Annotated in this window: 46 protein-coding genes (2 of these 46 only partly in view); 15 read left to right on the top strand and 31 right to left on the bottom strand. The window is 52.8% G+C overall.

The genetic code is table 11. The features are described 5' to 3' along the window. The 7 genes in view from gspI to gspC are tightly spaced (at most 43 nt apart) and all read right to left on the bottom strand, a layout consistent with a single transcriptional unit that may run on beyond the window. Positions 1-78, bottom strand: the 5' end (the start) of a protein-coding gene (gene gspI / locus O59_RS03815) for a type II secretion system minor pseudopilin GspI (protein WP_007639661.1). The gene continues 405 nt to the left of window position 1, outside the view; the window shows 78 of its 483 coding nt (coding positions 1-78); it begins with the start codon at positions 76-78; its stop codon lies off the left edge, out of view. Next, positions 75-647: a prepilin-type N-terminal cleavage/methylation domain-containing protein gene (locus tag O59_RS03810; protein WP_007639660.1), complete on the bottom strand. Its 573-nt coding sequence runs from the start codon at positions 645-647 to the stop codon at positions 75-77. The genes gspI and O59_RS03810 overlap by 4 nt, the downstream gene beginning before the upstream one ends. Positions 648-674: 27 nt before the next feature. Continuing rightward, positions 675-1,136 (bottom strand): type II secretion system major pseudopilin GspG, encoded by a 462-nt coding sequence (gspG, locus tag O59_RS03805; protein WP_007639658.1) that lies wholly within the window; start codon positions 1,134-1,136, stop codon positions 675-677. 43 nt (positions 1,137-1,179) lie between these two features. Beyond that, entirely contained in the window at positions 1,180-2,415 is a 1,236-nt protein-coding gene (gene gspF / locus O59_RS03800; RefSeq protein WP_007639649.1) for a type II secretion system inner membrane protein GspF, read from the bottom strand. A 10-nt stretch (positions 2,416-2,425) separates the two neighbouring features. Further along, positions 2,426-3,964 (bottom strand): type II secretion system ATPase GspE, encoded by a 1,539-nt coding sequence (gene gspE / locus O59_RS03795; protein WP_007639648.1) that lies wholly within the window; start codon positions 3,962-3,964, stop codon positions 2,426-2,428. Continuing rightward, positions 3,964-6,021 carry a type II secretion system secretin GspD gene (gene gspD / locus O59_RS03790; RefSeq protein WP_007639647.1) on the bottom strand — a complete coding sequence of 686 codons (2,058 nt, stop codon included), beginning with the start codon at positions 6,019-6,021 and terminating at the stop codon, positions 3,964-3,966. The genes gspE and gspD overlap by 1 nt, the downstream gene beginning before the upstream one ends. 7 nt (positions 6,022-6,028) lie before the next feature. Further along, on the bottom strand, positions 6,029-7,033 hold the full coding sequence (gene gspC, locus O59_RS03785; RefSeq protein ID WP_007639646.1) for a type II secretion system protein GspC: 1,005 nt from the start codon (positions 7,031-7,033) through the stop codon (positions 6,029-6,031). A gap of 549 nt (positions 7,034-7,582) precedes the next feature. Here gspC and O59_RS03780 point away from each other — a divergent pair. From O59_RS03780 to O59_RS03765, 4 genes are all read left to right on the top strand, one after another. Further along, a complete protein-coding gene (locus tag O59_RS03780; RefSeq protein ID WP_007639645.1) occupies positions 7,583-7,828 on the top strand; it encodes an exodeoxyribonuclease VII small subunit in 246 nt (81 codons plus the stop codon). Beyond that, positions 7,828-8,715, top strand: coding sequence for a polyprenyl synthetase family protein (locus O59_RS03775; RefSeq protein WP_007639644.1), 888 nt, complete (start codon positions 7,828-7,830; stop codon positions 8,713-8,715). The genes O59_RS03780 and O59_RS03775 overlap by 1 nt, the downstream gene beginning before the upstream one ends. A 65-nt stretch (positions 8,716-8,780) precedes the next feature. Next, entirely contained in the window at positions 8,781-10,691 is a 1,911-nt protein-coding gene (gene dxs / locus O59_RS03770) for a 1-deoxy-D-xylulose-5-phosphate synthase (protein ID WP_007639643.1), read from the top strand. A 76-nt stretch (positions 10,692-10,767) separates the two neighbouring features. Continuing rightward, positions 10,768-11,661, top strand: a complete 894-nt coding sequence (locus tag O59_RS03765) for a chemotaxis protein (RefSeq protein ID WP_007639642.1) — start codon at positions 10,768-10,770, stop codon at positions 11,659-11,661. A gap of 11 nt (positions 11,662-11,672) precedes the next feature. Here O59_RS03765 and O59_RS03760 read toward each other — a convergent pair whose 3' ends face one another. Further along, positions 11,673-12,563: a LysR family transcriptional regulator gene (locus O59_RS03760; RefSeq protein ID WP_007639641.1), complete on the bottom strand. Its 891-nt coding sequence runs from the start codon at positions 12,561-12,563 to the stop codon at positions 11,673-11,675. Positions 12,564-12,666: 103 nt separating this feature from the next. Between O59_RS03760 and O59_RS03755 the strand changes: the two genes are divergently transcribed. From O59_RS03755 to O59_RS21940, 4 genes are all read left to right on the top strand, one after another. Then, complete coding sequence (locus O59_RS03755; RefSeq protein ID WP_007639640.1) at positions 12,667-13,776, top strand: S-(hydroxymethyl)glutathione dehydrogenase/class III alcohol dehydrogenase; 1,110 nt, start codon at positions 12,667-12,669, stop codon at positions 13,774-13,776. Between the two features lie 19 nt (positions 13,777-13,795). Next, positions 13,796-14,656, top strand: coding sequence for an S-formylglutathione hydrolase (gene fghA / locus O59_RS03750; protein ID WP_007639639.1), 861 nt, complete (start codon positions 13,796-13,798; stop codon positions 14,654-14,656). Between the two features lie 388 nt (positions 14,657-15,044). Continuing rightward, on the top strand, positions 15,045-15,857 hold the full coding sequence (locus tag O59_RS03745) for a cellulase family glycosylhydrolase (RefSeq protein ID WP_007639638.1): 813 nt from the start codon (positions 15,045-15,047) through the stop codon (positions 15,855-15,857). A gap of 33 nt (positions 15,858-15,890) precedes the next feature. Then, entirely contained in the window at positions 15,891-16,271 is a 381-nt protein-coding gene (locus O59_RS21940) for a carbohydrate-binding domain-containing protein (RefSeq protein ID WP_007639635.1), read from the top strand. 443 nt (positions 16,272-16,714) lie between these two features. Here O59_RS21940 and O59_RS03740 read toward each other — a convergent pair whose 3' ends face one another. The 6 genes from O59_RS03740 to O59_RS03715 all read right to left on the bottom strand — a co-directional run bounded on the left by O59_RS03740 (position 16,715) and on the right by O59_RS03715 (position 24,863). Then, a complete protein-coding gene (locus O59_RS03740) occupies positions 16,715-17,929 on the bottom strand; it encodes a sugar MFS transporter (protein WP_007639634.1) in 1,215 nt (404 codons plus the stop codon). Positions 17,930-18,042: 113 nt separating this feature from the next. Continuing rightward, the gene (locus O59_RS03735; RefSeq protein WP_040391134.1) at positions 18,043-19,188 is read right to left on the bottom strand and encodes a Gfo/Idh/MocA family protein; all 1,146 of its coding nucleotides are present in this window, start codon (positions 19,186-19,188) and stop codon (positions 18,043-18,045) included. Between the two features lie 18 nt (positions 19,189-19,206). Beyond that, a complete protein-coding gene (locus tag O59_RS03730) occupies positions 19,207-20,259 on the bottom strand; it encodes a sugar phosphate isomerase/epimerase (protein ID WP_007639629.1) in 1,053 nt (350 codons plus the stop codon). A gap of 222 nt (positions 20,260-20,481) precedes the next feature. Beyond that, positions 20,482-22,407 carry an ATP-dependent DNA helicase RecQ gene (locus O59_RS03725; protein ID WP_040391131.1) on the bottom strand — a complete coding sequence of 642 codons (1,926 nt, stop codon included), beginning with the start codon at positions 22,405-22,407 and terminating at the stop codon, positions 20,482-20,484. A 51-nt stretch (positions 22,408-22,458) separates the two neighbouring features. Then, a complete protein-coding gene (locus O59_RS03720; protein ID WP_157152445.1) occupies positions 22,459-23,067 on the bottom strand; it encodes a PEP-CTERM sorting domain-containing protein in 609 nt (202 codons plus the stop codon). 308 nt (positions 23,068-23,375) lie between these two features. Next, a complete protein-coding gene (locus O59_RS03715; RefSeq protein WP_007639626.1) occupies positions 23,376-24,863 on the bottom strand; it encodes an OmpA family protein in 1,488 nt (495 codons plus the stop codon). Between the two features lie 303 nt (positions 24,864-25,166). Here O59_RS03715 and O59_RS03710 point away from each other — a divergent pair, with 303 nt between their 5' ends. Beyond that, positions 25,167-26,099, top strand: a complete 933-nt coding sequence (locus O59_RS03710) for a thioredoxin family protein (RefSeq protein WP_007639625.1) — start codon at positions 25,167-25,169, stop codon at positions 26,097-26,099. Between the two features lie 129 nt (positions 26,100-26,228). On the opposite strand, the gene O59_RS03705 is transcribed toward O59_RS03710, so the two are convergent. From O59_RS03705 to grpE, 6 genes are all read right to left on the bottom strand, one after another. Further along, entirely contained in the window at positions 26,229-27,029 is an 801-nt protein-coding gene (locus O59_RS03705; protein WP_007639623.1) for a CPBP family intramembrane glutamic endopeptidase, read from the bottom strand. A 71-nt stretch (positions 27,030-27,100) separates the two neighbouring features. Continuing rightward, positions 27,101-27,613, bottom strand: a complete 513-nt coding sequence (locus tag O59_RS03700) for a M23 family metallopeptidase (RefSeq protein WP_007639621.1) — start codon at positions 27,611-27,613, stop codon at positions 27,101-27,103. A 77-nt stretch (positions 27,614-27,690) separates the two neighbouring features. Further along, on the bottom strand, positions 27,691-28,473 hold the full coding sequence (locus O59_RS03695) for a hypothetical protein (protein WP_007639619.1): 783 nt from the start codon (positions 28,471-28,473) through the stop codon (positions 27,691-27,693). Between the two features lie 61 nt (positions 28,474-28,534). Then, positions 28,535-29,656, bottom strand: coding sequence for a molecular chaperone DnaJ (gene dnaJ, locus O59_RS03690; RefSeq protein WP_007639618.1), 1,122 nt, complete (start codon positions 29,654-29,656; stop codon positions 28,535-28,537). Positions 29,657-29,776: 120 nt separating this feature from the next. Continuing rightward, on the bottom strand, positions 29,777-31,708 hold the full coding sequence (dnaK, locus tag O59_RS03685; RefSeq protein ID WP_007639615.1) for a molecular chaperone DnaK: 1,932 nt from the start codon (positions 31,706-31,708) through the stop codon (positions 29,777-29,779). A 232-nt stretch (positions 31,709-31,940) separates the two neighbouring features. After that, complete coding sequence (grpE, locus tag O59_RS03680; protein ID WP_007639614.1) at positions 31,941-32,513, bottom strand: nucleotide exchange factor GrpE; 573 nt, start codon at positions 32,511-32,513, stop codon at positions 31,941-31,943. A gap of 438 nt (positions 32,514-32,951) precedes the next feature. Between grpE and O59_RS03675 the strand changes: the two genes are divergently transcribed. Together O59_RS03675 and recN are read left to right on the top strand one after the other, a co-directional pair. After that, positions 32,952-34,571 carry a methyl-accepting chemotaxis protein gene (locus tag O59_RS03675; protein ID WP_007639613.1) on the top strand — a complete coding sequence of 540 codons (1,620 nt, stop codon included), beginning with the start codon at positions 32,952-32,954 and terminating at the stop codon, positions 34,569-34,571. A 140-nt stretch (positions 34,572-34,711) separates the two neighbouring features. Beyond that, a complete protein-coding gene (recN, locus tag O59_RS03670) occupies positions 34,712-36,379 on the top strand; it encodes a DNA repair protein RecN (protein WP_040391129.1) in 1,668 nt (555 codons plus the stop codon). Positions 36,380-36,479: 100 nt separating this feature from the next. Here recN and fur read toward each other — a convergent pair whose 3' ends face one another. After that, entirely contained in the window at positions 36,480-36,893 is a 414-nt protein-coding gene (gene fur / locus O59_RS03665; protein ID WP_007639611.1) for a ferric iron uptake transcriptional regulator, read from the bottom strand. A gap of 78 nt (positions 36,894-36,971) precedes the next feature. Between fur and bamE the strand changes: the two genes are divergently transcribed. Next, positions 36,972-37,427: an outer membrane protein assembly factor BamE gene (bamE, locus tag O59_RS03660; protein WP_007639610.1), complete on the top strand. Its 456-nt coding sequence runs from the start codon at positions 36,972-36,974 to the stop codon at positions 37,425-37,427. Positions 37,428-37,576: 149 nt separating this feature from the next. Here bamE and O59_RS03655 read toward each other — a convergent pair whose 3' ends face one another. Beyond that, complete coding sequence (locus tag O59_RS03655; protein ID WP_040391451.1) at positions 37,577-39,232, bottom strand: diguanylate cyclase; 1,656 nt, start codon at positions 39,230-39,232, stop codon at positions 37,577-37,579. Positions 39,233-39,495: 263 nt separating this feature from the next. Here O59_RS03655 and O59_RS03650 point away from each other — a divergent pair, with 263 nt between their 5' ends. Beyond that, positions 39,496-40,719: an HD-GYP domain-containing protein gene (locus tag O59_RS03650; protein ID WP_007639607.1), complete on the top strand. Its 1,224-nt coding sequence runs from the start codon at positions 39,496-39,498 to the stop codon at positions 40,717-40,719. Positions 40,720-40,736: 17 nt separating this feature from the next. On the opposite strand, the gene O59_RS03645 is transcribed toward O59_RS03650, so the two are convergent. The 6 genes from O59_RS03645 to O59_RS03620 form a co-directional block, all read right to left on the bottom strand. Beyond that, entirely contained in the window at positions 40,737-41,120 is a 384-nt protein-coding gene (locus O59_RS03645; protein WP_007639606.1) for a response regulator, read from the bottom strand. A 20-nt stretch (positions 41,121-41,140) separates the two neighbouring features. Beyond that, entirely contained in the window at positions 41,141-42,772 is a 1,632-nt protein-coding gene (locus tag O59_RS03640) for an ATP-binding protein (protein WP_007639605.1), read from the bottom strand. Beyond that, complete coding sequence (locus O59_RS20875; protein WP_007639604.1) at positions 42,769-46,725, bottom strand: PAS domain S-box protein; 3,957 nt, start codon at positions 46,723-46,725, stop codon at positions 42,769-42,771. Before O59_RS20875 ends, O59_RS03640 begins: the two co-directional genes overlap by 4 nt. A 122-nt stretch (positions 46,726-46,847) precedes the next feature. Continuing rightward, entirely contained in the window at positions 46,848-47,195 is a 348-nt protein-coding gene (locus O59_RS03630; RefSeq protein WP_007639603.1) for an RnfH family protein, read from the bottom strand. A 28-nt stretch (positions 47,196-47,223) separates the two neighbouring features. Next, a complete protein-coding gene (locus tag O59_RS03625) occupies positions 47,224-47,658 on the bottom strand; it encodes a type II toxin-antitoxin system RatA family toxin (protein ID WP_007639602.1) in 435 nt (144 codons plus the stop codon). Between the two features lie 38 nt (positions 47,659-47,696). Next, positions 47,697-49,196 (bottom strand): sodium-dependent transporter, encoded by a 1,500-nt coding sequence (locus O59_RS03620; RefSeq protein ID WP_007639601.1) that lies wholly within the window; start codon positions 49,194-49,196, stop codon positions 47,697-47,699. Here O59_RS03620 and smpB point away from each other — a divergent pair. Both smpB and O59_RS03605 read left to right on the top strand, forming a co-directional pair. After that, the gene (gene smpB, locus O59_RS03615; protein WP_007639599.1) at positions 49,195-49,677 is read left to right on the top strand and encodes an SsrA-binding protein SmpB; all 483 of its coding nucleotides are present in this window, start codon (positions 49,195-49,197) and stop codon (positions 49,675-49,677) included. The genes O59_RS03620 and smpB overlap by 2 nt on opposite strands. Before the next feature lie 245 nt (positions 49,678-49,922). Beyond that, a complete protein-coding gene (locus tag O59_RS03605) occupies positions 49,923-52,004 on the top strand; it encodes a hypothetical protein (protein WP_157152443.1) in 2,082 nt (693 codons plus the stop codon). A gap of 152 nt (positions 52,005-52,156) precedes the next feature. Here the strand turns inward: O59_RS03605 and O59_RS03600 are convergent, their stop codons facing one another. From O59_RS03600 to O59_RS03590, 3 genes are all read right to left on the bottom strand, one after another. Beyond that, a complete protein-coding gene (locus O59_RS03600) occupies positions 52,157-53,509 on the bottom strand; it encodes a Fic family protein (protein ID WP_007639597.1) in 1,353 nt (450 codons plus the stop codon). 137 nt (positions 53,510-53,646) lie between these two features. Continuing rightward, positions 53,647-54,738 (bottom strand): glycoside hydrolase family 5 protein, encoded by a 1,092-nt coding sequence (locus tag O59_RS03595; protein WP_007639596.1) that lies wholly within the window; start codon positions 54,736-54,738, stop codon positions 53,647-53,649. A gap of 107 nt (positions 54,739-54,845) precedes the next feature. Next, on the bottom strand, positions 54,846-57,671 hold the 3' portion of the coding sequence (locus O59_RS03590) for a translocation/assembly module TamB domain-containing protein (RefSeq protein WP_007639594.1). Its footprint extends 996 nt past the window's final position; 2,826 of the gene's 3,822 nt are visible here — the last part of the coding sequence; its start codon lies beyond the right edge, outside the window; the stop codon is at positions 54,846-54,848.

Raw genomic sequence — 57,671 nt, 5'->3', positions numbered from 1 at the left:
CAGCGCAATCATCGCCTCCAGCAGGGTAAACCCGCGCTCCTGACGAGTGCGAAAAATACGCGCAACAGAAGATTTCATCGCCCACGAGACTCCTCTTCCAGGCGTTTTTCTTCATTGATCCAGCGCAATTCACCGCTGATATCCAGTTCAAAACGCTGGGTTTCTTCGTCGCCATCGCCTTGCAGTTGATCGACAAACAAACTGATTTCAACCACACCAGAGGCGTCGCCACTGGGAAAAAAACCCAGTACCGGTTCCTGATATTCAAGCTCGGGGTCGTATTCCCACAGCTCTTCATCGATATAAAACTCAAGCACCAAACCTTCATCAAGACAGTGCTGGGGCAACTCGGGTACGGCCTGCCACTGACTATCGCGCACCCGCTGCCACTGATAACACCACTGCGCCAGGGCATCAATATCCTGTGGGGGACGCAGCTCTACAAACAGGCCGTGTGTTTCGCCTTTGAGCACTGATTGCTCAGCGACATAACCGGCCTGCAGCAAAAACGTTTCCGCCTCTTTTTTACTGCGCTCGGCCAGCGCATTTCCGCCCACGGATATAGAAATCACACTTACCGCCATGCCGATAATAAAGACGACAAAAATAATTTCGATAAGGGTAAAACCCTGCTCGCGGCGGCTCACAATTGTCAGGTCCGGGGCGCGCGGTGGTTACTGCTCATCCCATACACTAATGTCGGCATTCTGGCCTTCACCACCCGTCACACCGTCTGCGCCCAAGCTGTAAATGTCGTATTCGCGACCATCTGCCGGGCTCATGTATTGGTAGTCATTGCCCCAAGGGTCTTTTGACAGCGAATCGATATATCCACTGGATTTAAAGTTGCGCGGCACCGGGGCGATAGATGTCTTGGTGACCAGCGCTTCCAACCCCTGCTCGGTGGTCGGAAAGTTAAAGTTGTCGATGCGGTAGAGCTTGAGCGCAGTCTGCAGTGAACTAAAATCCGCGCGGGCTTTCTGTACGTTGGCCTTGTCCAGGTTGTCCATCACGTTAGGTACCACAATACCGGCAAGCAAGCCGATAATAATTACTACCACCATGATTTCCACCAGCGTAAAACCCGCTTGGCGCATCCGACTTTTCATGGCCATTGGTTGCATTACTTTATTCATATAACACTCCTGGAATATCGCTTGTTGTTAGTATTACCGGGTATTAACCCAGCTTGGTCATTTCAAAAATCGGGGTGAGGATCGCTAATACAATGACGCACACAGCCCCACCCATAAAAATAATCGTGGCCGGTTCCAATAAGCCCATGGCGACCCCCAGCATCATTTCCAGCTCGCGCTCCTGATCTTTGGAGGCGTTGTCCAGCTGTTGCGGTAAGGTGCCGTTGGTTTCGCCACTGGCCACTAACTGCACCAGCAAGGGTGGAAAATGGCCCGTGTTTTCCAATGCACGGCTTAAACTCATGCCCTCGCGCACCGCGGCGGCAACTTGGTCACAGGCCTCTTGCAGGATTTTATTGGTCATCACCTGGCCGGAAATATTGAGTGCCTGCAACAGCGGCACGCCACTGGCCGATAACAAACTCAAAGTGGCGGCAAAACGCGCCGAGTTTATCTGCTTCACCAACTCACCAATTACCGGCAACTTCAATTGCACCACGTGCCAGGCACGCAAGCGTTTAGGGTCGCGCATCAGGTGTTTAATGAAAAAATAGAGCCCGATCAAAGCGACAAATAAATAAACGCCGTAGTTCAGCAAAAACTCACTGGTGGCGATAAGGCCCTCAGTCAAGGCGGGTAACTCGCGCTTGCCCTGCTCAAAAATTTTAACCAGCTTGGGTACTACCAGCACCATCAGCGCGATGATCACGGCGAGGCTGACCACCAGCATCACAATCGGGTAGATCATTGCCATTTTGATCCGCTGCTGCAGCTGCTGGCTGGTTTGGGTGTAATCCGCCAACCGCTCCAATACCGGGCTTAAATAGCCTGAGCCTTCACCGGCACGCACCAGTGCGCGATACATATCGTTAAATGCCACCGGGTTATCGCCCAGAGCCTGCGCCAAGCTAAACCCCTCCAACACTTTGGTGCGTACCTGCAACACTACCCGTTTTACATTGGCTTTTTGCGATTGTTTGGCGGTGGCATGCAGGGCTTCATCGAGCGGCAGACCAGACTTAACCAATGAGGCCAACTGGCGGGTGATAAGACTTAATTCGCGTGTACTCAAGCGACTGGCGCGACGGCGCGACCAGGCCGCAACATCCAACCCCTCGCCGGAAGTGGCTTGGGCCTCATTGCCCGCACTGAGCACTTCCAAGGGTTTGAGTTTTTTAGCGCGCAATTGCGTGCGGATATGCCGTTCGGAATCCCCTTCTAGAATCCCCTTAACGGTTTTACCCTCATCGTTCAGCGCTTTGTAACTGTAGGCACCCATGTTTGCGTCCTTACAGTTGTGTCGTCACACGCAGCACTTCTTCAATGCTGGTGATGCCATTAAGGACACACTGACGGCCATCGTCGCTCATGGATGGACTGTGTTTACGCGCCTCGGCCAATAGCTCCTGCTCGCCAGCTTGTTCGTGAATCAGGTGACGCAGGCGCTCGCTGATTTCAATCAGTTCATAAATACCTTTACGGCCACGATAGCCTTGATGGTTGCAATGCTTACAACCACTCGGCGCCGGACGCCAGATAGAGGTGTCCGCCGGCAGCTTGAGCATATCGCGCTCCGCATCACTCGGCAGGTAGGCTTCTTTACAGTGTGAACAGAGCACACGCACTAAACGCTGTGCCATCACCACTTCCAGGCTCGACGCGAGCAGGAAGGGTTCAACACCCATGTCTTTCAACCGCAACACCGCGCCAATGGCGGTATTAGTGTGTAGGGTCGATAACACCAAGTGGCCGGTTAAGGATGCTTGAATTGCAATTTCAGCGGTTTCGCCGTCGCGGATTTCACCTACCATCACTACATCAGGATCTTGCCGCAAGATGGCGCGCAGACCGCGAGCAAAGGTCATATCGACTTTGGTATTTACTTGGGTTTGACCAATACCTGGCAACAAATATTCGACCGGATCTTCAATTGTCAAAATGTTGCGACTGCGGGTATTGATGTGGCTCAAGCCCGCATAGAGCGTAGTGGTTTTCCCCGAACCGGTAGGGCCGGTTACCAGAATAATACCGTGTGGCTTGAGCAAGTTTTTGGTGAGGCGCTCATAGACCAGTTGTGGCATTTGCAGCTGCTCCAGGCGCAACTGGCCAGCGGCCTGATCGAGCAGACGCAATACGATGCGCTCACCAAAAGCGGAAGGGATTGTCGATACCCGGATATCCACCGCGTGACCGGCGAGGCGCACGGTGATACGACCATCCTGCGGCAGACGTTTTTCGGCGATATCGAGGCGCGCCATTACCTTCAAACGCGAGACCAGCACCGGTGCCAATTCGGCTTTGGGTGAGAGCACTTCGGTCAATACCCCATCGATACGAAAGCGCACAGATACCCGGTCTTCAAAGGGTTCAAGGTGGATATCGGAAGCGCCTTCACGCACCGCTTGCGAGAGGATGGCGTTGATTAGACGGATAATTGGCGCGTCATCATCGCCTGCGAGCAAGTCAGTGCGGTCGGCCAAGTCGTCGGCCATGGATGACAAGTCAAACTCATTGCCCAGGTCCTCGGCGGCGCGCTGGGCGGCGCCATCTCCGCTTTGGTATTCGCGGGTCAAACGCTTTTGGAAATCTTCGGCGGGCAATTCTTCAAATTGCAGGGCTGGCCCCAAAATGCGCTGCAGTTCCAGCAATACTTCCAGGGTCAAGCCAGGTTTGTGCAGGACTCGCGGCAGACCATCGGCCTCAGTCTCATCAAGCATGACGCCGTGGGCAGATGCATAACCGAAAGGTAGGCGCTCATAAACGGCAGGCTCAGGAACTATGGCCTGCTCATCCAGCGGCAGCGCTTGTTCTAAGTGCTCGTTCACCATCACTCCCCTGTAGCCTCAGTGGAATCGGCTTCTGCAGGTAGTGATTGGCGATAGCGTTCAATCTGTTCTTCCCATTCGGGCAAGACTGGAATGTCGCTATTATTCAGCAACAAGCCTTTGTTGCGACGAGTATCAATTTGCTTTTCACGAATCGCTTGATACTTCTCGGCAGTCGCGCCGGTTAATACGCGATCATCGCGAATAATGGTTGGGCGAATGAAAATCAACAGGTTAGTTTTTACTTTTTTGGAGGTCTGGCTGCGGAATAAATGCCCGAGAACCGGAATGCTGCCCAATACCGGCACACGACTGTTAGAGACCAAAACATCATCTTTAATCAAACCACCCAGCACCACGGTTTGGCCATCAGCCGACAGGATTTGGGTTTTTACTTCGCGTTTACTGGTGACGGGGCCATCTTCGGTATTACGCACCACGCTGGAAATTTCCTGTTCAATATCCAGTACCACGCTATCCCCCTCATTGATATGCGGGGTGACTTGTAATTTGATACCCACATCTTCGCGGTTGATAGTATTAAAGGGGCTGCTGAAACCAGTATTTCCCGTGGTGCCCGTGTTGCCCAAACCAGAATAGGAGCCGGTTCTGAAAGGAACCTGTTCGCCCACCAGAATGGAGGCTTCGGTGTTGTCGGTAGTCAGTAAATTCGGTGTAGAAAGAATGTTGCTTGAGTCGTCGGTCTGCAGCATTTTCAATACTGCCAAGAAGTCAGTTTTACCCCCCAAACGACCAACACCAAACAGCTGACCGGGAATACCTGCAACACCGGCGGCCAATTGAACCAATGAGTCTCCGGAAGAGCCGTTTTCTTCAATATCAAACGCCGCAGCCCCTACCGAGCCTAATGCACCACTGTTGGTGGAACCACCAAAACCAGCATCGTCGTTACGGTACATCCACTCAATACCCAGCTCTTTATCATTACCGCTGGATAGCTCAACAATGATTGCCTCCACTAAGACTTGGGCACGACGGATATCCAAGCTATCCACAATGGACAATAAGGTGTCCATTGTGTCGACATCAGCAGTAATCAGCACCGAATTGGTTGCCTCATCGGCCTGCACCGCTGGCTGGGCTGCATTGGCGGGAGCACCTTCGGCCTGCTTGCCCTGCCCTAAACTTTGCAACATCCCTGAGAGCACCTTGGCCACATCTTCCGCCTTGGCATATTTCAGGTAGAAGACACGAACATTGCTACTTTTGGATTGCGGACGATCCAGGTCATCGATCAAAAACTTGAGACGCTGACGGGTTAGGTCATCACCACTCACAACAACGGCATTGGTGCGCTTATCGGCAACAATTACCGGTGGTGCGGTAGTCATACCGCGGTTGGGATCGGGTTTTTCCAGCTGGGTGAGCATCGCCACCACATCAGCCGCATTGGCGTAGCGCAGCGGAATGACATCAGTGTGGGTAATGCCGATTTTATCGAGCTGTACAACCAACTCGCTAATACGCGCCGCATTGGCACGGGTATCGGTAATGATCAGCGCGTTGCTCGGTTCATAGGTGGTGAGGTGACCGTATTGCGGCACCAGTGGGCGCAATGCGGCGAGAATTTTGGCGGCGCTGGTATTTTTCAGCGGAATCACCTGGGTGATATACAGGTCATCGCGATCTTTAATGCTATTTTCGGTGGGTATAGCAAACTGGCGGGCATCGCGGTTCATTACCACACGCACAATATTGCCACTCTCCACCGCGGTAAAACCATGCACATCCAATGAGGCAAGGAAGAGCTCATACAACTCTTTGGCATTCAGTGGACGGGTATTTATCACCTTGATTGGACCGCGTACCTTGGGGTCAATGATGATGGTTTTACCGGTCAAGCCCGCGATGGATTTGATCACATCCTGAATATCGGTATCGTTAAAGTTGACCGACCAGCGCATTTCACCCTGACCCTCAACTGCCTGTACCTGGGCTAGTGAGGTGCCACTCACGCTGATCAACGCCGCAAGCAGCAGGCGCCCCACTGCTTTGCGAAAGATGATCTTGTTATTGTCACGACCATGAAACCGGATCACAAAAACCTCACTTGAGCATTACGTCTAGGTTAACTGTACTGCCACCGCGTCTGATTTCGAGATTCGCTGAGGTGGCACTACCCATACTTTTATATATTTCCATAACCTTGCCGGGCGCGCTGAGCGGCACCCCATTGACAGCAGTCACTATATCGTCAGCCTGCAAGCCCAAGGCATCAAAGAGCTCCGCATTGCGTCCGGGGCGAATTTTATAACCCACCACCTGACCGCCCTCGCGGTAAATACTCATCGCCACCACATCCGCCAGGGTTTTGGTCACCTGCGCCATTGAAGGCTCAGCCGCTGCCGACGGCGAATCGTATACCGGGCTTTTATCACCAGTAAGTGACGGCGGCTGGAAGTTGGCTGCACTGTTATCTTGCGCTGGTGGCGCCGAATAACTGCTGGTTAATTTAGGAGCATTGGGATCATCTTTGAACATCCACAGCGATTCAAAGCTGCCGTTGTTGTTGATAATCACGCGCACATCCAACACCTTGGCGAGGGTGACCTTGTTACCCACGGGCAAGGTATCACCTACGGCGTAAACATCGGCTTTATCGCCCGCCACAATAATCGCACGCGCCGCCGATTCGGTACTGCTGCCAATCACCCCGCGCAACACCAGGTTAAGCTGGGTATCGCTGCTGGCTTCTATGTCGCTCACCACTGCTGGCGCCTGTTCTACGGGCGGTGCAGCGGCTACATCACCGAAAGGGGCAAGGGATTTTAATTGGGTAATATTGACTGCTTCGGTGGTCGTAGAACCTGAATCCGCCTGGATCGCAAGCAGGGACACACTGGCAGGAGGAATTTCGGGTGCTGGCACTACCAGCCACAGCAAGCGCGCAAGGCTGTGGCTTAACCAAATGACTAATAACAGCATAACCAGCCATTGCCAGCGCTGCAGGGGGATGCGGTTTAAAAGCGCAAAGAAACGGCGCAGCTGAACTTCCAACTGGGCAGTGCGCTGCTCAAAAACAGCTCTGTTCGATTGCAATCTATCTTGCATGGGTATGACTGAGTCCTTCACGCTGGCTGACGACAGGAATGAGTTGGGAATGGCAATTGTCAGTCGTATCAAAAGCTTAGTGCGTTATGATTATCAAAGCCACGGGATTCTACTCCATCCATATTACAAAAGCGAAATAGTCCTACAAGCCCGTAAAACATGGCGCGATAAGCCTTTTTGGCCTTAATTGGATAATGAATCACAAAGGAAGTTGCAGGCGAGCGAGAATATGCGACACAGGGCACAAAAATGAAGGGTGAAAACGAAAAACCCCGACTGCTTAAGGGGGCAATCAGGGCTTTTACAGGATGAAGGCCATACCTTGGCAATACGGGATGCTCTATTCCATTCAACTCCTTGCGACTGTCGCATCCTGCGACAAACTCCAATGACTGTCATTATTGATGAATGAGGCGTCAGTTTATAGTGGCTAAGCTCTGCAAGTTTTGTAGGAGATATCGCACACGCTTGCCAGTCAAAACGCCTGCAGTTTTGTGACAGCAGGTTTATAATCCGCCGCCGCCAGCCAATAACCTGCGAGAGACACACATGCCGCCCAAGAAAAAAAGCATCGACTTTGAGCAATCGCTCGCCACTCTCGAAAGCCTGGTGGCGCGTATGGAGCAGGGCGATATGACGCTGGAAGAATCGCTGCAGGCGTTTGAAACCGGCATAGCCCTGACCCGCGAGTGCCAAACCCGCCTCGCCGCCGCTGAACAACAGGTCACCTTACTGATTGAACAACAGGGCAATATCCGCCTGGAAGCCTTTGATAGCGATGAAGGCGAGGCCTGATGGACGCGGATTTCAATAGCTTTGCCAGCGCCTGTCGCCTGCGGGTTGATAGCGCCCTTGACCAATATTTCCCTGCCGGTAGCGACCCAACCCAACTGCGCGCTGCCATGCGCTACAGCCTGTTTAATGGCGGCAAGCGGGTGCGCCCGATCCTTGCCTACGCCTCGGCACTGGCGATAAACCCCAGTATCGAGCTGACCCTAATCGATCCCGTTGCCTGCGCCCTGGAGTGCCTGCACTCCTACAGCCTGGTGCACGACGACCTGCCCGCCATGGACGATGACGATCTGCGCCGCGGCAAACCCACCTGCCATATCGCCTTTACCGAGGCCAGTGCCATTCTCGCCGGCGACGGCCTGCAAACCCTAGCTTTTGAGCTGCTCACCCAAACCGAGTTACCAGCTAACACCCAGATCCAGCTGGTGCGCCAACTGGCCGCAGGCTCGGGCGCCGAGGGCATGGTGCTGGGCCAAGCGATTGATTTAGCCGCCGTAGATCACCAGCTCAGCCTCGCGCAGCTGGAAACCATGCACAATCACAAAACCGGCGCACTGATCCGCGCCGCCGTTGCGATGGGCGCACTCAGCGCCGGTGCCAGCGCGGCACAATTGGCCGCACTCGATAACTACGCCAACGCTATCGGCCTGGCATTTCAGGTGCAAGACGATATTCTCGATGTCACTGCCGACACCGCCACCCTGGGCAAACAGCAAGGGGCCGATATAGCTCGCAACAAGCCGACTTACGTATCACTACTGGGATTGGATAGTGCCAAAGCCAAAGCTGCTGAATTACATCAGCAGGCGCAGGCCGCACTGCTGGATTTTGGTGACAGCGCAGTCCATTTACGCCAACTGGCGCGCTATATAGTAGAAAGGTCGAACTAGCCAAGCCTCTGCCAAGCTGCCTACAATGGCCGACTGCCACCTGATAACCAGACTGATGACCGCGAATGCATAACGAGATACCCACCTCCCGCCCGCTCACGCCACTGCTCGATAGCATCGACAGCCCCACTGAGCTGCGCGCCCTGAGCGAAAAGCAGCTGCCGCAACTGGCAGAAGAACTGCGCGCCTTTTTGCTCTACAGCGTCGGCCAGACCGGCGGTCACTTTGGCGCTGGCCTCGGTGTGGTAGAACTCACTATCGCACTGCATTACGTCTATCAAACCCCGAACGACCGCCTAGTGTGGGATGTGGGCCACCAGACCTATCCACACAAAATCCTGACCTCGCGCCGCGAGCGCATGGGCACTATTCGCCAGGGCAGCGGCCTGTCCGGTTTCCCCAAGCGCGAAGAGAGCGAGTTCGATACCTTTGGGGTCGGCCACTCCAGCACCTCCATCAGCGCCGCCCAAGGCATGGCGATTGGCGCCAAAATGGCAGGCATTGAACGCAAAGTGGCAGCGATTATCGGCGATGGCGCCATGACCGCCGGTATGGCATTTGAAGCGCTGAACCACGCCGCGCACACTGAGACCGATATGTTAGTGGTACTCAATGACAACAACATGTCCATCTCCCCCAATGTGGGCGGCTTTTCCACTTACCTGTCCAAAATCTGGGCGAGCAAGTTTTACAACTCCCTGCGCGAAGGCAGCAAACAGGTGCTGGGCATAATCCCACCCGCCTGGGAGTTTGCGCGCCGCACCGAGGAGCACTTCAAGGGTTTTATGTCGCCCGGCACCCTATTTGAGGAGATGGGTTTTAACTATGTCGGCCCCATCAACGGCCACGATCTGGGCGATTTAGTGCGCTGCCTGAGCAACCTGCGCGAGATCAAAGGCCCAAAACTGCTGCACATCATCACCCAGAAAGGCAAAGGTTTTGAGCCAGCGGAGCTGGACCCGGTGGGCTATCACGCGCTCAACAAAATCGAGCCCAAAAAAGCCGAACTGGGTGCGGTGGATGCACCCAAAAAAGTGAAATATCAGGACGTATTTGGCCGCTGGCTGTGCGATATGGCGGCGCAGGATGACAAGCTAATTGGCATCACCCCCGCCATGTGTGAAGGGTCAGGCATGGTGGAATTTGCCGCCCACTTCCCCGAGCGCTTTTACGATGTGGCCATCGCCGAGCAACACGCGGTGACACTGGCGGCAGGCATGGCCTGTGAAGGCCAGAAGCCGGTAGTGGCGATCTACTCCACCTTTTTGCAGCGCGCCTACGACCAGTTGGTACACGACGTCGCCCTGCAGAATCTGGACGTCACCTTTGCCATCGACCGCGCGGGTTTGGTCGGCGAAGACGGCCCCACCCACGCCGGCAGTTTTGATATCAGCTTCCTGCGCTGTATTCCCAATATGGTGATTGCCGCACCGAGCGACGAAAATGAGTGCCGCCAGCTGCTTTACACCGCCTACCACTACCAAGGCCCCGCCGCTGTGCGCTACCCGCGCGGAACAGGCCCGGGCACAGCGATAGAAAAAACCATGACCGCCCTGCCCATCGGCAAAGGGGTTATCAAACGCGAGGGTAAGCAAGTCGCCCTGCTCTGTTTTGGGCCGCTACTGGCTACCGCCCAACAAGTCGCCGAGCAGCACAATTACACCCTGGTGGATATGCGTTTTGTGAAACCGCTGGATGCACAATTAGTGGAGCAGCTGGCGGGCTCACATCAATTGCTGGTGACCCTGGAAGAGAATACGATTGCTGGCGGTGCAGGCAGTGCCGTGACCGAACATTTAAATCATATCGGCCTGATTTGCCCGACCTTACAGCTCGGTTTTGGCGATGAATTTGTTGAACACGCCAGCCAGAAACAGCAGCTGGCAAGCCAGGGGCTGGACGTCAAATCCATCGCCGAGCGTATTAGTTTGCGCCTGAAGGCAACAACAAGCGACGCCAGATCCATAGCACACTAAACTCGATAGTGAGGCTGCCAAGCATTACATAGCAGCCTGACTGTCAACCTGATTAACCCGCGAGGGGAGCGCCACCTTGTCATCCTCTAAAGCTGATCACTCCCAGGGCCTGCTGTTGTTTCGCCTGCACAACCAACAGATATTTGGCCTGGGCACACTTAAAATCCAGGAACTGGTTCCCTATCAAGCCGTGACCCCCATGGTCAACCAGCACCCGGGTATTCTGGGTGCGCTCAACATTCGCGGGCAGACTATGCCCATAGTCGACCTTGCGGCAGCGGTGGGCAAAGGTGCCACCCCGCAAGATGCGCTGGCCAGTAGTTTTATTATTGTCACTGATGTACAACGCCAAAAGGTTGGTTTTCTGGTGCGCCAGATTGAGCGTATTGCCGATACCAACTGGCGCGATATCAGCGCGCCCGATAAGTTTTTGGGCAATAGCATTTACATCACCGGCGTCACCCGGGTTGATGATCAACTTGTGCAATTGCTTGACGTGGAAGTGATCATGGCACGCCTCTTCCCACTCGATGCCTCCAAAGCCACCGCCACCATTACCGATGTAGAACGCGAGCAGCTGCGCCCCATGCGTATTTTATTGGTGGACGACTCGCGCACCGCGCGCAAACAGTTAAGCGACTCCCTCGATGCCATCAATGTGCGCTATCAGGTGACCGATGACGGCCAAAAGGCGCTGGAGATCATGCGCGCCGCCGCCAACAGCGGACAGCCCATCGATATATTAGTCAGCGATATCGAAATGCCGGGGCTGGACGGCTACGAGCTAGCCTTTGCCGTGCGCGACAACAAACAGCTCGCCAGCGCCTACATCATCCTGCACACCTCACTGTCCAGCAGCATCAGCGTCAGCCAAGCCCGCCAGGTCGGTGCCGACGAAGCGCTCACCAAATTCGACGCGCGTGAATTAATCGATGCAATGTTGCGTGGCGCCACCAAAAAAGTTCGCTAACTAGCACCCAATCAAACCAATGACGCCACCCCACCCGCAAATCGCTCCGCCAGAAAATCGATAAACAACCGCACCTTAGGCGCCAAATGGCGCTGCTGGGGGTAGACCACCCAGACTCCGGCGTCGTTAAAACGGTAGTCGTCCAATACCTTCACCAAGCGGCCATCGGCGAGAAATTCATCCACGTAATAATCCGGCAACTGCGCCAGCCCCAAACCTTTCAGCGCTGCATCCAGCAGGGCCGGGCCGGAGTTGGCCTGCCAGTTACCGCGCACCTGTAGATCCTTACGCTGGCCGCCGTCACTTAACAGCCAATAACCGCGCGTGCCAACCAGGCAATTGTGGCGCTCCAAATCGGTCAGGGTTTGTGGCGCCGACACGCGCGCCAAATAGGTGGGCGAACCGACTATGTACTCTCGCCGGTCACACAGGCGTTTGGCGATCAGGGTGGATTCGCGCATGACCCCCATGCGAATCGCCAGATCAAACCCCTCTTCAATTAACTCCACCTGCCGGTTGCTGAAGTACATCTGTACCTTGAGTTGCGGGTAAAGCAGTTGGAAGTCGTTCACCAAGGGCGCGATATAACGGTCGCCAAAGGTGGTCGCCGCGGTAATTTTCAGCAATCCCGTAGGCTGGCCTTGATGATGCTGCAGCAACGATTCCGCCTCGCGCAGCCCATCAAACAAATGGCGACAACTATCGTAATAGAGCTGCCCCGCATCGGTCAGGCGGATCTGGCGGGTGGTGCGATAGAGCAATTGCGTGCCCAACTGCTGCTCCAACTGGCTCACCAGCCGACTCACATGGGAGTTGGATACTTGCAGCTCCCGCGCCGCGGCGGCAAAGCTGCCAAATCGAACTACCGCGATAAACGCCTCTACCCGCTCCCAATGTTGCATTGTTGCTCCACGGCAATAATTAAGTGATTTTCAGCTAGCTTATTGCCACTGAGTCACTAGTCTACACTTTGCACCCGGAAATTTTAACGCTGAGGAGTCACCCATGAAATCACGCGCCGCTGTCGCTTTTGCCGCTGGCAAACCACTGGAATTGGTAGAGATCGATGTTGAAGGCCCACGCACCGGCGAAGTGTTGGTGCGTATTGTAGCCACCAGCGTCTGCCACACCGATGCCTATACCCTGTCCGGCAGCGACCCTGAAGGCGTATTTCCGGCAGTCTTGGGCCATGAAGGCGCGGGCATTGTGGAGGCGGTAGGCGAAGGTGTGACCAGCCTGAAAGTGGGCGACCATGTGATTCCGCTCTACACCGCCGAATGCGGCAAGTGCAAATTCTGCTTGTCCGGCAAAACCAACCTGTGCGGCTCGGTGCGCGCCACCCAGGGCAAAGGGCTAATGCCCGACGGCACCACCCGCTTCTCCTTTGAAGGCAAACCCCTATTCCACTATATGGGTACCTCGACTTTCTCCGAGTACACCGTATTGCCGGAGGTTTCCCTCGCCAAGGTTTCCAAAGATGCACCGCTGGATAAAATCTGCCTACTCGGCTGCGGCGTCACCACCGGTATCGGCGCCGTCATCAATACTGCCAAAGTCACCCCCGGCTCAACCGTCGCAGTATTTGGCCTGGGCGCTATCGGCCTGGCGGTAATTCAAGGTGCGCAGATGATGAATGCCAGCCGCATCATCGCCATCGACGTAAACCCCGACAAATTTGAACTCGCCCGCCAATTTGGCGCGACCGATTTTGTAAACCCCAAAGACCACAGCGCGCCCATCCAACAAGTGATTGTGGATATGACCGACGGCGGCGTGGACTACTCCTTTGAATGTATCGGCAACGTGAACGTGATGCGCTCGGCACTGGAGTGCTGCCATAAAGGTTGGGGGGAATCGATCATTATCGGCGTGGCTGGCGCCGGGCAGGAAATCAGTACCCGCCCCTTCCAGCTGGTGACTGGTCGCGTATGGAAAGGTTCGGCGTTTGGCGGGGTTAAAGGCCGCAGCCAGTTGCCGGGATATGTGGAGCGCTATATGCGCGGCGAGATCAAAATCGACGAATTTATCACCCACGATATGCCGTTCGACCAAATCAACCACGCCTTTGACTTGCTGCACGAAGGCAAAAGTATCCGCACCGTTTTGCACTTCTAAGCGCTACAGGGGCACCGACATGACCAGTATTTTGACCAACATCGCCAGCAACAAAAGTTTTGGCGGCTGGATAAAGCGTTACAAACACCACTCCACCAGCCTCAACTGTGACATGGTGTTTGCGATTTATTTACCGCCGCAGGCCGAAACCCGCACGGTGCCAGTCTTGTGGTGGCTGTCGGGGCTGACCTGTACCGATGAAAACTTTATGCAAAAAGCTGGTGCCCAGCGTATGGCAGCAGAGCTGGGTATTGCCATTATCTGCCCGGATACCAGTCCGCGCGGCCTGAGCCTGCCCGGCGAGCACGACACTTATGATTTCGGCTCCGGCGCGGGTTTCTACCTGAATGCCACCCAAGCGCCGTGGGATAAACACTACCGCATGTACGACTATTTGACCCTTGAGCTGCCGGAACTGATCAAAGCGCACTTTCCGGTGAATGGTCGCGAATCGATCAGCGGTCACTCCATGGGCGGCCATGGTGCGCTGGTGCTGGCGCTGCGCCAACCAAGCCGCTACGCCTCGGTATCGGCCTTTGCACCTATCGCCAACCCTGGTAACTGCCCTTGGGGTCAAAAAGCGTTTAGCGGCTATTTGGGCGAAGATCGCAACACCTGGCAGCAGTACGACGCCTGCGCATTGATTGCAAGCGGTGTATCAAGCCAAGAGCTGTTGGTGGATCAGGGTGATGCGGATGAGTTTCTAGCACCGCAACTGGGCGGAGACGCCCTGCAAGCCGCCTGCGCCAAAGCGGGCCAACCGCTGCTTTATCGCACCCGCAGCGGCTATGACCACGGCTACTTTTTTATTGCCAGCTTTATCGACGATCACCTGCAGTATCACGCCAAATACCTTTATCCAACGGGTGCTCACCACTAAACACCCGCCAACACCCTTATTTGCGCATAAAAAAGGGGCTTGCCAAGCCCCTTTTTCTCGGCTAACTTTGTAATCGGTTACAAAACAATTTCCGTAGAGTTATCCATTATCTTCCAGCTACTCGACACCACAGAATAATAATTTTGTTTTAATTCAAATACATATTAAAAATCAGCATTTGTTTGCCTACCGATACAATAGGGATTTTATCTTTTATTAACTGAAAATAAGTAACCGGTTACAGGCAATTGATTAATACAAGGGCACAAATAACAAACCGCCCGCATTTACAACAAGGATTGGATGTCAGGAAGAGCGTTTTGACAGTGAGTTGTTCATCGCCTTGGACGAGGCGCCCGCAAGAATAATCATAACGAGGTTCAACCCCATGAAAGTAACAAAACTTATCAAACCCTTCGCCGCCCTAGTGCTGGCGCTCAGCGCCATCAGCAGCAGCGCCGGCATTTATGTGTCCGGCAGTACCGTCTATGAAAACAGTTCGCCCTTTGTGATGCGCGGCGTCAATGTCGCCCACGCCTGGTACAACGACAAAACCGCCAACTCCCTGAGCGATATAGCTAAAACCGGCGCCAACAGCTTGCGTGTGGTGCTCGCCAGCGGCAAACTCTGGAGCCGCACCCCGGAATCACAAGTGGTTAGCATCATCAGTCAGGCCAAAGCCAACAAACTGATTACCGTGCTGGAGGTGCACGACACCACCGGTTACGGCGAACAAACGGCGGCCACCCTTAATGAGGCGGTGGACTACTGGATCAGCATTAAAAACTCACTGATCGGCCAGGAGGACTACGTCATTATCAATATTGGCAACGAACCCTTTGGCAATGGCCAATCCGCCAGTGCCTGGACCGACGGCCACAAAAATGCCATCAGCCGCCTGCGCGCCGCCGGTTTCAAACACGCACTGATGGTCGATGCCGCTAACTGGGGCCAGGACTGGCAAAACATCATGCGCGACAACGCCGCCAGCGTATTGGCCAGCGATCCGCAAAAGAACGTGATTTTCAGTGTGCATATGTATGAAGTTTATGGCAGTGCCAGCACTATCAACAGCTACATGGCCAGCTTTAAAAACAATGGGTTAGCTTTGGTGGTGGGCGAGTTCGCGGCAGATCATTTTGGTAGCAATGTCGATGAAGGCGCGATCATGAGCTACGCCAAACAATACAACTATGGCTAGTTTGGTTGGTCATGGTCAGGTAATGGTTCTGGCTTGGCCTCGCTGGATATCGCCCAAAACTTTAACGCCAACACACTTACCACCTGGGGCAATACCCTCATCAATGGCAGCAATGGCATTAAAGCGACTTCCAGACTAGCCAGCATTTTTGGTGGTAGCGCATCATCCAGCAGCAGCTCCAGTGGCAATAGCTGCGGTACCGCGCCCAATGGCTACCCCTATTGCTGCAGTGCCAGCTCAGCCACCGGTAATGGTTGGGGTTGGGAGAACAATCAAAGCTGTGTGGTGCGCACCACTAGCAGTAGCTGCAACTGGTATGGCACCAGCTACCCGATTTGCACCAGCGTCAGTTCTGGCTGGGGCTGGGAAAACAACCGTAGTTGTATCTCCCAAAGCACCTGTAATTCGCAGTAAGGCGTTTTCAGGCAACATCCTTTACAGCCCTTTGGCGATGTAGCAATACATCGCCTTTTTTACGTAGCCGCCAGCCAGTAAATGAAAAAGCGCAATCGGTTCGCGTCAGGGTTTAGCCATAGAGCCCAACAGGGAGACGTAAAAAGCAGAGCAAAGCGGGAGAGAAGGGAGAAGTTACAGAAAAGAGATGCATGGAAACTCAAGTCCTTTTGAGCCTCACTAAACCACTCACTCATTTCATGGTCATGCCGCGCTTTTATACAGCTTGTACTTTTTTAAAACCAACAGCACTAGCCTCTTATGTGATGCAGTTCCCATATTTGTCGCCAAATGTAACAACTTATTACAGCGGATTACATTTCGCTTGGTTAGAACCTTGTTTTACAGCCATTAAAAAAGCGCCCTTAGGCGCTTTTTTAATGAGGGGGTTAATACCGACTCAATTACTTGTGTGCAAAACGTTTGCGAATCAAGAACAGGAAACCAAACGCAAAGATCAGGAACAGCGGGAACAGTGCGAGGTTTTGCAATGTCGCTTGGCCTGCAGTCAACTCTACCGCTTCCGCCGGAACACCACTGGCAATCGCTTCGGCTTTTGCATCGTCCAACCAACCGCCAATTACCGGATTCCACATACTCATGGAGAACATACCGGCACCACCTAACAGGGACATCCCCAGCGCACCCGTTTTCGGCTGGTATTCACTGATAAACCCGATCATCGTCGGCCAGAAGTAGGTAACACCCAATGCAAACACCATCGCTGCAATGTAAATCATGCCGCCGGATGCGTTGCTCAACAGGAAAATACCAATGGTGGTCACTACGGCAGACATCAACAACACACCCACCGGGTTAAGAGCCTCTACAATCGGGCCAGCAAAGAAGCGACCCAATGCCATCAGACCAGTTACCAAGGCCAATACCAACATGGGGTGAGCACCTGACGCACCAAAAATACGGTCAACCCATTGCTGGGTGCCAAATTCAGACGCGGCGGTCACAGTCATGCAGAAGAACATGAAAATAAACAGCGGCGAAAACAACGCTTTGATATTGGTTTTGGTAGAAGTCTCGGAATTCGCCATGGTTGGGAATGGCTGACCGAAGATCATTACGCCATAAATAATGGTAGGAATGATCATGATCGCAATTTGCCACTGCCAATCCAGACCCAACTTGGTCATCAGGCTTGACACCAAAGCACCGATCACAATGCCACCGGGGAACCAGACATGGAACTTGTTGAGCATGGCAGTTTTGCGAGTGTGGTAGATATCGGCGATCAAGGGGTTACAGGCGGCTTCAACCGAACCGTTAGCAAAGCCGATGAAAAAGCTCGATAACAACAGAGTGACAAAACCATTGGCGGTAATTGTCAAAATCAAACCAATCAAGTGGCAGGCAAAAGCCAGATACATCAAGGTGCGTGCACCGACATGGTTATAAATCAAACCACCAAACATCATCGCCACCGGAAAACCGAGGAAGGCCATGCCGTTAATCCACCCCAACTGGGTGTTGCTGAAGTTAAAGTCTGCACTCAGTTGCGTGAGGACACCGGCGCGAATCGCAAAGGTCATTGCGGTCACAATCAGTGCGACGCAGCAGGCGGTAAATAGTCGCTGCGGATTAATAGTTGCTGAGGAGCTGGTCATAGGATTTATACCTTTTTATAGGGTTTTATTGTTACTTGGTTTGTTATTGATTGTTGTGAGTTGTTGTTTGACAAAACCAAACTGCCGGGCACAAAACCCGGCAGTTATTGACACTACACCAGTGGCGTCCAAACGCCATCCTGCTGCGATGAGGTTAGCACAGCCTGAATAAAGCGCATGCCCTCCACACCTGCGTCTATATCCGGCACCCAATTTTGCAAAAAGTGGGTCTCGCCCTGCTGACGCGCAATCAAAATATCGGCGATATCTTTATAGAGGTTGGCAAAACCCTCAAGATAACCCTCCGGGTGACCACCCGGTGTGCGCATACCACGCGCTGCAATATCGCTACCGATATCACCGCGGCGGGTAATACGTTGACGCGGTTTGTTCAACTCGCAGAACCACAGCTCGTTAGGATTTTCCTGCGCCCACTCAATGCCGGCTTTTTCACCATACACACGAATACGCAGGCCATTTTCACAACCAGGTGCAACCTGGCTTGACCAGAGCATCCCTTTGGCGCCGCCATCAAAACGCAACAGGGCATGTACGTTGTCATCTACCGGGCGACCATCAACAAAACTGGTCAAATCAGCACTGACGGTTTTCACTTTTTGCTGGGTAATAAATTGCGCAAGCTGGAAGGCGTGAGTGCCGATATCGCCCAAACAACCTGCCAAACCAGAGCGCGCCGGATCAGTGCGCCATGAAGCTTGTTTGTTGTCGTCTGCCGCCGCTTCGGTCAACCACTCTTGTGGATATTCCACTTGCACAACACGCAGTTTGCCGAGTTTGCCCTGCTCGATAATTTCACGTGCATAACGCACCAGCGGGTAGGCGCTGTAGTTGTGGGTAAGCGCAAAGAAGCAGCCGCTTTTTTTCACAATCTGCTCCAGCTCCAGCGCCTCTTCCAAGGTGCGGGTCACCGGTTTATCGCAGATCACATCCACACCGGCTTCCAAACAGGCTTTGGCAACCGGAAAGTGCATATGGTTAGGCGTTACGATAACCACCGCCTGAATACCATCGGCGCGGGTTTTCTCTACCCGCAGCATTTCTTCATAGGAGGTGTAAGCGCGATCGGCAGCGATGTGTAAATCAGCTGCAGAAGCTTGGGCATTTTCGGGATTAGAAGACAGCGCACCGGCGACCAGTTCAAACCGGTCATCCATACGCGCCGCAATACGATGCACCGCACCGATGAATGCACCGCGACCACCACCGACCATTGCATAACGAATTCTTGGAGTTGTCATTGTTGAATTCCTAAATTTTTACAGACCGAGAATTTTGCGATTTTTGGCTTCGTCGATGCCACTCTTGGCAAAATCGTCAAACGCGCGCTCAGTGACTTTAATGATGTGCTGCTGGATAAATTTAGCGCCCTCTTCCGCACCCACTTCCGGATGCTTCAGTGCACATTCCCATTCCAGCACGGCCCAACCCTCGTAATCATAAGCGGCGAACTTGGAGAAGATTTGTTTGAAATCTACCTGACCATCACCCAATGAACGGAAGCGACCGGCGCGATCCACCCAGCTTTCATAACCGCCATATACACCCTGTTGGGCGCTGGGGTTAAATTCCGCATCTTTCACATGGAACATTTTGATGCGCGCGTGATAGCGGTCGATAAACGCGAGGTAATCGAGCTGTTGCAATACAAAGTGGGATGGGTCGAACAAAATATTCGCACGCGGGTGATTGTTTACCGCTGCAAGGAAGCGTTCAAAGGTAGCGCCATCGTGTAGGTCTTCGCCCGGATGGATTTCGTAACACACATCCACACCCGCTTTATCAAAGGCATCCAGAATGGGCATCCAGCGTTTGGCCAATTCGGCAAAACCCTGCTCCACCAAACCGGCAGGACGCTGTGGCCAAGGGTACAAATAGGGCCAGAGCAGCGCACCGGAGAAGGTCGCATGAGCGGTTAAACCGAGGTTTTTACTTGCCTGTGCCGCCAACATCAATTGCTCAACCGCCCAAGCCTGACGCGCAGCAGGGTTGCCACGCACTGACTCTGGCGCAAAGCCATCAAACATTTCATCGTAAGCCGGGTGCACCGCCACTAACTGACCTTGCAAATGGGTGGATAGCTCAGTCGCCACCAAACCGTGTTTAGCCAGTGTTGCTTGAAACTCAGCACAGTATTCTGTGCTGGTTGCTGCTTTTTCCAAGTCAAAAACGCGCGCGTCCCATGTGGGAATTTGCACGCCTTTAAAACCTAAACTCGCCACCCAACCCGCGATGCTATCCAGGCTGTTAAACGGAGCGGTATCACCTAAAAATTGTGCGAGAAAAATCGCGGGGCCTTTCAGCGTTTTCATGGGGGAATCTCCAACAGAACAGGGGCGTAAACCAAGGCGGCGCTGTCGCAACGAGCCGCTTCATTATTTAAATTGCCGGTACATATATGCAAGATGACTTAAAGTAATCATAACAATAAGCCATACGGAGGCAAGACTTTATTCCAAGTCGCCAAAACGCGCGACAGAGCAAACAGTTATTTACACTTCCGGCGACACCCGGAGGCATCAGCCGGGCATAACTCACGCACCAGCAGCGGCTTCGATTAATAAGGAAAAAGAAACACCGGCCAACGCCCCAAACGCAGGGTGCGATTTAAGGCGCGAACGGCTCGTCGCCGGGCTGGGCAGGCCACATAAAAACCGCGCCAATTGTCGCGGCTGCTGCAGTGCCACATGCGCCTCACGCTTCACACCTGCAACCAGCGTTTGCTGTGCGGGCGTGAGCGGTAATACAGGGGGCAAAGACATAAGCGCTGGCTGCGCATGACGACAGTGATTGCAGATACCACAGGGCAGCGCGCCGTCCTCACCAAAATAGTGCATTAACTGCTGACTCAAACAGGCGGGATTATTGGCAAACGTAAGTACCGCATGAATGCGCTGAATATCCCGCGCCTCCCGCTCGGCAAATAATTGTTCCAGGTAATGATGGAGTTCGGCCAGCTGATCGGCGTTTTGCATGGTTTTATTATTTTTATAGCCCTGACGTAAATTGGCGACGGTTAATTCAATCCACCCCTGCTCTGCCAAATAATCCAGCGCGTTGCTGATACGCTCTTTGGATTCCTGCAATTGTTCCGGTACCGTCAACATATCCAGCGACAACCATTTTCTGCCCATGCGCCCGGCAGCAAATAAACGCTGTAAAAAACCAGCGCGGTCAGCATCAAACTGCGCAAGGATAAATGTATGGTCCCGCAAAAAATGTATTTTGTATTCGGTATAAAACGGACTCTGGGCGCTGATCACACCGCGCAATTCCAAATAAGTCAGCGCGGTATTCAATACCAGTGGGCGTAAATCAAATTGATTGGATAATTCATAAGTCGATATATCAAACACATCGTCAAAAGTGAGCAAGTGCTGCACCAATGCCCGCAAACTTTCTGCTGTGGGTGTATCGCCATAGGTAAAATTTTCCAATACGCGAATATCATCGGCCACCGCAAACATTTCACACAATGACGGCTCGCCATCACGCCCGGCGCGCCCAATTTCCTGCACGTAGTTTTCAATCGATTTGGGCAAATTAAAATGGTACACCGCACGAATATTACTTTTATCGATGCCCATACCAAAGGCGATAGTGGCAACAACTACCGGCACCTCGCCGCGCATAAATTGATTCTGCACCTGCTCCCGCTCGTCATCCGGCAACCCGGCGTGATAATGCACCGCCATTAACCCCGCTGCATTAATTGCCGCCGCCACTTCCTCTGCGGTCTTTTGCAAAGTCACATACACAATGGTGGCAGCATTGCGCGGATGTTTTTGCAAGCGTGACAGAAGTAAATCGATGCGCGCCTCAGCCCCACAAGGTGTGACACGCAATTGTAAATTCGGGCGCGCAAAACTGGTTTGAATATGGTCCGCCTGGGCGATAGCAAATTGTTTGCAAATATCGGCGGCCACTGCTGGTGTTGCCGTTGCCGTTAAAGCCAATACACGCTCAGCGCGCAACGTTTTGGCAAGATCAGCCAGGGTTAAATAATCCGGGCGGAAATTATGCCCCCATTCAGAAATACAATGCGCTTCATCTATCGCTAACAAACTGATTTTGCAGCGCGCAAGTCGCTGCACAAAACGCTCGTTCTTTAAACGCTCGGGCGAGACATACAATAATTTTATCTGCTGCTGATAAATGCCATCGTAGATGGCCTGCACCTCTTCTTTGGACAGAGAAGAATCCAAACGCGCAGCCGCAATACCCAGTGCCTGCAAGGCATCCACTTGATCTTTCATCAACGCGATAAGCGGCGAGACAACTAGGGTTAAGCCATCGAGCATTAATGCAGGCAATTGATAGCAGAGACTCTTACCTCCGCCTGTCGGGAATACTGCAAGTGCAGATCGCCCCGCGAGTAGCGCGTTAATCACTTGCTCTTGACCGGGGCGAAAGGAGTTAAGTTTAAACGACTGTTCCAGAACAGTATGAGGCGATGACATAAATAGAAATTCCATAATGTTGTAGTTCTTCCATGAACCTAAAGCGGCACACTAAATCGGCGACTTAAAGCGTCGCCAACCGAGCATAAACAGGCTGCTCAACAACAATGCCCATAGACTTGGCTCCGGTACATTATTTATTGGCGTAAAGCTGACCTTGGTTGAGCCATAACCCTCAAAATAATTCACGGGTTCAAGCAAACTGAATACCACTGAATTTTCCCACACATCGACTGCTGACTTGAGTGTATGCAAATGATCATCCGGTTTAAAACTGGCTTCCATCCATAAATCAAATAAAAAACTGTGGCCTAACTGATTTTTAAACGAACCACGCAGCGCTATGCCGGTATACATATCCGCTACGGATTCTACATCGAGATAATTTTGGGTATCCAGGTCAAACAAATAGGTTTCACCCGTGCGGTAATTATTGAATTGGCCACCCGCAATCGCACCGTTATAGCGGCCGCGCTCCGGGAGTGCATTGGAGTCAGCAACTGACTCATCAATAAAAAAACTAATGCTGCCACCAGGCTCCGGTTCACCGGTATCCCAATCGTAAAAAGTGAGGTTATCTATATCCAAACGTACCAAGCCAGCCATGGCAGAAGGTGCAGCCAGCGCAACTATCAAACCCACTATTGTTATGAATCGCATAAACGTCTCCCAAAATCCCTCGATAACGAACCTCAACCAACGGCAAGATCAGAACTGCCGCGCGCTGCAGCAACCAACTTCTTTTAGCCGATGCAACGCGCTTGCCCAGTGGCTCTTCATATTAACTGGAACCTTTGCCGATAACAGTGAACTTTTTTACAAGAACTGATTTTAGGTGTCGCCATGAGACCAGCGGTTAACAAAACCACTCAAAACTGAACCGACCGTTATAAAAAAATATTTTTAAAAGATACTTTTTGCATAACTAGCCGGTTAAGCAGTAGCACCCCACTGAAAGCACAGGCTGATCAGCGCAAGCGTTTAACCAATTCAACGCGGCGATTTTTTTGCTTCCCCGCATCACTGGTATTGCTACTGGCGGGCGCATAAGGGCCAACACCCTGTGCCTGCAGGCGCGCGGCAGCGACTTGATAATCTTTTACCAGCCTGGCAACCACCTTATTAGCGCGCTGCCCGGAGAGCGTGACATTGGAGGCACCATCGCCCGTGTCATCGGTATGGCCAACGACGTAGAGCAGCAAATCCGGATTGCGCTTTAACAGTTCTGCAATCGCATCCAGAGTGGGCTTGGATTCCGCTTTAATATCTGCCTTGCCGGTATCAAAATAAATACCATAAATCAGCGCTTTACCTTCAGCATCAAGCTGTTGCTTCAAACTATCGGCATTTACATTCACTAAACCTGTTTCTACCGCTTTTTCTTGCACAATCACTTGCTGTACACCCACTTGTGATTCATAAGCACCAATAAATAAAGCGATATACACATTGCCGGTCGGCAAGGATTTTTTAGCCAATAAGTAATAGGAGTTGCGATACCAATTATAAACACTCCCAGAGATGGCTAATGCCTCACCCAGCTGACTACTTTGTTTTTCGTTGCCGCACTGCGTTAATTCGCACTGCGAAATAAACGCAAAACCAGCGCGGGTTAAGGCATTTTTATAATTTTCATAGACCTTTAAGGTCGAAACATTTTCGATAGTGTAAGTGTGACGGGTTAAATCGCCGGTTAATTGCAGTGGCGTTTTTTCTGTTGCATTAATTGCGTAAGGAATTGTTACAACTTCTGTATCCACTTTTTTATGCTGGAAAATTTTTGCACCGGGATAGCGCGGCAACATCTCATTATCTTTCGCCTTTTCATCTGCCGACAAAGGCTCGGTACTGGTTGGCGCTGCCGCCTGCCCGGCGTAAGCAGCGTCTACTTTTACCAAACCTGTTTCCAGTGGCTCGGTCTCAAGTATCACCTGCTGCACACTGACCATATCTTCATAAGCGCCAAAAAACCAAGCAGCTATAACTTTGCCTTTCGGTGATTCTTTTTCACCAATCCAATAATAGGGGTTATGGTAATTGTTGTAGACACTGCCCCTTACCGCAATCGCGGTACCTAGTGCCGCCGCCTGATCTTCATCGCCACAAGCCTCTAGCGCACAAGAAAACAGCGGTTTAAAGCCCGCCTGTTTGGCAGCAACAATGTAATTCTCATACACCTTGAGCGATGAAACATTTTCAATTTCATAATTGTGCAAATACAAATCGCCCACCACATCCAACCGGGTAAAGGAGTACGGTTCTTTGCTGACATCCACTATAGAAATCGGGAAGGTGTATTTTTCATAGTCATACATTTTTGCCTGCTCAAGATCCGCATTGGGATAAGCCGCAAACAGCGGATGATCTTGATCGTAACTCGCATACAACGGTGAGCTTATTAGTGCAAAAGAAAGCACAACAGGGTGTGATAACAGCGACAGTGCACGAGAAAACATAACAACTCCTTGGTTAATTTTTAGTGTGATATTGACAGGTATCTCTATGACAGAAAATAGGCAAGATTAATACTGGGCGCTTAACACGCAGTGAATACAGATCACAAATTTGATGCGGGTGTAATATGCTTAAACTAATATCAGCTTTATTAGCGTGAAACAGCAACCGTATCCCTTAGTACAATCTATTCGCCATACAATCACGGGCAGAGGTCAGGCGACTGCATCAAATGTCGCAAAAATACAATTCATTGAACCTGGAAACAGTCATAGTAAAGATACCCCCCCTATGGAACTTATCACATGCAACCAAATCAGTTATTCCGTTCACTGCTAGTTACAATATTTGTATTAATTGCTCCCTGGGTACAGGCCAAACCACTGAATTTTGAAACGGAATATCAAACATTTGAGAAGCAACCCGTTTCACTGCAGGCATTAATCGGGAAAAAACCGATCTATCTGAAATTCTGGGCAACCTGGTGCCTGGATTGCCGCCGCGAGCTACCAAGCCTTGAGAGAACCTATCAACAATACAACGATAAAATTGCCATCTTTGCCGTGAATTTAAATATCAACGAAACCGATGAAACAATTCGTTCGCTGCAACAAAAAAATAAACTCACTATCCCAATATTAATGGATAACAATGGCACCATTGCAGGAAACTTTGAATTTAAAGGAACACCTTTTCATGTATTGATTAATAACCAAGGAGACGTGGTTTACACTACCTACACAGACGACGAACAACTCGCCGATCAATTAGCCAAGCTCGCAAGCAACTCCAAACCGGCAGCAACACCTGCAGATGCAACAGTAGAAATCAGCTCTGTTGCCAAAACATCCTTACCTAAAGGTGCTGCGGTAATGTATTTTTCGGCAACCTGGTGTGATTGGTACATGAAAGACATACATCCTGAACTGAGCAGCAATTGCATCAATGCCCTGAAAATTATTGATAAACTTTATCGCTCAACACCAAAGCTACAACTATCTGCCTATGTCACTCATTTATGGACAGAGCAGACGGATGTGAATGATTACAGTAAAAAATTCTCACTTCCTTATAATGTCAGCGTGGACAAAAACAACGAACAATTCCGCCGCTTTAAAGCCACAGGTTATCCCACAGTGATTGTGTTGAAAGACGGCAATGAAATCGCCCGCATTACCGAATTTGACGGCAGTGAGAAGCCACTGCAAGTGATTAAGGCCGCGCTAGCTACACATTAAGGATAGGGATTAAAATTACTAAATAAAAAAGCGCCCCCTTTATCCGGTTGCGCTTTTCTATTTACAACAGTTGAACCCAGAAAACGATTCTTAGCATTTAACTATTTTGGCCTGTGCGACCATCACTATCTATAGCGGATAGGTCAATAGCGAAAAATGGATTTGGTTTACCAGAAAGTGAATAGTAATCGGATAAAGGATATTTTTACTCAAGGTATAACTCAACCCATATAAAAATCCCGCTAGCGCATAAATCCAAATAGCAGCACCACTCAAACCCACATGTATTGCTACAAAAATTACTGTTACCAGCAACAAAGGTAATAATTCTTGTACCCAGCGGTTAGTCGTCATACCGGCCACAGCATTGCACAGCGACTGCTGTAGCAACAGGCGCATAAATGCCTCTTCTGCCAAAGCGATAACAAACAAATTGACCAGAGCAAATAACACCATGTGTTCTATTGCTTTTGGCTGAAAACGCAAATCCAAGACCGGGATAGCAATCGCCACAATCAGCGCTGGAGCAAGCAATGCAATTAAAAATTGCCATGATGGTGAAGCCACAAATTCGCAGTTACGCAATCTAGGCCAAAGCAAAAATAACAAACATAGACCAACCAATAGCTTGGAAAAATTTACAAACATCTCAAAGCGTGGTTCAGAACCGGTTTCATGTGCGAGCGACAATAATAGTGGATAAGAAAACCCTTCCGGGCGATAGGTCGCCACAAAAAACACCAGTGGCACCAACAATATAAAGACGCCAACTTTTATCCAGCGATTTAACGCCTCTTTCCGAAAAAACATGGCAAGGCAAACAACACCTGCCAGGCCAATCATATTGACCCAAGGCATCCAACCCACAATAACCAAAACTGCAACAACAAGCGCGAGCAGGACACCCGCTATCAATTCTTTTTTATTCACGATAATTTTTCTTCTTGGTATCCGTAGGTTGGGCCGAGCCTCGCAGGATGAGCGTAGCGATGCCCAACACATTAAGGTAAAAGTATCGGCGCAGGATCAAGATAAAACGCTTTTTTCCACCCCTGTGTTGCGCCATCAATTTTCCAGAGGTAAGGCACCAGTGTCACAATAGAATAATGCAAATGCGGCGACTTGCCTTTGGCATTGCCGCTATCCCCCAAACTCGCAATTGGTTTACCGCTCCACACCGGTTCGCCGATAAAAACTGAATCTGCATTCAAGTGCGCGTAATAATGAACTCGCCATTTTGGCCCCAGCACCGCGACTACTTTCCCCCCACGCGGTAACTCGCCCGCAAAAATCACCAATCCATAAGTGGTCGATACAATCGGCGTATTCATCTTGCCAAAAATATCAATTCCTTTATGCACCCCGGACTTCCCCCAAGGCTCAAACCAAAAGGATTTCGCATTCCAATCTTTTGCAGTGGCATTTTGAACGGGAATTTTGGGGGATTCAGGCAGGAATAAAATGATTACGAAAATGAGGAGGAATATTTTTAACGCTTTGCGTTTTTTGGTCATAGCACTTTATCTGTTGCTTTTGTAGGTTGGTGCTGAGCGCAGCGATGCCCAACATTGGCTCAACATTTAACCACAAACTAGCGATCAAATAAATTTCTCGCCTCCAAAATAAACTCACGATACGCATCGACAACCAGCTCCTCATACTTCAGGATGGAATCAACCTGCTCATCCTCAAAACTGTACCCATCAACAACCCTTATACCCTGAACAACTAATGACGCCATCTCAGAAACCCTAGTCAGCAGCTCATTTCTTTTTTCATTCAACTCATCTTCATAAAACATATTTTCTACAGCAGCCAATTCATAGATGAATTTTCTTAATCTATCAAACTTTTCCATACTGATGGAACGCAAATCACTTATTGAATAAAACAATTCTCTAAGTTTTTGCTCATTGAAAAATGAAATTAGCTTGTTATATACACTGATATCCCTATTTTTACTCGTGATACCAGCCTCCATTTCAAAATTATCTCGCTCTTTAACCAGCAAATCAGTTTTTACGTCCTCTAATTTTTCTTTTTCTTTAATAATTCTTTTCTCATTTTTTATATTCTGAATCTTGTATTCAGTTAATGCATAACTTTGCATTTTATGCACTAAAAGGCTAGCTAGAGGAGAAAAAAACAGATACACAAGCGTCAAAAGAGCACTAACAGAAACCTTTACCGCCAACTCATACAAATCCATCGACCACAAAAATATAAATCTCTGGTAAGAAAATTCAGACAAAAAGAATACAGCAATTACCCTTTCCCAATTTAACGCCATATAAAAAAGCACAAACGTACCAATAAATTTATTTTGGTAACGTGATTTATATGCGCCAAAAACGCTCTCAAAAAAATCCTTCATGCTATTCCCCCAAGCAAAAAAGCCGATTCTCTCGAATCGGCTTTTTGATTTAAACCATCAATCACTCACCAAAAAACTTCTTAACCCCATCGAACCAACTCGACTGTTTGGGCGAGTATTTCCCGCCTTTCATGGTCGTTTGGAATTCTTTGAGTAAATCTTTTTGTTTGCTTGTGAGATTCACCGGTGTTTCTACTACAACACGGCAGAGCAAGTCACCCACTCCACCACCGCGCACTGGCGTTACACCTTTACCGCGCAATTTGAAAAGTTTGCCGGTTTGGGTTTCAGGTGGAACTTTTAATTTTACGCGACCATCCAGTGTTGGAACTTCCAATTCACCACCCAATGCAGCATCGACAAAATCGATGGGGACTTCGCAGTACAGGTCGGCGCCGTCGCGTTTAAATATATTGTGCTCGCGTACATTTACCTGCACGTACAGGTCGCCGCTGGGGCCGCCATCGGCACCGGCTTCGCCTTCACCGGACAAACGAATACGATCACCCGTATCAACACCCGGCGGTACTTTTACCGACAAGGTTTTGGTTTCTTCTACACGACCCTGACCGTGGCAAGGCTTGCATGGATCAGAAATAATAGTGCCGCGACCACGACAGGTGGGGCAGGTTTGTTGCACTGAGAAAAAGCCCTGCTGCATACGCACCTGGCCATGGCCGCCACAAGTGGAACAGGTAACAGGTTTGCTGCCGGGTTTTGCACCGGAGCCGTCACACACTTTACAGCTAACGAGCGTGGGCACTTTAATTTGTACGCTGGTGCCTTTTACCGCTTCTTCCAAACTCAGTTCAAGGTTGTAGCGTAAATCGGAGCCGCGCGCCGGGCCGCCGCGACCACCACGCCCGCCGCCACCAAAAATATCGCCGAACACATCGCCAAAAATATCGCTGAAATTGTTAAAGCCAGCACCGCCACCGCCGCCCATGCCTGACTGACCATCCACACCAGCGTGACCAAACCGGTCATAGGCTGCGCGCTTATTGTCATCGGAAAGTACTTCGTAGGCCTCATTGGCTTCTTTGAATTTTTCTTCCGCAGAGGGGTCATCCGGATTTCTGTCCGGGTGAAATTTCATCGCCACACGACGGTAAGCTTTTTTCAATTCTGCTGCGTCTACATCTTTTTTGACGCCGAGCACTTCGTAGTAATCGCGTTTTGCCATGGTTACACCGATAGTAGAAATGTCTTTTGCATTTCAGTTAATAATTCATTTGCTTCTTACATGACAAATGCGGGCAAGCCCGCATTTGTTTTTGTTACTTCCTGATCAGTGATCGAAAACTTATTTATTGTCTTCTTTCACTTCTTCGAATTCAGCATCTACGACACCGTCATCTGCCGCTTTGTTGCCGCCGGCTTGTTGGGCACCAGCACCTGCGTTAGCACCTGCAGCTTGCTGCTCGGCGTAAAGTTTTTGCGCGAGTGAGCCTGATGCTTCGGTCAACTTGGTAGTTGCCGCTTCAATTTTTGCCAGATCTTCCGACTTGGCTGCATCGCGACCTTCAGTCAGTGCTGCTTCGATAGCAGATTTTTCATCAGCAGTCGCTTTGTCACCAGCATCCTTCAAGGTTTTTTCTGTAGCGTGGATCAAACCTTCCAAGGTGTTGCGCGCTGCAACTACTTCGGCAAACTTGCGGTCAGCATCAGCGTTGGCTTCTGCGTCTTTAATCATTTTCTGGATTTCATCGTCGCTCAAACCGGAAGAGGCTTTGATCACGATGGATTGCTCTTTACCAGTGGCCTTGTCTTTCGCGCTTACATTCAAAATACCGTTGGCGTCGATGTCGAAAGTCACTTCAATTTGTGGCATACCGCGTTGCGCTGGTGGAATATCGCTGAGGTCAAAACGACCCAGTGATTTATTTTGCGACGCTTGTTTACGCTCACCTTGTACTACGTGAATAGTCACAGCCGTTTGGTTGTCATCCGCAGTCGAGAAAATTTGCGATTTCTTGGTAGGAATCGTGGTGTTTTTGTCGATCAACGGAGTCGCAACGCCACCCATGGTTTCAATACCAAGCGTCAATGGAGTCACGTCCAACAACAATACGTTGGTGGTATCGCCTGACAATACTGAACCTTGAATTGCCGCACCGATGGCTACCGCTTCATCCGGGTTTACATCTTTACGTGCTTCTTTACCAAAGAAATCCGCAACGGCTTTTTGTACCAATGGCATACGGGTTTGACCGCCAACCAAAATCACGTCATCAATTTCGCTCAGCGATTTACCGGAATCTTTAATCGCTTGTTTTACTGGCTCCATGGAGCGAGTCACCAAATCTTCCACCAGCGATTCCAACTTGGCGCGAGTCAGTTTGACCACCAAGTGTTTTGGACCGGTTGCATCAGCAGTGATGTAAGGCAGGTTCACTTCAGTTTGCTGACTGGATGACAATTCAATTTTGGCTTTCTCTGCTGCTTCTTTTAAGCGTTGCAGCGCCAGTGGATCGTTGTGCAAATCGATACCGGTATCTTTCTTGAAAGTTTCCGCGAGGAATTCAATCAAGCGCATATCAAAGTCTTCACCGCCGAGGAAAGTATCGCCGTTGGTTGAAAGCACTTCGAATTGGTGTTCGCCATCTACGTCTGCAATTTCGATAATGGAAATATCGAAAGTACCACCACCCAGATCGTATACCGCGATAGTGCGATCGCCCACGCCTTTATCCAAACCGTAAGCCAGTGCTGCAGCAGTAGGTTCGTTGATGATACGTTTTACATCCAAGCCCGCGATGCGACCGGCATCTTTGGTGGCTTGACGCTGTGAATCATTGAAATAAGCCGGAACGGTAATGACCGCTTCGGTTACTGTCTCGCCGAGATAATCTTCAGCGGTCTTTTTCATTTTCTTCAGCACTTCAGCAGAAATTTGTGGCGGTGCTTTTTTATCGCCTTTCACTTCTACCCATGCATCGCCGTTGTCGGCGGCAACAATTTTATACGGCACCATGGAGATGTCTTTTTGCACCACATCGTCTTTGAATTTACGGCCGATCAAACGCTTAACCGCGTACAACGTATTGTGCGGGTTAGTGACTGATTGACGCTTGGCAGATTGACCCACCAGAATTTCATCGTCGTTGGTGAACGCAATGATCGACGGCGTAGTGCGATCGCCTTCGGCGTTTTCGATCACTTTTGGTTTGCCGCCTTCGAGTACAGATACGCAAGAGTTGGTAGTACCCAAGTCGATGCCGATAATTTTGCCCATGGTGTTGCTCCTAAAAATCTATGTGTTGCCGGGCGCGTGATCACTGGCTGGTATGTGCGTGACCTGCGCCGAATTGTTAACTTAAAAGTCGGTTATTTACTGGCTGGATCAGCACCAATCGCCGTGGATTTATGCTTTTGCCGGTAGTTGTTTCCTATATTGGCGCCAACGCGATGAATTCAAGTGCAGCGCCAAAAAAATCCTTACACTTCCTGCGGATATCCAAAAAAAATCAAGGTGCCTTGGACACGACTACCATCGCCGGACGCACTAAACGACCATGCAGGGTGTAACCTTTTTGGAAGCAGTTGAGCACAGTATTGGGCTCTACGTCAGGGTTGGGAACTGCAGAAACCGCTTGATGTAAATTCGGATCAAAAGGTTCACCTTCAGGGTTCACTACCGCCACTTGATGACGGAGCAGTGCATCCACAAAGGATTTATGGGTGAGCTGAATACCTTCAATAAACGCAGCAAAAGCTTCATTGGCCGGATCGATACTCGCCAATGCACGCTCCAGGTTATCCACTACGGGCAACAGGTCGTTGACCATTTTTTCCAAACCAAACTTATGCGCTTTTTCCACATCTTGCTCGGCGCGACGACGCGCATTTTGCGCATCCGCCTGCGCGCGCAGGGATTGCTCTTTGGCTGACTCATAAGCCGTAGCCAAAGTGGCGAGTTGCGCTTGCAGGGTTTCAATACTCAGCTCGGCATTGGCCTCGGGTTGACCTTGAGCCTCGGCAGTTTCCTGCGCTTGCTGCTCGGTTGCTTGTTGAATATCGGAATAATCTTGAGTTGACACAGTGTTCTCCAATGATCAGTTGGGCGGAGTTCTCGGCAATGGAGCAGGCTCCGCAATAATGGCCACAGCACAGGCGTCGGTGTCCAGTGCAGGCTATATGGGGCTGAGGTGGGCAGATTCAAGCAAAGTGCGGCGAAGTTTTTGCCACCCCCCCTGCTGGCGGCAATTGACCCTAACTACGGATTGCCAGAATTGACGCCACCCTGAAAGCACCATCATGGCGCACAAATCATTGTTTTGATCGTCGTCTATTACGCCCAGATTCTGTGCATATCCCCACTTTTATGCGGTTTTTGACGCCTTTTCATAGCCTTAATAACCAAGGCCCACCAAAAAACACAGCCACCTGAAAATACCTTGCGACCACCATTGACAACGTTGTCTCATGCGGCTACTGTCAATCCATCTGATCACAACTTAGCCGCCTTCGGAGGCCCCATGTCATTACGCGTCAAAATCTGGATTGTCTCCGCCCAAATCCTGCTCGGCCTGCTGGGGATAATGTTGATTGGGCTATTTACCCTGCGCTATTCCAATAATCAGGATAATGAAGCGCGTGTGGAGCAGTTACTGAATAGCACCTATGCGACGGTGATCCAGATGGAACAGCTGGCCGCGCGCGGCGAACTAAGCGATGAGCAAGCCAAAAAAATTGCGACGGATTTGCTGCGCAACAACATCTATCACAAGTCCGAGTATGTGTACGTCGCCGATGAAAAATTGAATTTTGTCGCCGCACCGCTCGACCCGCAAATTCACGGCACCAGCTTCCATGAATTTAAGGATGGCAATGGCCGCAGTGTGGGTGAGATCCTGCAAAAAGCGGTGGAAAAATCGCGCGGTCAAACAGCGCGTTATAAATGGACCCAACGTCAGGCCGATGGCTCCATCGAAAATAAATTGTCTATTGCCAAACTCTCACCGCGCTGGAATTGGGTAGTGGGCACTGGCATTGGCTTTAACGAAGTCAACGCGCGCTTTTGGGAAACCGCCAAATGGCAACTGACCATTTGTTTACTGGTGATGCTGATTATTGTGGTTCCCGTGGTGCTGTTTGCGCGCAAGCTGGATAACGGTTTGGGCGCGGAATTAAAAGAAGTGCTGGCGCTGGTGCGCGCCGTTGCCAACGGCGACCTGACTGAGCGCAATGTACGTCGCGCAGCAGAGGACAGTATTTATGGTTCGGTAGTGAAAATGCGCCATGCCTTGCGCGAGATGATCGGCAGCATTTCGCACATGGTCGCGCGCCTGCATGCGATTAGCGATGACATAGTCCATAAAGCTGAAACCAGTACCGCCATGGCTGAAGACCAGAGCGCCAATACCATCAAAATCGCGTCTTCTGCGGAAGAATTTAATCTGCAAACCAAGGACGCCATGCAGCAGGCAAAAATTGCCACTAACCAAACCGATCACGCCTCCAAAACCGCCAACCAGGGGCAAAAATTGATTTCCAGTGCGGTAAAAAGTTTTGTTGAAATCGACAACAGCGTGACCCAAACCCAAACCAGTATTGATGACCTCGCGGCGCGGATTAACAGCATTTCTGCAGTGATTTCGGTGATTAGCGAAGTCGCCAACCAAACCAATTTGCTCGCACTGAACGCCGCGATTGAAGCGGCGCGCGCGGGTGAACAGGGGCGCGGTTTTGCGGTAGTGGCCGACGAAGTGCGCCAGCTCGCGCAGCGCACCACCCAAGCCACCAGCGAAATTGGCGAGACCATTACCGCTGTGCAGAACTCCAGCCGCGTCGCCAAACAAAATATGGATGACATGGTGGTGCAGTTAAAAGATGGCATAGGCCAAACCCGTCAGGGCGGTGAAATTGTGGAGAGCGTGCGGCAGGAGACTGATGAAGTCGCCAAGATGGTCGCGCACATTGGCAACTCACTCATCGAACATGTACAGGCGAGCAGTTTGATTCTGGAGTATGTAAGCCAGGTCGAGCAGTCATCGCTGGGCACCAAAGATGCTGCGCGCGGTACGCTGCTGGCGTCCCAACAAATTCGCGACGCCTCCGACGAACTGAGCCGCCAATTGGAAGGTTTCCGCCTCTAGCATTCCGGAACGGCTTATCGCTCCCCCCACTTGCCGCCGCCTGCGCAAATACTGTATATATAGCCAGACAATTATTCACCATAATGTCTGGCTTTTTTAGTGGCGCACTTCATCGCCGCTGCCGGATTTGCGAGGCGCTGATGCTGACTCACCTGAATATCCAAAACTTTACGCTGGTCGATCAACTGGATCTGGACATCAAACCCGGTATGACCGTGATTACCGGCGAAACGGGGGCGGGTAAATCCATCATGCTCGATGCACTCGGGCAGGCGCTGGGTGATAAAGCCGATGGCGAGCGCGTGCGCACGGGTGCCAGCCGCGCCGATATCTGCGCCAGTTTTGATACCAGCCAAATCCCCGCAGCACAGGAGTGGCTACAAAGCCACGATTTGCAGCAGAGCGATAATCCGCACGAGTGTTTGCTGCGCCGGGTAATCAATGCCGATGGCAAATCCAAAGCCTATATCAACGGTCAACCGGCGACGCTGCAGCAACTGCGTGCGCTGGGTGAAATGCTGATTGATATTCACAGCCAACATGAGCATCAATCGCTGTTGGTAAAAGATACCCATCGCCGCCTGGTGGATGAATTTGCCGGCCAAACCGAATTAGCCAAACAGGTGCGCCTCGCCTTTCGCGAGTGGCACAGCCGGTTAGAGCATTTTATTAACCTGCGCGATAACGCCGCCGATGTGAGCGCACGCTTCCAATTGCTTAGCTATCAATTTAACGAACTGGAACAGCTGGGTTTACAGCAAGGTGAACTCGCCAAGCTCGAAGCGGAGCAGCGCAGCCTGTCCAACGCCGAAGAAATTTTGCGCGGCAGCCAGCAACTCGCCGCGTTTTGTGGCGATGACGAACAGGGTTTGAGCGTAAACCTGCATCGCGCACTGCATATTTTGCGCAGCCTGCCGGAAAAATCCACCGCATTGCAGGCGGCCGAAGAGTTACTCACCAGCGCGCAGATTCAAGTGGAAGAAGCGCAACACGAAATTGAGCGCCATATCGATACCTTTAACCTCGATCCTGCGCGTTTGACGGTGGTGGAAGACCGCCTCTCAGCAATTTACGACATAGCGCGCAAGCACCGCATCCAGCCGGAAGCACTACCGTCATTTATCGATAAACTCAGCGCCGAACTGGAACAACTGCAAGGCGGCGATGCCAAGCTGGATCAATTGGCACAGCAAGTGGAGCAGGCGGAAAAAGCCTATCGCCAACTGGCCGAGCAGCTATCAGCCAAACGCACCAAAGCCGGCGCAACACTGGCCAAACAGGTTAATGAACAACTCAAATTACTGGCAATGGAAAATGCCAAGCTCACCATTAGCTTATTACCACTGACCGACAAACCCGGCCCCAATGGTTTGGAAGAGGTGGAGTTTTTAATCAGCACCAACCCCGGCCAAGCGCCGCGCCCGCTGGCAAAAATTGCCTCGGGCGGCGAACTCTCGCGCATCAGCCTCGCCATTCAGGTGATTACCGCCAAAACCTCCGCGACGCCCACACTGGTATTCGATGAAGTCGATGTCGGCATCGGCGGTGCCACCGGTGATGTCGTGGGCCAACTATTGCGTCAGCTGGGTGAGCGCGGGCAAGTGATTTGTGTAACCCACTTGGCGCAGGTGGCAAGCAAGGGCCACCAGCATTTGCAGGTAGTGAAAACCGCGAGCAAAAAAAGCGCGGAATCCACCCTGGTGGAATTAGCGGGCGATAGCAAAGTGGAGGAAATTGCACGCATGCTGGGCGGCTTGAAAATTACCGATCAATCCATCGCCCATGCTCGTGAAATGCTGAGTTTTTAAGGGTATTAACCAGCGGTCAGCAAACTGTGAGCAAATAAAAAAGGGCGCTATGCACTGCGCCCTTTTATTCAACCACCCAATCAACTAACAACATTCACTATCAGGATGGGCGTTTTTTTCTCACGTAGAGCACCAGACTGTGATCGGTGAGTTCGTAGCCGTATTCCGCCACTATACGTTTTTGCAATGCCTCAATTTCATCGTTATGGAACTCAATGATGGTGCCGGCATCTATATCCACCATGTGATCATGATGTTCGCCGCGCGCCACTTCAAATACCGAGTGGCCGCCATCGAAATTGTGCCGCACTACCAAACCGGCAGATTCAAATTGGGTTAATACCCGATAGACAGTTGCCAAACCGACATCGTCGCCCTGCTCCATTAGCGCTTTATATACATCTTCCGCGCTCATGTGATGCTGTTCAGAGGACTCCAGCATTTGCAAAATTTTCACACGAGGCAAGGTCACTTTAAGACCCGCTTTGCGCAGTTCGTGGTTACCGTCTGCCATTATTTCCCCCAAACCCTTCTCAGTGTTCCTGTGGTTCGGGTATTATCCGCGTTCATTTTCGTTAGTGGAAGCCCTAGTATGAAATTAGCCAGCCGTGTATTTCTGGCCCTTGTGTTTATTGCGGGCCTCACCGCCTGCTCCAGCTTCCGCTTTCCTGGTGTGTATAAAGTTGGCATTCAGCAGGGCCACATCATTACCCAGGAAATGGTCGATCAATTAAAACTGGGCATGAACAAACGCCAGGTACGCTTTGTACTCGGCAATACTTTACTGCCGAATACCTTTAACGATGACCGCTGGGATTACCCTTACAGCGTGCGTCGCGGTTCACAGGGTGAAATTACCCAATACCTTTACACCGTTTATTTTGAAAACGATAAGCTGGTAAAAACCGAGGGCGATTTCCTGCCTGGTAAAGCACCCATGAGCGGTGAAAAATCCAAGCGTTATTTGGATGATATGCAGCGCGATGTCCCGGTGCCAACAGAAGATAGTACACCGCCAGATTTGCCCGATCCCGAAGAGTTGGAATAAATACACTTAAGCATCTGGCAAAAAATAACTACCCAAAAACAACCGCCTAAAAAACTAACGCCCGGATCTCCGGGCGTTGTTGTTTTTGGGTAGTGGTTTTTAGAGGGTTGTTTTTGCAGGACTGGCTTGCTCTGGTAAACATTTACGCTTCACACAGGCGCCACATCTGCCCCGCGCAAACTGCACACGCGATTACGTCCCTCGCTTTTCGCGCGATAGAGCGCCGCATCGGCCTCTTGCAATAATTGCTCAGCGCGCTCTATACCCGATTCAAAAGATGCCACTCCCGCGCTCAGGGTGACGTGAAAGATTTTTTGATCGACCGTAAAGGTAAGGTCGCGAAAACGTTTGCGGATATCTTCCATTAATAAATGCGCTTCAGCGCGGGTGCAGCGCGGCAATACCGCCACAAATTCTTCACCGCCGTAACGCCCCACTGCATCCATTTTACGCAGCCGTTGGCGCAATAAATGGGCGATGGCTTTAATGACTTTGTCACCTGCCGGATGACCGTAGCTGTCGTTGATTTGTTTGAAATGATCCAAATCCAGCATCACCAGGCTCAGTGCTTCACCGGTGCGCTGGGCGCGGCTCAGCTCTATATCCACCTGCTCTTTAATGCGCGAATGCTTCAGTAAGCCGGTCAAACTGTCGCGATCCAGTGCATCGCTTAACTGGCGGCTGCGCGCAGCGCGCACGGAAACTGCCGTTACCAATTCCAGATCGCTGAGCGGTTTGCTGAGGAAATCGTCGCCCGCGCGCCCCATGGCTAACGCGCGTTTTTGTTCGTCCTGCTCGGAGGATAAATAAGTAATGGGAACCCGCAGCCAATCCTGATTCAAGCGAATGACCTGCGCCAGTTCTATGCCGCTGCACACCGGCATATTGATATCGAGCAAAATCAGTTCGGGGTGAAAGTCATTGAGCAAGGCAAAAATATCGCGTGGGCTATTGCTCACTTCGGCGCGAATATCGGCACCGCCAAGCACCAGTTTATAGTGCTCTGCGAGGGCGAGATCATCATCAATAATCAATACACGATAGGGGGTACTGCGGTGGCGATCCAGATAATTTTCAAAGCAGTCTACCAGCCGGATGATATCCAGTGGCTTCACAAAATAACCCACCGCACCGGCACGCACGGCGGCATGGTAGGCGTCAAAATCAGTGCGACTGGAGACAAAAATCACCGGCACCGAGGCGGGTAATTGGTGCTGTAACCGAGCAATCGCCTCCGGGGTTTCGCGCCCCTCATCGATGAACATGACATCGCAGATCATAAAATCCGGCGGGCGGCGCAAAATCTCGCCCTCGGCAGCGGCGATGGTGCCAAAGTGCTCTACCTGATGGCCGAAATGGCGCAGGGTGATGCAGAGTTCATTGGCCACATCCGGATCATCTTCCAGTACATAAATGAGCGAGCTGACCGCCCCCGATGGTGTTGCCGGTGGTGGCAGCGCGACACTGGTAGCAGGCGCTATTTGAAGTTCGCCCCCCAGCGCTGTCACCGCCACTGAAAATACCCGCAGCATGCCAGTGTCTACGGTGCCAGCGGCTACCCAGTCCAACACCTGTAGCTCCAGTTTTTTGGCTTGTTTACCCAAGTCAGGAAAGCCAAAACTGCCCGCTGAGCCGGCCAATTTGTGCAATTTTTGCCCCAATTCCTGCAGGGCGGCGGCTTGGCTTTCCGGCACTAATGCCAGGGCTACCAGTTCGCGCAAGCGCGCGATTTCAGCGGGCAGCCGCGCCGCATAATCGGCGCGCAGAGCCTCAAGGCGCGCGGCGATTTCGGTTTTTTTGTCCATAGAAAAACTGTACCCGATGGTTTGCATTGGTGTCTGATTCTGTAACAGCAAAAGGGATACGCCCCGCAACGACAGGCGCCAGTTGTCAAATAATAGAAGTGTTGCGCACGAATAGCCAATGTCCGCCAATGGGATATTTACGGCGCTGAATTTAATATCTGGGTAGCCGGAACTGCATCACAGCAAAGCGCGTCTATACTAGCCTTAGCGCCACCCACTTCCGACCAACTAATAATCCATTTTGCCAGCCACTGCAGGGCTTCATGCTAAAAAGAATCGCCGTAAAAGACATCAAACTCGGTATGTTTATCTGTGAATTTTGCGGTTCATGGATGGAGCATCCCTTTTGGAAAACGCGTTTTTTACTGGACGATGAAAAAGACCTGCACGCGATTCAGGCGAGCGGGATCAAGGAGCTGTGGATTGATGTCAGCCAGGGAATAGATGCCAGCGATGCCGCCGCAGCCAAGACCGAAGCCGAAGTAGCACAGGAAGCAGAAGCGCTGTTGCTGGGCGCAGATAAAGCCGCCGTAGGCGAAAAGCTATCGCTTGACGAGGAAATCCAGACTGCCGCCAAACTGTGCGCCAAAGCCAAAGAAGCGGTGATTGAAATGTTCAGCGATGCGCGCATGGGCCGCGCCATTCAGGTGGAACAGGCGCGCGCGCTAGTGGAGGAAATTTCCAACTCGGTACTGCGCCAACCTCACGCCCTGATCAGCCTCGCGCGCCTTAAAAATGCCGATGAATACACCTACATGCACTCGGTAGCCGTCTGTGCGTTGATGATTGCGCTGGCGCGCCAGTTGAATATTGACGAAGAGATGGTGCGCGAAGCCGGTTTTGCCGGTCTGCTGCACGATTTGGGCAAAGTGGGTATCCCCATGAAAGTGCTCAATAAACCCGGGAAACTCACCGACGCCGAGTTTTCGGTGGTCAAATCCCACCCTGAAGTGGGGGCACGTATTTTGATGGAAAACTACGACGTCAGCCCCATGGTGCTGGACGTATGCCTGCATCACCACGAAAAGGTGGACGGCACCGGCTACCCTCACGGCCTGAAGGGCGACACCATCAGCCTGTTTGCCAAGATGGGCGCGGTGTGCGATGTCTATGATGCCATCACCTCCAATCGCCCCTATAAAAAAGGCTGGGCACCCGCAGACTCGATTCGCAAAATGGCGGAGTGGAGCAAGGGGCATTTTGATGAGGCGGTGTTTCAGGCCTTTGTCAAAACCGTGGGTATTTACCCCACGGGTTCATTGGTACGACTGGAAAGCGGCCGCCTGGCGGTAGTGGTGGAACAGAACGAGCACTCGCTGCTCAACCCCACAGTAAAAGTGTTTTTTTCCGCCAAAACCAAAATGCCGATTATTCAGGAAACCCTGGATCTGGCAGCCCTCAAGGGCAAAGACAAAATCATCGGGCGCGAATCACCCGATGACTGGGGCTTTAAAAACCTGGATATGCTCTGGTCGGGCCTGGGCTAGCCCCCACACCAATAGCGCTAGCGCTTCTCCCAAATACTGACCAGCTGCTGCGCCAGAGTCATGGGGTCAAAGGGTTTGGCGATCACCCCCAGCGCGCCCAAATTCAGATACCCCTGCACCTCCTGCGGCTGCACTTTGGCGGTCATAAACACCACCGGTACAGCGACCATTTCCGGAAATGCACGCAGGTGCTTCAGGGTTTCGGGGCCGTCCATACCCGGCATCATCACATCCAGCAGAATCAAATCCGGCTTGAAGGCCACCGCTTTTTGCAGGGCTTCCGCCCCGGAGCTGCAGGCTTCCATCACAAAACCATGAATTGTCTCCAGTACCATCATGGCGATGGCTTGAATATCCGGGTCATCCTCTACATACAAAATACGGCTGAGTTCCTGTGTCATAAATCGAACCTGATTGACGGTTAGTGATGGGGTACAAGATCGGTAGCGCGGTTGGTGAGCGGGAAGATAGCGTAAAAGGTAGCGCCCTGCCCCGGTATAGAATCAAAGCCTATGCGGCCATGCATGCGCTCCACAAAGGTTTTGCTAATGGCCAAACCCAACCCGGTGCCACCGCGCTGGCGCGAGGCCGAAGAGTCAGCTTGGGTAAATTTCTGGAACAAGCGCTCGCGAAACTCCTCGCTAATACCCGGGCCGTGATCCACTACGGCAATTTTTACCTCGCCTTGCAGCTGGATTAACTGGATTTCCACCCGCCCTTGGGGAGGAGAGTACTTGACGGCGTTGGAGATAAAATTGGCCATGACCTGCTGCAGGCGGTGGGCGTCCAGCGAGACCATTAACGGCACATCCTGTTCATTGGCGCAGACACTCAGGTGCAAGCTGACGTTAAAGCTGTCGGCGTAGGCTTTATTGGTTTCCAGTGACTGTTCAATGATGGGCACCAGCGGCTGGCGCTCCAGATCGAACCCCATTTTACCGGCGATGAGTTTTTCCATATCCAGCAGGTCATTAATCAACTGGGTCAGGCGCAGCGCGTTTTTGTGCGCAATCACCAGCATGTTTTGCATTTTTTCCGGCGGCGCGCCCAACATCCCGCCCACAATTAACCCGAGTGAACCGGAAATTGCGGTCAGCGGGGTGCGCAACTCATGGCTCACGGCGGACACAAAATCATTTTTGATCTGTTCCGCACGCTTGCGTTCGCTGATGTCCCAGATAAAACCATCGATGTATTTCAGCGCGCCACTGGCATCAAACACACCGCAGCCAAGCTCTTCGATCCAGCACCAGTCGCCATTGCCATCGCGCAGGCGGTAGATAATCTGAAAGGCCTGCTGCTGCCTCAGCGCCTCCTGTACCTGCTGGTACACCATAGGCACATCCTCGGGATGGGTGATGTCGGAGATGCTTAACGCACCATCGCCCATAAAACGCGTTGAGGGATAGCCGGTCAGTTGTTCCACCTTGTCGCTCAGGTAGAGCATGGTCCAGCGGGCATCGTTGAGGCAGCGGTACACCGCGCCGGGAAAGTTACTGAGGATGGTATTGAGTTGTTCACTGCGCTCCTGCAGTTGCAGCTGCGATGCTTGCAGCGCCTGATTGGCCTCGCGCAGCTCAAGCAGCTGGATCACTTGCCCGGCGAGCAGTTTCAGGGCCATCGCCTGGGAGGAGCCGAACCGGCGCGGTGTGGTATCAATCACACAGAGGGTGCCAAAGGCATAACCCTCTTCCGATACCAGCGGCGCGCCGGCATAAAACCGGATATGCGGCTCGCCCAAGACCAGCGGATTGTCGCTAAACCGCGGGTCGCGGATCGCATCCTCCACAACCAACAGGTCGCCCGGCTGCAAAATGGCATGGGCGCAAAAGGCGAGATCGCGCGGGGTTTCGGTCACATCCAGACCAATACAGCTTTTGAACCATTGGCGCTCGTGGTCTATCAGGCTAACCAGTGCAATCGGCACCTCGCAGATCATCGCGGCCAACTGGGCAAGGTCATCAAAGCTCTGTTCCCGACCGGTGTCGAGAATATTGAGCGCATGCAAATGGGCGAGGCGGGTTAATTCATTGCCTGGCAGGGCGGCTTTCATAGGGAGTCCTCCGGAGTTTTCTGGTCGGCGCGCGCCAGTACCCGGTTTAACAAGGTATCAAATTCAATGTACGACAAGGGTTTGGGCTGCCAGAACAGCTCCTCCGTCACACCCGTGCCATTGAGCAGCGCCTTGGTTGGTTCAAGATCGCCACTGACAATAATAATGGGCAGCGGTTTGTTGCTCTCCGCTTGCCGCAACCCGGCCTCGCGCACATGGTGCACTATGTTGATGCCATCCATATCCGGCAGGTTCAAATCCAGGGTCATCAGGTCATAGTCGCGCAGTTGCAGCAATTCCAGCGCCGCTTGGCCAGTTGCCGCGCAATCTATGTCGTAATGCTCGCCGGGCAGCAGCGCACTGAGGATTTCCGCGGTGGCTTGATCATCCTCCACGATCAACAAATGCGGCTTGTTTTTTACCGGCTCGACGCGCGAGGCAGGTACTTTTTGAGTGGCGTCCTCGCAGGGTAGTTCAAAATAAAAACAGGCACCTTGGCCTGCATCCGGCTCGACCCCCAAGCTGCCCCCCATGCGCTCGATGATCTCTTTGCAAATGGCCAGCCCCAGACCGGTGCCGCCTTTTTGGCGGGTATCGGAAGAGTCAGCCTGGGAGAACTTCTGGAACAGGCGCGGGCGGAACTCCTCGCTCACACCCGGCCCCTTGTCGCTCACTCTCACCCTGACCCGTCCGAACTTGGCCTCCAGCTGGATAGTCACTACATCCTTGGCGGGGGAAAATTTGGCCGCGTTGGACAGGTAATTGGCGAGCACCTGCAATAACCGCTGCTGATCCACGGTCACCTGCGCATCGCCGTGTCCAATCAGCTCGTAGCTGACCGAATACTGTTCGGCAAAGGCGGTGTTCTCTTCGATGCTTTGCAGTATTAGCGCGCGCAAGCTGTGGGGGCGCATGTCAAAGTTCATTTTACCCGCCACCAGTTTCTCCATATCAAGCAGGTCATTGACCAAATAAATCAGCCGGTGAGAGTTGCTGTGGGCGATGTGGATCATGCGCTGCGCCTGCTCCGGGACTGTGCCCGCCAGGCCGTTGGCGACAATTCCCAAGGCGCCACTGATGGCGGTCAGCGGCGTGCGCAGTTCATGGCTAACGGTGGAGATAAATTCGGTTTTCATCTGGTCGATACGTTTGATCTCACTGATATCGCGCCCTATGCCCAGAAAGCCGGTGACATCGCCCTCGCCATCGCGCAGTGCGGAGACCGCCAACAACACCGGAAAACGAACCCCGTCTTTGCGCACGTAGGTCCACTCCCGTTCATCGCCAAAGCCTTCGCGCGCCTTAGCGACAAAGGCATCAAAACCGGGTTTCACGGCGTACCCCAGCTCAGCCGTCAGTTGCGCGGCGTAGGCGATATTTTCGGCCTCCAGATGAAACAGCGCGGGGGTCTGCTGTTCGATTACCTCTTCCGCGCGGTAGCCGAGCATTAACTCGGCGCCCAGGTTGAAGGTTTTGATAAAGCCCTGGGTATCGGTAGAAATAATCGCAATATTGGCCGCATCCAGGATCGCCTTGCGCAGGGCATTGGTCTCTTTTAACTGCAGTTCGGTCTCTTTAAGCGAGGTGACATCGGATACATAACCATTCCACAGCACCCCGCCGTCCTCCAGCTTTTCCGGCAGGGACTCAAAATGCGCCCAGATCAGGCCGCGTGTCGGATGGTTGATGCGCACCGTGGACACCCAGGGCGTCAGCTTGCTGGCAGAGAAGGAAATCGTCTCGCCTACCCAGCCCACATCCTCCGGGTGAATGAGCGGAAATATTCGCTCCGCCGACGCCGACACATCCTCCGGCTCGATGTTAAAAAGATTTTTGATGCCCGCGCTGGCATAGGGAAAAAAAGAGGTGCCGTCGGGGCGCATTTGGTACTGGTACAAAAAGCCGGGCAGGCGTTCGCTCAGTTTATGGAAGCGTTCGATAATGACTTTTTTGTCTATGTCCTGCTGCCAGCGCTCTACCACCGAGCTGATCCAGCGCGCGAGCAAGCGCACAAAGTCCTTATCCAGCGCATCGTATTGGTGATGGCGGGTTTTGCGCGAGCTAAACGCCAGAGTGCCGCAGATTTCACCATTGATCCACAGCGGCGCGCCGATGTAGGACTCCACCTGAGTCAGGCGATAGGCCGCGTGCTGGCGATACTGACTGGTGGGCATATCGTCCTCAGCCACGACATCGCGGTTTGCCACTGTGAGGCTGCAATACTGGTCTGCCAAGCGATTGCTGGAGGGCAATGGGTCGCGCTGGCTCTGCGCGGTAAAGGCTACCCGCACGCGATAACTGCTGCCGTTAATGGCGCTGATCACTGCGCAACTGAGCCCTAGGTAGCGGGCGCCCAAGGCGAGGGCGCGCTGTAACTGGGCATCCGGGTCAACCCCGGAGAGCGAGGCGATTTCATTGAGGGAGTGCAGCGCCGCCTGCTGGCGAATGCTGATCAATTCGGTATTTTTGCGCTCGGTAATATCGGTGTAGACACCCACTACCAGCGCGGCCTTGCCGTTGGGTTGCCACTCCACCACCTTGCCGCGGGTGAGAATCCACTTGTAGCTGCCATCGTGAATTTTGAGCCGGTATTCGTTCTCATACATGGGCGTTTCGCCCTTGATGTGGCGGATGATATCGCTGTAGCTGGCTCGCTTATCCGCTGGGTGCACCCGGCTCATCCACTCATCCAGATCGAGCGAATTGGCCGTTTCCGGCCCCAAACCGCAGAGCTGGCGCCACTCGGGGGAAAAGCGGGCGCGGTCGTTGACTATGTCCCACTCCCAAAAGCCCGAGTCGCTGGAGCGCAGCGCCAGTGCCAAGCGCTGACGCGCCTGTTCGGTCTGTTGGTGCTCCGCCTGCAACTGCTCGGCGTGGGCGGCAATGACCTCGCGCAGGTAACTGCGCTGCAGGCGGATAAAACCAACCATCAGCAGCAGCGCGCACAGCAGTGCCGCCGCCCACTTGGCCACTACCTGCCGCACACTGGCCTGATAAGCCGCGTATTCGCCGGTAATTTCATGCCATACCAGCACCGCCATGGGCGCGTTTTCGCGCAGGATGTCGGGTTGGCCCAGTGCAATCCAGGAGGTGAGGTACACCTGATCATCGCTGTGCAGCAAGTGCCCCTGGCGATTAATCGCTACCTTGCCGCGATTCCACCAGTCGTGCAGTTGGGCATTGTTGGTACTTTCCAGCCGCCAGTTGTCCACCGCCGTCGGGTTGGTTTTGTGCAGGCTCTGCCGGGCGCTATCCCACAGCAGTTGTTCAACCGCATCTTTTTGCAGGAAGCTGGCCATTTGGATGCCGCCGGGGCGATTGTCGGCGGCCGCCAGCGGTGCCATACCTACTTCCACCACGGCAATCACCTCGCCGCTTTGATCGCTGTTGGCCATGATGGGAATGGCAGCACTCGGGCCGCTGCCACTGCGGGAAATTTCGGTGCCCCACACCGGCAGGCCGGAGCTGAACGCCTGGATGATAAGCGGGCGCACCGCACTGACGCTGTCGCCGGCGCGCTCGGGCAAATGCATACGCAAAAAACTGACGGCGCCTGGCGCCACATAGATGGACAGTCGCTGCACGCCCAAATCGCGCATGCCCTGCCAGTAATCATCCAGCTGTTGACGCAAGCGAACTTGCGCGGCGCGGGTCTGTGGCGCCGCCATACGCCCTTGTCCGGCGACAAACTGTTGCTGGGCGTCGCGCAGTAAATTGAGCACCGAGGTGTCACGCACAATAAGCTGGGCAAGCAGCATGGCCTGCTGGGTCATATCGCGGCTATGGCTATCCACCCGATCCTGATGGCGCTGGGTCCATAGCTGGATCCGCTCTTGCCAAACCTGTTCATGGTGGTGCAGGTCGGCACGCATAAATCCGCCAAAGGCCAAAGCCAACCCCAAGGCAGCAAGCCAGGGTAGCCATGAATACCAACCTTTGCGAATCAAGGGCATGAAGAGTCTCTGGGATAAAAATGTGCGGACAGCGCATTACCCCAGTGTAGTGCAAATTTTTTGTGAAGCAGGTTTAACGCGAAGGGTTGTATAACGCCAGCCCGAGCGGGCTGGCGGGGGGTTTATTCATCCACCGCGGCGGCGCTTTCATCACTCGCCGCTGCCGTCTTTTCCGCGCGTTTGCGGCGCGCCTCTTTCGGGTCAGACGCCAGTGGGCGATAAATTTCCACCCGGTCGCCGGCATGCAATATGTGCTTGTCGGCAGTATCCAGCCCCTTGGTGCCGAGCGACTGGCCAAAAATGCCCAGTTTGGCACTGGCGAGATCCAGCTCGGGAAAGTGGTCGGTGATTTTAGAGCGCTGCACGGCCTCCAGCGCGGTGGTGCCCGGCTCGACCAGCAGGGCAATAATTTTCTGTTTGTGGGGCAGCGCGTAAGCCACTTCCACAGTGATAAGGTCAAAATCGGCCATGGTTACTCAGTCCACTGTTGCTATGGGTTTATTGATAGATATGTTTGGCGCGCGCACACAAGGAATCCACCTGTCTATTGCTCACGGCCTCAAATAATTTGCCCGCCGCCAGCCCCAGCAAGCGGTTGCCCAGCTCAAACTCCAAACTGAGCGACACCTTGCAAGCCTTATCCCCCAAGGGGGTAAAGCGCCAGGCGCCGGTGAGGAATTTAAACGGGCCATCCACCAGCGAGAGCATCATGCACAGCGGTGGCTGCAATTGGTTGCGGGTCACAAAACTCTGGCTGACACCGGCCTTGCTTAACTCCAGCCGCGCCTCCAGCCAGTCATCGCCACGGGCGAGAATTTTGGCACCCACACAGCCATCCATAAACTGCGGATAGGCTTCGATATCGTTGATTAGGTCAAACATCTGTTGCGCCGAATAATTCACCAGCGCGCTTCGCTCTACTTTATGCACCACGGCGTTTACCTATTTTTATGCTTGCCCATCTAAAAAGCCTATTCCACTAATACGCCGCGCAGCACCGGGAAGATGCCGTTAATAAGCACAATCAATACTGCCAGTGGCGAGATGTAACGCAAGATCGGCCGCCACCAGCGCAATAGCCAGCTGGATTCGTATTTCAATTCATGCAGCAGGTGTTCATCGCGCAGTTTCCAGCCCACAAACAGGGCGATCAGCAAACCGCCGAGCGGCAGCATAATGTTGGTGGCGATAAAGTCCATGCTGTCGAACCAGGTTTTCCCCCAGAGGAAGGGTTTGTCGGCCCAATCGTTAAACGACAACAGCGACCCCAAACCCAGCGCCCAGGCAATGAAACCCAGGAGCAAGCTGGCAAACACCCGATGCAGGCCAAAGCGTTCATTCAGATAGGCCACACCCGGCTCCAATAGCGAGATAGTGGAGGTCCAGGCGGCGAGCATTACCATCGCAAAAAAGACCGAGCCTATCACCAGCCCCGCACTCATATTGCCGAAGGCCACCGGCAGGGTCACAAACATCAACCCCGGCCCGCTGCCCGCCGAAATGCCCGGCGTGGCAAATACAAACGCAAAAATGGCCACCCCGGCAATCAGGGCGATCAGGGTATCCAACAGTGCCACCACCAGCACCGTCTGGCCTACAGATTGGTTGCTGGGCATATAGGCGCCGTACGCCATTATCGCGCCCATGCCCAAACTCAGGGTAAAAAACGAATGGCCCATGGCGGTCAGGGCCGACTCCCAGGAGATATCCTGCGGATTAAAACTGAACATAAAGCGCAGCGAGGTGGCAAACTCACCTTCCCTCATGGCGTAGACCAACAGGCACAGCAGCAATACAAATAGCAGCGGCATCATCAGCCGCACCGAGGATTCCAGCCCGCGCGACACCCCCAGCGCCAAAATCACCACCGTCATGGCGGTAAACACTGTGTGCCACAACAGCATCTGGTCGTTATTGGCGAGCAAAGTGTCAAACAGCTGCTGGGAACTCTCGCCCGTTAAACCGGCAAAGCGGCCATCGAGCGCCTGACTTAAATACTCCAGCGTCCAACCGGCAATTACCGTGTAAAACGACAGGATTACCAAGCCAGCCAGCGCGCCCATCCAACCAATCACCGTCCAGCCCTTACTCACCCTGGCGGTTTCGCAGAGTTCAGTAGTGGCGAGGATCGGGTTGGCGCGAGCACGGCGCCCCATGAGGATTTCCGCCATCATGATCGGCACGCCAATCAGCAAAATACAGCAGAGGTACATGAGTACAAACGCGCCACCACCGTTCTCGCCAGTGATATAGGGGAACTTCCAGATATTGCCCAACCCCACGGCCGAACCGGTCGCCGCCAGAATAAAACTGCCGCGCTGGCCCCAAATCACATGCTGTTTGAGTCGCTTCACCGGCTCGCCCCCAGGAGTATTGTCATTATTAACGCTCGGATAAGTGATTGTACCCAGATTCCCCCGCAGGGCATAATGCCCGCCCGTTTTTGCTTCACTCAAGTAGCGTCCAGTCATGGCCAAAAAAGCACAAAAGAATCAAGGCAATACCATTGCCCTCAACAAAAAAGCCAAGTTCGACTACGAACTGCACGACCGTTTTGAAGCGGGTATCGCGCTCACCGGTTGGGAAGTCAAAAGCCTGCGCGCCGGCAAAGGCAACATTACCGACTGCTATGTGATTTTCAAAAATGACGAAGCCTGGCTGCTGGCGGCACAAATCCAGCCCCTGCAAACCGCCTCCACCCACTTTGTGACCGACCCCTTCCGCACCCGTAAACTGCTACTCAATCGCCGCGAAATTAGCCGTTTGCAGGAAGCCGTGGAGCAAAAAGGCTATACCGTAGTGCCTACAGCACTTTATTGGAAAGACCATCTGATCAAACTGGAAATTGCCATCGCCAAGGGCAAACAACAGCACGACAAACGCGAAACCGAAAAAGAGCGCGACTGGGCGCGCGATAAACAGCGCCTGTTCCAGAAGGATTTACGCAAGTAACTGACCGCATTGCATTTTCTATCGCGCTACTTCCCCCCCTTTCCCGCCAAGCGAACACTAACTCACCTCTACCAACCCTCAACTTGAGGGTTGGTCGCACTTTCTGGTCACTAAATCTGCATTTGCCAGCGTCGTTCTGGCGCTTGAATCTCCGTATTTTTGAGCTATTCTGCTGAATCGTGTCGCGTAAATTATCTGTATAAATCTGTATAAAAATGCCTCTCAATTAACGATAAGGTGCATCTATGAATAAATGCTTTCAGCAAGGACTTTTGTCCGCCATGGTTATCAGCCTCGTTGCCTGCGGTGGCGGTGGAAGTGGAGGCGGTAATAAATCGTCGGCTCCCGCCAGCAGCGTGGCGCCCAGTTCAGTAGCCGCGAGCTCAGTGGCTATGTCCTCATCCAGCTCGACCGAAACCAGCTCCTCTATGGATGCCAGCTCATCAGTAGAGGTGAGCTCGACGCCAGCGTCTTCCGCAGCACCCAGTTCAACCCCGGCCTCATCCAGCGAGGCTAGCTCCGTCGCACTTTCATCTACCAGCAGCAGTTCGCTAGAGGCAAGCTCATCGGCGCCCGCCAGCTCTGCACCAGCAAGCTCATCACCAGCATCTTCCAGTGCTGCCAGCAGCTCCTCTACTCCGGCCTTGACCGGGGTATTTTTGGACAGCGCAGTGGCAGGTATCGGGTATCGCACCAGCCCTAGCGGGAAAGGCGGCTTTACCAGTGCTCAGGGCGAGTACGAATATGAAACTGGCGATAAAGTGACGTTCTTCATCGGCGACCTGGAGCTGCCCGAAGTAGATGCCAAGGGTGTGATTACCCCGCTCGACATCGCCCAGACCGACGAGCTGACCGATCAAGTAGTATTGAATATTGCGATTTTGTTGCAATCACTCGATAGCGATGGCGACGCCTCCAATGGCATTACTATCAATTATGAGCTGGCTGAGACTAGCGCAACGGCAATTAACTTCGAGCAGGATGCAAGCACCTTTTCCAGCGCCATCACCCCACTGGTTACTGCGGCTGAAGGCACCCTGAAAACCGTAGAAGCCGCACAGGAACACTTGCAAGGCACGGTTGAATCACTGGACAGCCTCAGCGCCGAACGTCTGGTTGGCACCTGGTTAATTGAAGGTGACGATTACAAAGCCGTGGTCGCGTTCCTGGATACCAGCCGCTATATGAGCGTGGAAGTTACCGAGACCGAAGGCACCAATCTGGAAGTCGGTAGCTATGTGTGGGATGCCAGCACCGGCGTTATTACTGCAACACCCAATGATGAAACTGGTAATGCCGACCTCGGCCTGCAGTCAGAGCAAAGCATTTATGTAATTAGCTCTGCTGGCGAGCAATTGCTGATCAGCGAGCAAGGTGATGAAGAACCACCCACAGTGATGACCAAACTCACCAGCGAAAGCGGCATAGTGGGCGGTTGGTATTTAGCTGATTCCGGTTTTATCGCTCTCGCGGCGTTCACCGGTACCCACTACCTGATGGGCCAATACGAGCCTAACCCGGAAGACACCAACGGCCAAAGCGGTGTTGAATACGGTACCTATAGCCATAATGCTGAAACCAATGCTTTCGTGGTTGATACCTTAGAAGATACCAACGGCCAATGGGGCTTCTCGCACCCCTGTGCAATTCTCGATCAGGAGACCAGTAACGACCTGAGCTGCGGTCCCAATGGTGCCGATATAGTGCAAACCATCACTCGCACCGGTACAGCGATCCGGTTTGTGAGCCAGGCAGACACTATTGCCAACAACGGTGTGGAAGATCCGGTAGATTTCATCGAGGTGGGCTCGCCCACTACCAACGAGCCTATCGAACTGGAAGTAGAAGTTACCAACACCGTGACCGCCGCCGCCCAAGGGGAGTTGTTCACCGTCAATGGTGCAACCATGCAGTGCGGGCTGATAGAGGAACATCAGGTTGGCCAGACTGAAACCTTCCCTGAAACCTGGATACTCAACCCTAACTACGGCCAACTGAGCAGCGTGTCAGACGAAAAATATGAAACCGAAGAACCTTACACTGATACCGGGGCATTTGACCCAGTGTTCAACAAACTGCAAATCAGCAATGCCGGTGCCAAGGTAAACCTCTGTGCTACAGGTGAAGCCCAATGTTCGGGTGATACCGTTTTCTACGAACGCGCCAGCTACACCTGGACTGCCGATATCAATCTGGATGAGGGAGCTCCAACCCTGGCGAGCGGTGAGATAGTAGAAACCCGCAGACTTAGCTGGAACCTGACGTCGGATGTCTCAATCTGCACCATCCGCTACAGCGTCAGCGCTACACGGTTACCACAACCCTAAGCCTGACCAACCTTAAAACAACAAACCCGCCAGCTGGCGGGTTTGTTGTAGAGGGCACCCTCTATTGTCATGGTGTTACGCATGGTTTGTAATCTCACCGAATCAAATAAGATTCAGCCTTGCATCATTTTTGATGCAAACACAAACAACAACTATTCCCTCTGTGCTTGTTCCCATACCTTGAATTCAGAAGGCCGCAGGCCGTAGCGGGCTAATACGCCTTCGTGCAGGCGGCGCAGCTCTTCGATAATCAGTGCTTGCACATTGGCGCGTTCAGCGTCGGGGACCTGCCTTGCAACGGCATCGCTGATTGTTGTCATTGCATCTGCTTCGGGGTGAGTGACTACATCCTTGATTGTCGTTTTGATCAGTTCACGCCATATCAACCTGGCCGGATCAGGCTCTGCCAAGCCTTGTTTAATCGCCAGATATTCTTGGGTAGAGCGCTCGTAGGCCCATACATAAAGGTCGCGTAATAGTTCCACCCGGGTGAGTTCGTAAACACCGAGAGTGGCACAGCTATAAGCCTGTTCGGGCACATCCAAGAATGTCAGCGGGCACAGGTTGGCGCGGAATAACGGCAGGTTGGCGGTCAGTCTGGAGGTGCGCTTGTTGATATCGGCAAAAGGTTGCAAATAAGGCAAATGCACCATCATAAAAAATGATTGCTCAAAGGGATCCTGTATTGCGTTGGATTTTGCCAACAGCATGTCGAGTGCGGTTTGTATCTGCTGGGGGGTGGATAAAGGGCGGTACACACTTTTACTGATATCTACCGCGTGCATTCTGATCCGACCTTCATCAGCAGGGTTGGGCAGCAGGTTTTCGGCGAGCGCACTGTGCAAATTCATCAGTGTGTAATGATTGAACCCGGCGCTTTCACTATTTTCAACAAGCAATTCAATGGCAGCTTTGTGGTTCAAGATCATCTGTGTTTCGAGCACCGCTTTACCTTGGGCAACCTTGCCCTGCTCAATCAATTCGACAGTATCCAGTCGTGAATAGGTATTGCCTTCCAAATGACTGGAAGCCCAGGACAAATCAATCAGCAGGCGATTGAGTATGGCGCGGCTGTAGGTGCCAGCGGGCGCCTGATGTTGCGTTGTACGCCCCATTTTATGGAGCTGAAGGCGCAAGGATTGGGAAAGGTAATAGCTGTGGTTGGGTTCGTAAGCGGCCAGAAAATCCTGTTGGTAACCCACGGGTTTGCGCGCAGCAAGCGGTTGGTTGATATAGGCCAGTATGTCCCTGCTATCCGTAGACAGCGGAATGTAATCCGGAAAGTGATTACTGTCTGCCGGGGTGGCTATCGCGCTGTTTGCAATTGCGAAGTAGCGACGCGCACGGCCCTTGCCTGTCGCCACAACCTGGCCAGATGTCATTAATTCGCTGATTAATCGCTGTACCGTTCTGCGAGGAATATTCGGATGTTGTTCGAGTAGTTCATTCAGGGCAAGACCACTGCGAGACCGGATACTATGGTGCAACACGTCGATATTTTTCATGCCACTGGCGCCGTTTGAACCTATTTGGCGTCATTCTGGCGCAGTTATACAAACTGCGCCAGTTTTATCTCTGAATCGCGCCACATTTCACCCAAACTGCGCCAAAATGGTGGCGCAGTTTAGTGGCTCATCTATCTCTATTTGTTGTCCTTCAGCATCACCTTGCGGAAATGTTCGCCTTGCATGGTGGGTTCATAGTTGTCGTAGCTGGTGAAAAGTTGGGGCGACCAATCCGGGTCGAAGACCCAGGCTACCCAGCTGATGCCTTTGCTGTTGAAGTAGTCGGTGATGCGTGGGCCGTAGCCGCCTTCGTCGATAACCGGGATGTGGGCGCCTTTGTCGGTGGCGCGTTGGTAACCGATCTCGGTGGCGAATACCGGGTATTTATCGGCCATAAAACCAAAGTCGCGCTCCCAGTTGGCTTGGTAAGGCGCGCCGACTTTTTGTGGGTAGGGGTGACTTACATAGGCGATGTTTTGGCGATCTATAGGGTCGGCCGCCGCTTCCTTGAGGTCATAGGCCCAGTTAAAACCGGCAACCAGTGCAATGGCTTTGGGGTTGTGGGCTTGAATAATGGTGATGGCCTCTTCGTTAATGGCTTTCCAATCCGCCCAACTCACTACCCCCAAACGACCATTGAATACCGTTGGCTCGTTGAAAATCTCATAGAAGGCGACGGAGTTAACGCCGTTGTAGCGCTCGGAAACACGGCGCCAGAAATCAAAGGTTTCGCCTTTGGTGGTGTGGTAGGAACTGTTTTGGAACATTTCGGATTTGAGGTTGCCGATGGAGTGCCAGTCGATAATGGTGTACATGCCCAGTTCGTTGTTCCAGGCCACTACCTGATCCAGCAGCTCTAAATAGCCTTTTACGCCGCGCTCTTTCCATGCGCGCGGGTGCACTGGCACCCGCACCACGTTGGCGCCCCAGCTGCGAATCACTTCAAAGTGTTTTTTGGTGAAGCGTTTGTCCTTGGCGATTTTGTCGGGGTCGGAAATATTGACGCCGCGAAACACCAGAGTCTTGCCCTGCTCATCCACAAAGCGATTGCCGTCCACTTTGATCAGCGGGAGCTGACGGCTGACTTTGGTTTTATCAAACGCGGGAACATCGCTGGCATTCCACCAGCCGCTGGCGGTTTCCCAGGCGTTGTCGGCCTGCACCAAGCCGCTGAAGGCAAATGCCAAGGCGGCCAGTAGCAGGCGCGGGAGGGTAAGTGCGGTATGCATAGTTGGGTCTCTTTGGTTATTGTTGGAGAGACAATATGTAACCGATGACAGCCGGTTATGCCACGAGGTTTGCGCTAATTTACGCCGCGGGCTATTGCGGGCGCCGCTTAGCGTTCGATTTTATAAATCAGATCCACGGTTTTGGTTTCGCCGGACTCCGCCTCAATGCGGAAGCTGTCGGTGAGTTGATATTCAATGCCAAAGCTGAACGCCTGATCAAAAATGCCCACCACGTAGCGCACCAGCAGTTTGGGGGTCAGGTATTTGCCCACCCACAATTGACTCTGGTCGATGCCGTCATCGGATTTCACTTCCAGCTGATCGACGCGGAAGAAGCGGTTGATCTCGGCGGTGATGGAGCCGCCCGAATCCATGCCCAAGCCGCTCATGGCGCTGAGCAGCAGCGAGGCGTCGGCATCGGAGGCGTCTTTGATAGGTTTGCCAGTGAGCAACATCATCATCGCTTCGCTGTCACTGCGGCTGGGCGAAGAGAAAACTTTGGCTTTCGGGCGCTGCAGGGTGCCGTCGATATCCAAGCCCACTTTGGTACTGTCGCTGTCGCGGATTTGGCGGGTGGCGCGAATATCCAACCCGGGGTTGTCGTAAGGGCCTTGAAACGCCAGGCGGCCGCGCTCGATGGTCAGGGTTTGGCCGTAGGCTTTATAGCTACCTTCGGACACACTCACATAACCGTTGGTAAAGAAGGGGCGATGGGCCTCCTTAAGCAAATTCAGACGGCCTGTGAGTTTACTGCTCAGGCCGAAGCCTTTGAAACTCACGTCCTTACCCAGGGATAAGTTCAGGTTGCTGTACACGCTGAAGGGCGATACCGACTGCTCTTGCAGGAATTTCTCATCCACGATCACGACGTCGGAGGACACCTGGGTCGCCGAGGGCGGCAGGCTTTTGATATTGGCGCGCGCCCAGGGAATCACCGCGTCGCCGGTGAGGTGCATAGCGCTGGCATCGGCGGTGACTTTGATATCGGGCGACAGATTGGCCTTGAGTTGCGGCAGGGATACCACGCGGAAATCCGTGCCATTAATAAACGCCTGGGCGCGCCAGTTGGCGGTGCCAAAACCGTTGAGATCGCCCACCAGCGTCATCCGTCCATCACCCGACTGCACCTGACTGACCAGGCTGATAACGCCGGCACGGGTGGAATTGAGGTTCAGCTCTATGCCCTGCAAGTCCAACCCCAGACGCGTCATGTTGGCGCCGCCATTGCGCAGGTTGATATCGCCCAGCAGATAGGGCGCGCTGAAACTGCCACCGGCAGTCAGGTCGGCGCTGAGCTGGCCTTTCACGTCATTGGTAAAGGGCAAGAGGGTTTCCAGCGGGGCAATATTGTGGAAGTTCACCTGCAAGCGCGCGCGCTCGATGGCCTGTTGTTGCAAGTCCAACAGGCTGTCCAGATCCATCCGCCCGTAACCCACCCACTCCAGCCCGGCGGTGGCGCTCAGTTGCGCGTTTTGCAATTGCGCGCGCAGGGCAAAATCTTTCCAGGGGTAAATATCGGTCACACCACCGGCGTATTGGTAGCGCAGCTCGGCGTTGCGGGTCGTCACATTAAAGTTGGCGCTGGTGCCGGCGAGGGACAAATCGGGCGACCTGAGCGTGAGGTTGCCATCCATCACCCCGGCAAAATAGACCTCGGTTTTAAACAGCGATAAAAACTGGCGCAGGGGCACGGCGTCCAATTGGGCATCCAGACTGGCACCGGTGGCGCTCGCCCAATCGCCCCCAATACACAGGCGCGGCAGGTTGTATTTTTCGATTGTGCTGGCTGGCAGCGCCGGTTGATTAACCAGCCAGGCGTAAGGGGTTGTCGGTAGCGGCGATTGATTGGGCAGCCACTCAGCGCGCAGCTGCTCGTTCTCAATATCAGTGTCGCGCACCACAGCGGCAGTGAGGTTGGTGCGGGTAGTCAGGCATTGCTCACCCAACAATAGCCCCGTCGCACTCACCCGAATCGGTTTGCTGGAGGTGAGCCACCAGCGCGGCACTTTGGTCAGTTTCACCGCCAGCTGGTTCAGGCTGCCCTGCCAGGCGTAATCCTCGTACTCGCCTTGTACCCCGATCTCGGCGCGGCCCAAGCTGGGGCTGCGCACTATGGCCTGCAGCTGGTGTTTGGCCACCGAGCCGGAACCTTTTAGCGTGAGGCTGGAAAAATACTGCTGCGCCAACTGCACGCGGTTAGCGACAAAATTGAGCTGGTAGCGCTCCTGCAGCAGCTCACCCGTGAGCAGGTTGATAGGGTTTGCCAAGGGCGGCGCGACGCTGGATGCCTGCACCGCCGGTGTTTCTGCCGCCAGCGCTGGCCCAACCAAAGGCTCCGCCTGGGGCGCTTGCGGGGCGAGGGATAACTCCAGTTTTTCCAGCGCATAGCGCCGTCCCCAGGAGAATTTGTTGGCGCTGGCGGTGAGGCTGATACGCGGATGGGTGCGGTCGCCGCGCAGCTCGCCTTTACTGATCACACTGCCGGAGATACTTTCATCGATTTGCTGCAACAGCGGCGCATTGATATTCCACTGCAGATTGATGTCATTGCCCACTTCCCCTTTAAGCTGTAGTTGGTTGGCGCCGACTATCAACTCCAGCGCGTCGCTGCGCAGGCTGTTGCCATCCACCGCCAATTCACCGCTACCCAGCACATTCACTCCGCGCAATTCGCCCTCGATGCGCAAGTCGCGCAGCGCCGCCTGCCACTGCGATTCCTTGAGGCTGCCGCTGGTGCTAAAACTGGCGTTGAGGTGGCTCGGCCAGTTATCGACGATACCCGCGAGGTTAAAGGCTTTGGTTTCCACCGCGAGCTGCCACTCCAGCGCGGGCAACCAGTTGACACTGCCGGTGATGTTCAAACGCGCCGCGCTGTTGGGCGAAGCCTCATCACTGACTGCCGGGGTGTTGGCACTGGCAAAGGGGTGCGGGGC

The organism is Cellvibrio sp. BR, assembly GCF_000263355.1.
Taxonomy (GTDB): domain Bacteria; phylum Pseudomonadota; class Gammaproteobacteria; order Pseudomonadales; family Cellvibrionaceae; genus Cellvibrio.
The sequence above is the reverse complement of the archived record's forward strand: the minus strand, read 5'-3'. Positions and strand labels throughout refer to the sequence as shown.

Bases quoted from the DNA above. Each gene is read 5' to 3' on its own strand.
- O59_RS03775 (WP_007639644.1), top strand. From the start codon at position 7,828: ATGGACGCGGATTTCAATAGCTTTGCCAGCGCCTGTCGCCTGCGGGTT.
- O59_RS03780 (WP_007639645.1), top strand. From the start codon at position 7,583: ATGCCGCCCAAGAAAAAAAGCATCGACTTTGAGCAATCGCTCGCCACT.
- O59_RS03695 (WP_007639619.1), bottom strand. From the start codon at position 28,473: ATGAAGGATTTTTTTGAGAGCGTTTTTGGCGCATATAAATCACGTTAC.
- O59_RS03605 (WP_157152443.1), top strand. From the start codon at position 49,923: ATGAATAAATGCTTTCAGCAAGGACTTTTGTCCGCCATGGTTATCAGC.
- dnaK (WP_007639615.1), bottom strand. From the start codon at position 31,708: ATGGGCAAAATTATCGGCATCGACTTGGGTACTACCAACTCTTGCGTA.
- O59_RS03650 (WP_007639607.1), top strand. From the start codon at position 39,496: ATGCTAAAAAGAATCGCCGTAAAAGACATCAAACTCGGTATGTTTATC.
- O59_RS03595 (WP_007639596.1), bottom strand. From the start codon at position 54,738: ATGCATACCGCACTTACCCTCCCGCGCCTGCTACTGGCCGCCTTGGCA.
- O59_RS03725 (WP_040391131.1), bottom strand. From the start codon at position 22,407: ATGTCATCGCCTCATACTGTTCTGGAACAGTCGTTTAAACTTAACTCC.
- O59_RS03735 (WP_040391134.1), bottom strand. From the start codon at position 19,188: ATGACAACTCCAAGAATTCGTTATGCAATGGTCGGTGGTGGTCGCGGT.
- gspE (WP_007639648.1), bottom strand. From the start codon at position 3,964: ATGGTGAACGAGCACTTAGAACAAGCGCTGCCGCTGGATGAGCAGGCC.
- O59_RS03715 (WP_007639626.1), bottom strand. From the start codon at position 24,863: ATGTTTTCTCGTGCACTGTCGCTGTTATCACACCCTGTTGTGCTTTCT.
- O59_RS03600 (WP_007639597.1), bottom strand. From the start codon at position 53,509: ATGAAAAATATCGACGTGTTGCACCATAGTATCCGGTCTCGCAGTGGT.
- O59_RS03645 (WP_007639606.1), bottom strand. From the start codon at position 41,120: ATGACACAGGAACTCAGCCGTATTTTGTATGTAGAGGATGACCCGGAT.
- O59_RS03700 (WP_007639621.1), bottom strand. From the start codon at position 27,613: ATGACCAAAAAACGCAAAGCGTTAAAAATATTCCTCCTCATTTTCGTA.
- O59_RS03620 (WP_007639601.1), bottom strand. From the start codon at position 49,196: ATGACTGGACGCTACTTGAGTGAAGCAAAAACGGGCGGGCATTATGCC.
- O59_RS03630 (WP_007639603.1), bottom strand. From the start codon at position 47,195: ATGGCCGATTTTGACCTTATCACTGTGGAAGTGGCTTACGCGCTGCCC.
- smpB (WP_007639599.1), top strand. From the start codon at position 49,195: ATGGCCAAAAAAGCACAAAAGAATCAAGGCAATACCATTGCCCTCAAC.
- fghA (WP_007639639.1), top strand. From the start codon at position 13,796: ATGACCAGTATTTTGACCAACATCGCCAGCAACAAAAGTTTTGGCGGC.
- fur (WP_007639611.1), bottom strand. From the start codon at position 36,893: ATGGCAGACGGTAACCACGAACTGCGCAAAGCGGGTCTTAAAGTGACC.
- recN (WP_040391129.1), top strand. From the start codon at position 34,712: ATGCTGACTCACCTGAATATCCAAAACTTTACGCTGGTCGATCAACTG.
- dnaJ (WP_007639618.1), bottom strand. From the start codon at position 29,656: ATGGCAAAACGCGATTACTACGAAGTGCTCGGCGTCAAAAAAGATGTA.
- O59_RS03640 (WP_007639605.1), bottom strand. From the start codon at position 42,772: ATGAAAGCCGCCCTGCCAGGCAATGAATTAACCCGCCTCGCCCATTTG.
- bamE (WP_007639610.1), top strand. From the start codon at position 36,972: ATGAAATTAGCCAGCCGTGTATTTCTGGCCCTTGTGTTTATTGCGGGC.
- gspF (WP_007639649.1), bottom strand. From the start codon at position 2,415: ATGGGTGCCTACAGTTACAAAGCGCTGAACGATGAGGGTAAAACCGTT.
- O59_RS03755 (WP_007639640.1), top strand. From the start codon at position 12,667: ATGAAATCACGCGCCGCTGTCGCTTTTGCCGCTGGCAAACCACTGGAA.
- O59_RS20875 (WP_007639604.1), bottom strand. From the start codon at position 46,725: ATGCCCTTGATTCGCAAAGGTTGGTATTCATGGCTACCCTGGCTTGCT.
- O59_RS03730 (WP_007639629.1), bottom strand. From the start codon at position 20,259: ATGAAAACGCTGAAAGGCCCCGCGATTTTTCTCGCACAATTTTTAGGT.
- O59_RS03710 (WP_007639625.1), top strand. From the start codon at position 25,167: ATGCAACCAAATCAGTTATTCCGTTCACTGCTAGTTACAATATTTGTA.
- O59_RS03760 (WP_007639641.1), bottom strand. From the start codon at position 12,563: ATGCAACATTGGGAGCGGGTAGAGGCGTTTATCGCGGTAGTTCGATTT.
- O59_RS03655 (WP_040391451.1), bottom strand. From the start codon at position 39,232: ATGGACAAAAAAACCGAAATCGCCGCGCGCCTTGAGGCTCTGCGCGCC.
- O59_RS03675 (WP_007639613.1), top strand. From the start codon at position 32,952: ATGTCATTACGCGTCAAAATCTGGATTGTCTCCGCCCAAATCCTGCTC.
- O59_RS03720 (WP_157152445.1), bottom strand. From the start codon at position 23,067: ATGCGATTCATAACAATAGTGGGTTTGATAGTTGCGCTGGCTGCACCT.
- O59_RS03745 (WP_007639638.1), top strand. From the start codon at position 15,045: ATGAAAGTAACAAAACTTATCAAACCCTTCGCCGCCCTAGTGCTGGCG.
- O59_RS03740 (WP_007639634.1), bottom strand. From the start codon at position 17,929: ATGACCAGCTCCTCAGCAACTATTAATCCGCAGCGACTATTTACCGCC.
- gspC (WP_007639646.1), bottom strand. From the start codon at position 7,033: ATGCAAGATAGATTGCAATCGAACAGAGCTGTTTTTGAGCAGCGCACT.
- dxs (WP_007639643.1), top strand. From the start codon at position 8,781: ATGCATAACGAGATACCCACCTCCCGCCCGCTCACGCCACTGCTCGAT.
- gspG (WP_007639658.1), bottom strand. From the start codon at position 1,136: ATGAATAAAGTAATGCAACCAATGGCCATGAAAAGTCGGATGCGCCAA.